At 72.8% G+C, this 44,657-nt stretch carries 33 protein-coding genes (1 of these 33 only partly in view); 20 read left to right on the forward strand and 13 right to left on the reverse strand.

Translation table 11 applies throughout. The annotated features are described in order from the left end of the window. The 3 genes from ACYU96_RS01745 to ACYU96_RS01755 form a co-directional block, all read right to left on the reverse strand. Positions 1 to 798 carry the 5' portion of a glycosyltransferase gene (locus tag ACYU96_RS01745; protein ID WP_460748538.1) on the reverse strand. It extends 282 nt beyond the left edge of the window, so only the first 798 of its 1,080 coding nucleotides appear in the window; the start codon lies at positions 796 to 798; its stop codon lies off the left edge, out of view. Then, the gene (locus ACYU96_RS01750) at positions 795 to 2,261 is read right to left on the reverse strand and encodes a polysaccharide pyruvyl transferase family protein (RefSeq protein WP_460748540.1); all 1,467 of its coding nucleotides are present in this window, start codon (positions 2,259 to 2,261) and stop codon (positions 795 to 797) included. The genes ACYU96_RS01745 and ACYU96_RS01750 overlap by 4 nt, the downstream gene beginning before the upstream one ends. 172 nt (positions 2,262 to 2,433) lie before the next feature. Beyond that, positions 2,434 to 3,537 (reverse strand): glycosyltransferase, encoded by a 1,104-nt coding sequence (locus ACYU96_RS01755; RefSeq protein WP_460748543.1) that lies wholly within the window; start codon positions 3,535 to 3,537, stop codon positions 2,434 to 2,436. 144 nt (positions 3,538 to 3,681) lie between these two features. Here ACYU96_RS01755 and ACYU96_RS01760 point away from each other — a divergent pair, with 144 nt between their 5' ends. From ACYU96_RS01760 to ACYU96_RS01795, 8 genes are all read left to right on the forward strand, one after another. Beyond that, positions 3,682 to 5,019, forward strand: a complete 1,338-nt coding sequence (locus tag ACYU96_RS01760) for a glycosyltransferase family 2 protein (RefSeq protein ID WP_460748546.1) — start codon at positions 3,682 to 3,684, stop codon at positions 5,017 to 5,019. Next, the gene (locus ACYU96_RS01765; RefSeq protein WP_460748548.1) at positions 5,016 to 6,155 is read left to right on the forward strand and encodes a glycosyltransferase family 2 protein; all 1,140 of its coding nucleotides are present in this window, start codon (positions 5,016 to 5,018) and stop codon (positions 6,153 to 6,155) included. The genes ACYU96_RS01760 and ACYU96_RS01765 overlap by 4 nt, the downstream gene beginning before the upstream one ends. A gap of 52 nt (positions 6,156 to 6,207) precedes the next feature. Then, positions 6,208 to 8,976: a glycosyltransferase family 8 protein gene (locus ACYU96_RS01770; protein ID WP_460748550.1), complete on the forward strand. Its 2,769-nt coding sequence runs from the start codon at positions 6,208 to 6,210 to the stop codon at positions 8,974 to 8,976. A gap of 115 nt (positions 8,977 to 9,091) precedes the next feature. After that, entirely contained in the window at positions 9,092 to 10,045 is a 954-nt protein-coding gene (locus tag ACYU96_RS01775; protein WP_460748552.1) for an ABC transporter permease, read from the forward strand. Positions 10,046 to 10,058: 13 nt separating this feature from the next. Beyond that, positions 10,059 to 11,705 (forward strand): ABC transporter ATP-binding protein, encoded by a 1,647-nt coding sequence (locus ACYU96_RS01780; RefSeq protein ID WP_460748553.1) that lies wholly within the window; start codon positions 10,059 to 10,061, stop codon positions 11,703 to 11,705. Between the two features lie 10 nt (positions 11,706 to 11,715). After that, a complete protein-coding gene (locus tag ACYU96_RS01785; RefSeq protein ID WP_460748554.1) occupies positions 11,716 to 12,723 on the forward strand; it encodes a glycosyltransferase family 2 protein in 1,008 nt (335 codons plus the stop codon). Between the two features lie 209 nt (positions 12,724 to 12,932). Beyond that, positions 12,933 to 14,810, forward strand: a complete 1,878-nt coding sequence (locus tag ACYU96_RS01790) for a polysaccharide pyruvyl transferase family protein (protein WP_460748556.1) — start codon at positions 12,933 to 12,935, stop codon at positions 14,808 to 14,810. 31 nt (positions 14,811 to 14,841) lie between these two features. After that, positions 14,842 to 15,687 carry a glycosyltransferase gene (locus ACYU96_RS01795; RefSeq protein ID WP_460748557.1) on the forward strand — a complete coding sequence of 282 codons (846 nt, stop codon included), beginning with the start codon at positions 14,842 to 14,844 and terminating at the stop codon, positions 15,685 to 15,687. Positions 15,688 to 15,859: 172 nt separating this feature from the next. Here ACYU96_RS01795 and cysC read toward each other — a convergent pair whose 3' ends face one another. Further along, positions 15,860 to 17,104 (reverse strand): adenylyl-sulfate kinase, encoded by a 1,245-nt coding sequence (gene cysC / locus ACYU96_RS01800; RefSeq protein WP_460748559.1) that lies wholly within the window; start codon positions 17,102 to 17,104, stop codon positions 15,860 to 15,862. Further along, complete coding sequence (locus ACYU96_RS01805; protein ID WP_460748561.1) at positions 17,101 to 18,087, reverse strand: sulfite exporter TauE/SafE family protein; 987 nt, start codon at positions 18,085 to 18,087, stop codon at positions 17,101 to 17,103. The genes cysC and ACYU96_RS01805 overlap by 4 nt, the downstream gene beginning before the upstream one ends. A 161-nt stretch (positions 18,088 to 18,248) precedes the next feature. Here ACYU96_RS01805 and ACYU96_RS01810 point away from each other — a divergent pair, with 161 nt between their 5' ends. From ACYU96_RS01810 to ACYU96_RS01825, 4 genes are all read left to right on the forward strand, one after another. Continuing rightward, a complete protein-coding gene (locus tag ACYU96_RS01810; protein ID WP_460748563.1) occupies positions 18,249 to 19,130 on the forward strand; it encodes a 3'(2'),5'-bisphosphate nucleotidase CysQ in 882 nt (293 codons plus the stop codon). 3 nt (positions 19,131 to 19,133) lie between these two features. Beyond that, on the forward strand, positions 19,134 to 20,036 hold the full coding sequence (cysD, locus tag ACYU96_RS01815) for a sulfate adenylyltransferase subunit CysD (protein WP_460748564.1): 903 nt from the start codon (positions 19,134 to 19,136) through the stop codon (positions 20,034 to 20,036). After that, complete coding sequence (gene cysN / locus ACYU96_RS01820; protein ID WP_460748566.1) at positions 20,036 to 21,355, forward strand: sulfate adenylyltransferase subunit CysN; 1,320 nt, start codon at positions 20,036 to 20,038, stop codon at positions 21,353 to 21,355. Before cysD ends, cysN begins: the two co-directional genes overlap by 1 nt. Before the next feature lie 131 nt (positions 21,356 to 21,486). Further along, a complete protein-coding gene (locus ACYU96_RS01825; protein WP_460748567.1) occupies positions 21,487 to 22,566 on the forward strand; it encodes an ATP-grasp fold amidoligase family protein in 1,080 nt (359 codons plus the stop codon). 113 nt (positions 22,567 to 22,679) lie between these two features. Here ACYU96_RS01825 and ACYU96_RS01830 read toward each other — a convergent pair whose 3' ends face one another. The 3 genes from ACYU96_RS01830 to ACYU96_RS01840 all read right to left on the reverse strand — a co-directional run bounded on the left by ACYU96_RS01830 (position 22,680) and on the right by ACYU96_RS01840 (position 27,371). Further along, positions 22,680 to 24,176, reverse strand: coding sequence for a S8 family peptidase (locus ACYU96_RS01830; protein ID WP_460748569.1), 1,497 nt, complete (start codon positions 24,174 to 24,176; stop codon positions 22,680 to 22,682). A gap of 241 nt (positions 24,177 to 24,417) precedes the next feature. Next, positions 24,418 to 26,292, reverse strand: coding sequence for a gamma-glutamyltransferase family protein (locus ACYU96_RS01835; protein ID WP_460748706.1), 1,875 nt, complete (start codon positions 26,290 to 26,292; stop codon positions 24,418 to 24,420). A gap of 89 nt (positions 26,293 to 26,381) precedes the next feature. Beyond that, on the reverse strand, positions 26,382 to 27,371 hold the full coding sequence (locus ACYU96_RS01840) for a stage II sporulation protein M (protein ID WP_460748570.1): 990 nt from the start codon (positions 27,369 to 27,371) through the stop codon (positions 26,382 to 26,384). An 82-nt stretch (positions 27,372 to 27,453) separates the two neighbouring features. Between ACYU96_RS01840 and ACYU96_RS01845 the strand changes: the two genes are divergently transcribed. The 6 genes from ACYU96_RS01845 to ACYU96_RS01870 all read left to right on the forward strand — a co-directional run bounded on the left by ACYU96_RS01845 (position 27,454) and on the right by ACYU96_RS01870 (position 34,141). Next, positions 27,454 to 28,290, forward strand: a complete 837-nt coding sequence (locus tag ACYU96_RS01845) for an RDD family protein (RefSeq protein ID WP_460748572.1) — start codon at positions 27,454 to 27,456, stop codon at positions 28,288 to 28,290. Positions 28,291 to 28,501: 211 nt separating this feature from the next. Next, positions 28,502 to 29,686: a glycerophosphoryl diester phosphodiesterase membrane domain-containing protein gene (locus ACYU96_RS01850; RefSeq protein WP_460748574.1), complete on the forward strand. Its 1,185-nt coding sequence runs from the start codon at positions 28,502 to 28,504 to the stop codon at positions 29,684 to 29,686. Continuing rightward, the gene (locus tag ACYU96_RS01855) at positions 29,683 to 30,459 is read left to right on the forward strand and encodes a DUF4129 domain-containing protein (protein WP_460748575.1); all 777 of its coding nucleotides are present in this window, start codon (positions 29,683 to 29,685) and stop codon (positions 30,457 to 30,459) included. Before ACYU96_RS01850 ends, ACYU96_RS01855 begins: the two co-directional genes overlap by 4 nt. Continuing rightward, the gene (locus ACYU96_RS01860; RefSeq protein ID WP_460748577.1) at positions 30,456 to 31,754 is read left to right on the forward strand and encodes a DUF4350 domain-containing protein; all 1,299 of its coding nucleotides are present in this window, start codon (positions 30,456 to 30,458) and stop codon (positions 31,752 to 31,754) included. Before ACYU96_RS01855 ends, ACYU96_RS01860 begins: the two co-directional genes overlap by 4 nt. Beyond that, positions 31,751 to 32,800, forward strand: coding sequence for an AAA family ATPase (locus ACYU96_RS01865; protein WP_460748579.1), 1,050 nt, complete (start codon positions 31,751 to 31,753; stop codon positions 32,798 to 32,800). The genes ACYU96_RS01860 and ACYU96_RS01865 overlap by 4 nt, the downstream gene beginning before the upstream one ends. A 9-nt stretch (positions 32,801 to 32,809) precedes the next feature. Then, positions 32,810 to 34,141: a DUF58 domain-containing protein gene (locus tag ACYU96_RS01870; protein ID WP_460748580.1), complete on the forward strand. Its 1,332-nt coding sequence runs from the start codon at positions 32,810 to 32,812 to the stop codon at positions 34,139 to 34,141. A gap of 32 nt (positions 34,142 to 34,173) precedes the next feature. On the opposite strand, the gene ACYU96_RS01875 is transcribed toward ACYU96_RS01870, so the two are convergent. The 5 genes from ACYU96_RS01875 to ACYU96_RS01895 form a co-directional block, all read right to left on the reverse strand. Continuing rightward, positions 34,174 to 35,919 (reverse strand): LpqB family beta-propeller domain-containing protein, encoded by a 1,746-nt coding sequence (locus ACYU96_RS01875; protein WP_460748582.1) that lies wholly within the window; start codon positions 35,917 to 35,919, stop codon positions 34,174 to 34,176. Further along, on the reverse strand, positions 35,919 to 37,649 hold the full coding sequence (gene mtrB, locus ACYU96_RS01880) for an MtrAB system histidine kinase MtrB (protein WP_460748584.1): 1,731 nt from the start codon (positions 37,647 to 37,649) through the stop codon (positions 35,919 to 35,921). The genes ACYU96_RS01875 and mtrB overlap by 1 nt, the downstream gene beginning before the upstream one ends. After that, positions 37,649 to 38,329 carry an MtrAB system response regulator MtrA gene (gene mtrA, locus ACYU96_RS01885; protein ID WP_460748586.1) on the reverse strand — a complete coding sequence of 227 codons (681 nt, stop codon included), beginning with the start codon at positions 38,327 to 38,329 and terminating at the stop codon, positions 37,649 to 37,651. Before mtrA ends, mtrB begins: the two co-directional genes overlap by 1 nt. Positions 38,330 to 38,409: 80 nt before the next feature. Next, positions 38,410 to 39,060, reverse strand: coding sequence for a ribosome hibernation-promoting factor, HPF/YfiA family (gene hpf, locus ACYU96_RS01890; protein WP_460748588.1), 651 nt, complete (start codon positions 39,058 to 39,060; stop codon positions 38,410 to 38,412). A gap of 207 nt (positions 39,061 to 39,267) precedes the next feature. Further along, positions 39,268 to 40,092, reverse strand: a complete 825-nt coding sequence (locus ACYU96_RS01895) for a ComF family protein (protein WP_460748590.1) — start codon at positions 40,090 to 40,092, stop codon at positions 39,268 to 39,270. 119 nt (positions 40,093 to 40,211) lie between these two features. Here ACYU96_RS01895 and ACYU96_RS01900 point away from each other — a divergent pair, with 119 nt between their 5' ends. Both ACYU96_RS01900 and secA read left to right on the forward strand, forming a co-directional pair. Then, on the forward strand, positions 40,212 to 41,972 hold the full coding sequence (locus ACYU96_RS01900; RefSeq protein WP_460748592.1) for a cation:proton antiporter domain-containing protein: 1,761 nt from the start codon (positions 40,212 to 40,214) through the stop codon (positions 41,970 to 41,972). Between the two features lie 95 nt (positions 41,973 to 42,067). Then, positions 42,068 to 44,657 (forward strand): preprotein translocase subunit SecA (gene secA, locus ACYU96_RS01905; RefSeq protein ID WP_460748594.1); only part of this gene is annotated, 2,590 nt, incomplete at its 3' end.

Genomic DNA, 44,657 nt, shown 5'->3' on the forward strand with positions numbered 1-44,657 from the left:
GTTCAGGACCCGGTGGTACGGGAGGACGACCGCGTCGGAGGCGCGCAGCCAGAGGCCGAGCTCCTCGTCGGGGACGAACGTGTGCTGCCGGACGACGTCCACGTGCCGCGGGAGGGACTTCTCGATCACCGCGAGGCTGCGCTCCGACGTGCCGCCAGCCAGGAGGAGGACGAGTCCGGGCAGCTCGGCGGCAGCCAGGTCCGCGGCCTTGAGCAGCACGTCGAGTCCCTTGTAGGGACGCATCTGTCCGACGAAGCCGACGGTCGGCGCCCCCTGCGGGACACCGAGGGCCGTCCGGGCCTCGGCGCGGGTCCAGGCGTCCGGGTAGACGCCCAGGTAGCTCGAGTGCCGGAGGGTGAAGAGCTTGTGCGCCGGGAGCGTGTACGACGTCGCGACCGCCTCGGCGGTGCGGTCGTGGAGCTGGATGATCCGCGTGGCCCGGTCGGCGAGGGCGTCGCCGATGGCCTGCTCGACCTCGAGGAAGTCCGCGTCGTGCGCGATCTCGTTGTGCACGGTCCACAGGAGCCGGGCCCCGCGGCGGACGACGGTGTCGAGGATCGCCCGGAACTCGTCGAGCCGTTCCCTGGCGCTCGGGCCGTCCTCGGCGCCCGCCGTGACCGGAGAGGTCCAGTGCACGTGGACGACGTCGCCCGGCGCGAGCTCGTCGACACCCTCGCGGAGCTCGTCGAGGGACGTGACCCCGGCGATCTTCCAGCCGTCCGCCTCGGCGGCGAGATACAGCATCGTCAGGTAGGGATTCGCCTTCCAGTGCGGGAAGGACAGGATGGTGCGGGTCATGCGGCGTCGTCCTCCTCGTGCCGGACCGTGCCGTCGGATGCCACGACGACCGGCTCTCCCAGGCGGGGTTCCCGGCCGGTGGCCGGGGCAGACAGCGCGAGCTCGCCGGCCCGGGCATGGCGGACCGGCAGCCGCAGGTCACCGATGTGGACCTCCACGGTCCAGGAGTCCTCGCCGAGCTCCGACAGCGGTACCAGGACGTCGGTCGTCACGTGCCACTGCTTCCGGGCCTGGCCGAACAGCCTGACCGGCCGCGTCACGGTCCGTCCGCTCCCGGTCCCCGTGAGCACGAGGGCGACGTCGGTGTCGCCGACCGTGCCGGGCAGCCGGAGCGTCAGGGACAGCAGCGTGTACCGGCCGGCCGGGCGGGTGGCGTGCAGCGCGGCGAGCGCCGCTGCCTCCTCGAGGTGGGCGGCGGTGGCGACGAGACCGGCGTCCCGCCGCAGGATGGTGTTGATCAGGTGCCGGGTGGCGGAGTCGAGCGGCTCGTCGAGGACGTCCGGGATGACGTGCGTGAGGAGATCGGCGGCGGAGGCCACGAGCGTCTCGCCCTCCGGGCTGTGGGCGGTGACGGCGGTGCGCAGCCGCGGCAGGTCCTGCTCGAGGAAGGCGGTCCGGGCGGTGGACCCGTCCCCGGCGACGACCCGGTCGCGCCAGGCGTCCTGCACGTCGTCCAGCACGTAGGACGTGCTGTCTGCACGGTCGACCCGCGGGATCCCCCAGAGGTCCCAGGGAAAGGCGTCCTCAAGCGCGTCCAGGTCGGCGTCTGCCGGCTCGTGGCCGCCGAGGTGGTGCGCCTCGCTCACGTCCCGGGCGATCCGCGTCGCCGGGCGCCCGGTGCCCGCCAGGTAGTCGCGGTACTTGAAGGCGGGCTCGGTGGGCGACGCGACGAAGCGGGCGGGGATGCCGAGCGCGTCGGCGAGGATCACCGCGTGCAGGGACGACCCCACGACGAACCGGCTGCGCGCGATCGCACGCAGGACGGTGTGCACGGGACGGCGGGGGTCGAGCACCGTGTGCTCCGAGTCGCGGTGGTCGTCCAGGTCGTGGGCGTTCGGGACGACGAGGGTGTCCGTCACGGGGCTGTGGGCCCACGCGCCGAGCTCGGGCAGGAGGCGCGGCAGCAGCAGCGCGGGGTCGCCGAACACGGCGGGCACGTCGATGCCCAGGCCGGTCAGCAGCCGCGCGGTCCACGGGCCACGCACCGCGCGGACGTCGATCGCGGGGAAGGCCGAGGGGTAGCGGTCCAGCAGGACCTTGCCGTCGAACCCCGCGCCCCAGACGACGTCGGAGGCCTGCGCATGGTGCAGGACGGATCCGGAGACGAAGAGACGGCGGCGCGACGACCGGTCCGAAGCGTCGCGGGGCTGATGACGCCACAGCATCCGTTCGACGAGCATCGGAGCGAGCAGGTCACCGAAGTTGTCGACGAGGCGCCGCCCTCCCGCAGCGTCGTGACGCACGGGATTCCATTGGTGGACGTCGACACCGGAGACGTCCCGTACGGAGATTCCGAGGCTGTCGTCCGCTGCGGCGCCTGCAGGCTCGGCCGGCAGGGGATGGCTGTCGAGGATTGCGTTCACCAGGTCCGTCTCTATCTGATCTGTGGCCGTGGATGACGGCACCCATTGTGCACTACGATCCCGCGCCGAGGCGTGCCACGAGGCGGGCGTAGTCCCGGGCCATCCGGGTCGGCGTGCGGTGCCGCGCGAAGGCCAGGGCGGCGGCGTGGACGACAGGGTCCCGGTGCCAGTCGCCGGTGATCAGGTCGCTGATCGAGGCCGTCGGGTCGCCCGGGTCGAAGAACCGTACCCAGGGTTCGTCGCCGTACGCCGTGCGGAGATGAGGCTCGTCAGGCAGGACGGTGGGGACACCGTAGGTCGCGGCCAGGTGCATGGTCCCGGAGTTGAGGATCTTCCGGTACGGCAGGACCGCGACGTCGGTCGCCGAGAACCAGGTGGCGACCTCCTCGTCGGCGATGAACCGCAGGGCGCTCGTCACGGGTACCCCGTCGGCCGCGAGCGCGGCGATCGCCTCGTGCAGGCCCGGTGCGGGCTTACCCGCGAGGAGCAGCTCGACGTCGGCGTCCTCCGCGACGGCGCGGCGTGCGGCCTCGAAGAGCTGGTCCAGCCCCTTGTACGGTCGCATCTGCCCGAAGAACAGCACGCCGGTCGCGCCGGGCCGGCCGCCGAGGTGCGTCCGGGCGGCGGCGCGGTCCGCACGGCGACCGTAGACACCGTGGTAGCTCGAGTGAGGGAGCACCACGATCTTCCCGGCCGGGATGACGTAGTCGTCGGCGACGGCCTCGGCGGTCCCCGGGCTGAGGACGTGGACGGCGTCGGCCAGCTCCGCGAGGCCACGGTGCAGGTCGATCGCCGCCGCGGGGTATCCGGCGTCGTGGGGGAGCACGTTGTGCACCGTCCACAGCACCTTGCGGCCTCCCGCCTGCGCGGTCCGGACCGCGGCCAGGAACCGGGAGACCCGGTCCGCCGCGTCCTGCGGGCTCGTGGCCTGCTCGGTGATGTCGCTGGGCCACTGCAGATGGACCAGCCCCCGTGCGCCGGGGTCGTTCATCTCCGCCACGGCCTTGCCCACCACCGAGGTGCCCTCGAGGAGGTGTCCGCGCGCCCGCACCTCCAGGTGCAGCATCTGCATGTACGGGTTGGACGTCCAGTAGGGGTACGTGAAGATGCGGGGGCGAGTCGGCGCGGGGCGTGGCACGGGCTCGGTGTCGGGCATCGGTACCTCGGGTCTCCTGTGCTTGAATATGACCCGCCACAGTTTACGGAGAGTTCAGTGCGATCAAGTGCCTCCCCGCCGGTACCGCGAGTCGATGACGCGACCGGCGACGAGCCGGCTCGGGCACCGTTGCTCTCGGTCGTCATGGCGGTGGGCGACGACGAGGACCGGGTGGCCGAGGCGGTCTGGTCCGTCCTGCACCAGTCGCTGCGAGACCTCGAGCTGCTCGTGGTGGACGCCGGCGCGACGGACGCCGCGATGGACGTCGTCTCGGGTCACGAGGACCCGCGGCTGCGGATCGTGCGCGGCAGCGCGCCCGGCGCCGGGCCCGCCCGGGACCGCGGGGCGGACGAGGCGCGGGGCACGTACCTCGCCTTCGCCGACGCCGCCGGCATCGTCCCCGAGCACGGCTACGCGGCGCTGGTCGACCAGGCGGAACGCTCCGGATCGTCCCTGGTCGTGGGCAACTACGTCCGGTTCTCCCCGCAGCGGCTGACCACGCGCGACGAGGAGTCGGGTGCCTACGAGCGTCAGCGGGACCGGATCAAGGTCACCGACCTGCCGGAGCTCCTGCGTGACCGGATGCCGTGGCACCGCGTGTTCCGCCGGGCGGCATGGCGCGAGGCCGGGCTCGCCTTCGGCGCCACCGGCCGTTGTGCGACGACCGAGGCGTACTGCGCTTTCGAGACCGACGTGGTGACCGTTCCCGTCCACGTGCGCCGCGAGCCGGTCGGCCCCGAGCCCGGGACGCTCCGCCCGGACGAGCTCGAGGAGTACGCGGAGCACGAGCTGGCCTGCCACGCGCGGCTGGTCCATCAGCTCGGCGCCGACCCGCGGTACTCGGAACCGTGGTTCACGGGCACCCTGGAGTCCGCGGCCTGGGAACGGGTCGTCGCGCTCCTCGGCCCGGCGGCGCTCGCCGACGGACGTCTCGACCGCGCCCGTACGGCGATGGCGCGGCTCGTGCAGGCCGCTCCCGGCGCTGCGTCGCGGCCCCTCAGCGAGGAGAAGCGGCTCGTCCTCGGGCTGGTCGCCCAGGGGGACTGGCGCCGCGCGGCGATCTGCCGGGCCGACGGCGCCACCGTACGTGCCGCGCTCACCGGCAGTGACACCGTGGGCGGCTTCGTGCGGGCGTGCTTCGCGGCGTCCCGCTACGGCGTGGGCGGGGCGGTGGCGCGGGTCGTCCGCGTGGCGTACCTCGCCGGCCTCGCACCGCAGGACGTGGACCCGGTCCCGGACGACGAGCTGATGGCGGCCGTCGCGGCCGTGCAGGAGGCCGTCGCGGCCGGCCTGCCCCGGGGGCGGCTCACGCCGCGCGAGCGGCTCGTGGCGACCGCCCCCGTGCGTCGCGGCCCCGACCGCGTACGTGAGCACCTGCGCAGGCCGGCCCCGCCGGGACCGTCCGTGGCGCGGCGGATCGCGCGCCAGGTCGTCCGGCGGTCCCGCCGGATGCTGGGTCGCGGCAGCGGAGCGGCCGCGTGAACGCGGCGTCGCCGGAGCCGAGCGTGCCGGAGCTCAGCGTGGTCGTCCCGGTGCACGACGTCGCCGGGTGGGTCGAGGAGTGCGTGCGCAGCATCCTGGCCCAGGAAGGTGCGGAGCTGGAGGTCGTCGTCGTCGACGACGGTTCGGCGGACGGGACGCCGGAGGTCGTCGAGGCGATCGGCGACCCGCGCGTGCGGCTCGTCGCGGCCGGCCAGGCCGGTGGCGGCCCCGCCCGGAACCAGGGCGCCGCGCTCGCGCGCGGCGCGTACCTCGCGTTCGCGGACGGGGACGACGTCGTCCCGCCGGGCTCGTACGCGGCCCTGCTCGGTGCGTTGCGCACGAGCGGTTCCGACATGGCGGTCGGCAACTTCGTGCGGTTCTCCGACGAGGGCGCCGACGGCGCGGCCGGTGCGGCGAGCACCGCCGAGCCGCAGACGCGGCACGTCACCGAGGCCCGCACGGGCGTCACCGTCGCCGACGAGCCGGCCATGCTCCGCAACCGCGCCTGCTGGAACCGGGTGTTCCGACGGTCCTTCTGGGACGCGCACGACATCAGCTTCGAGGACTCGCGCCGGTCGAACGACATCGTCGCGATGGCCCGGGCGACCGTCGCGGCCCGCGCCGACCTCGTGCCCGACGTCGTGTACCGCTACCGGCAGCGGTTCGGCAACGGCTCCATGACGACGTTCGGCGCCACCGCCGAGGCCCAGCTCGTCTACCTCGAGCAGGAGCGGCTGTGCGCCCCGCTGCTGACCGGGGCCGGTGAACGGGCGCGTACCGTGTACTCGGGGATGCTGCTGCGTTCCTACCTGTGGAACGCTGTGCGCATCGTCCTCGACGACGCGGAGCTCGCCGGCCGGGAGCCCGAGCTGCGGGCCCGCCTGGCGGAGCCGCTCGCCGAGATCCTGGACCGGCTCAGCCCTGCCACGCTCGCGTCGCTGCCCCGCTCGCGTCGCAAGGTGTTCACCCGTGCGGCCGCCGGGGACTGGCACCCGGCGCGCGAGGCGCTGCGCCGGGTGCTGGTCCCGACGGCGGGCGACCGGGCGCTGGCGGCCGCGGAGCGCACGGGGCGCCGCGCGGGCCGGCTGGCCGGGCGCGCGCTGGTCCGGGCCCGGCGGCTGGTGCTCACCGGGTGAGCCGAGCGCCGGTACCATTTCACCCGCATTCCCTCCACACGGAAAGACGAGCATGAGCTCCCTCTCGCAACGAATGCGCCGGGCGGCGGCGTCCGTCGCACGCCCCGCGTTGTCCCGCCTCTCCGGGACGGGCCCCGCGGAGAAGATCAGGCGGCTGCGCCGGTACGTGCTCGCCTACGACCGGATCGTCGAGATCCTCGGCGGGGAGACGAACCTGCACGCCGGGCGCAAGGTCGGCGCCGTGCCGCCGCTCACGCTGACGCGTGCGGAGGAGATGGAGAACCGGCGCCGGGCGCGGGCCACCGTCGCCAAGGCCGACATGGCGCGCGCCCTGGAGCGCGGCCTGCCGCTGGAGGCCGCCGTGGTCGAGGGTGTGCGCGGGCTCATCGCGGCCCGGGACGACGTCTCGATGCGCAGCATGAACCAGTCCCTCCTGCGGGACGACGCGACGCGCGTCGCCGGAACGCTCGGCGAGGCGGTGGCCGCGGAGTACTACAGCTTCGACAACCTGGCCTGGACCCGGTTCGGCGAGGTCCCGCTGGAGACCGCCGCGAAGTGGGCCGCGCGGGAGTACGCGCGCGTCGCCGCCCGCAAGGACCCGGCGGCGCTGGACGCGCTGGCCGACGTCGTCCTCGCACAGCCCGGGCTGGACGTCCCCGGCGCGCTCGGTGTGCTGGAGGCGACGCTCGCGACGCACCGCGGCAAGACGGCCGCGCGCCTGTTCGAGCGGCTCGTCGCCGAGGCGCCGGAGGGCTCCGCGGCCGCCGAGCGCCTGGACTGGCTGGGCGAATGGGTGCGGCGCGAGACCGCCCCCGTCGAGCCGCTGCCGGTGGCCGGCGACGCCGTGCCGTTCGCCGTCATGGGCTACCGCACGCCCGACCGGAAGATGACCACGCAGAACATCGGCGACTACGTGCAGACCATCGCGGCGTCGTCGCACCTCGTGCGGCGGACCGGCCTGACCTTCACCGGGCAGGCGGACCTGGCCGACAGCTTCGGCCGGCTGGCCGCCCGCGTGCCCGCGGAGCACCGGGTCGACGGCGGCCCGGAGCGCGCCGTGCACCTGGTCGAGATGAACCGGGACGCGTCGGCCACCGACGCGATCCCCGAGAACACGTGGACCCTCGGGTTCGGCTGGTACATGAACTCGGCGTTCGGCCTGGTCCCGGACTTCCCGTTCCACCCGAACCTCAAGCCGATCTTCGTCTCGTTCCACGTCAACCGGCTGGAGATGCTCACGCCCGAGGCCGTCGAGTACCTCAGGGCGCACGGTCCCGTCGGCTGCCGTGACTGGAACACGGTCTACCTGCTGCTCGCCGCAGGCGTCCCCGCGTTCTTCTCCGGCTGCCTGACCACCACCGTGAACGGGCTGTTCGAGCGTCGCGGGACGGGTGCGGGCAAACAGTCCTCCCCCCGGCCGCTCACGCCGGGCCGGCGCCCCGTCTACGTCGACACGCCCGCCCCGCCCGGCGCGGCCACCATCAAGCAGGAGTACGACGCCGTCCGCGACCGGACCCTGGCGGCGAACATCGACGAGGCCGTCCGGCTCCTGGAGTCCTACCAGACGGACTACTCCCACATCGTCACCTCCCGCCTCCACTGCTACCTGCCCACCTGGGCGATCGGGGCCGACGTCGAGTTCCGGCCCAAGCGCGCCGCCGACATCCGGTTCAACGGCCTGCTCGACGCGACCGAGGAGGACCGCAAGGCGATGCAGGAGCGCATCACCCGTCTCCTGGACGTCGCGTTCACCGAGATCCTCGCCGGGAAGCCGGCCGAGGAGGTCTACGCGGCGTGGGCCGAGGCGTGCGCGCCGGAGGTCGCCGCGGCCCGGCGTCGGCTCGAAGCACCCGGCGCGAACGACCCGCTGCCGTTCGAGCTGGACGCCGTCGTCGCCCGCGTGCGGTCCCGCGAGCAGGTACGCCCCGCGCTGGTGGAGCGCACCGGCGAGGCCGTGCACGTGTCCATCGCCATGGACGGCAACCTCAAGGAGCAGGCCAAGGTGGTCGCGACGGCGCTCGCGGACCACGCGGAGCGGCCCACCGTGCTGTACGTGCAGTGCCGCGACCACTCGCAGGCGGACATCGACACGTTCAACGCGCTGTTCCCGGAGCTGGAGATCCACTGGCTGCCGTGCGACGGCATCGAGTACGGGGCGATCTCGGGGATGCTCTCCCACATCACCGTGGCCACGATGGACCGGCTGCTGCTGCCGTACCTGCTGCCGGACCTCGACAAGGTGGTCTACCACGACATCGACGCCGTCCTGCTGACGGACATCGCCGAGCTCTACGACACCGAGCTGGGCGACGCACCGCTCGCCGCGCGCGACGCCGCCGGCCGGTACTTCCTCTCCGGGTTCCGCAACACGTGGATCACCACGAAGAAGATGCCGGGCGGGGCCGAGGTCGCGAACGAGTTCCTGCGCCGGATGTCCGCCCATCAGACGTACGACTACGTCGCGTTCAACGCCGGGATCATGGTGCTCAACCTGGACCGGATGCGCGCCGACGGGTTCGCCGAGAACTACTTGCCGTGGGCGGGCACCTACGGGCTCAACGACCAGCAGCTCCTGAACGTCTACGCGGGCAACACCCGCGTGGTGATGGGCCCGGAGTGGAACGCCTTCCCGGCGCAGGAGGACGTGCGCGACCCGAAGCTCATCCACTGGGCCGGGCACCGCAAGCCGTGGGCCGCGGAGTACTCCACCTGCCAGGAGCACTGGCAGGCGGCCGAGGTGCGGCTCGCGGAGCGGGCCGCGGCCGCCGGGCTCCCGGCCGGCGCCGGGGGAGTCCCGGTCGCCGTCGAGGGCACCGACTGAGCTGCCCGATCGTTGTTCTGCTGACCGAATTCGGCCTCGTGCGTCGTTAGACTGAGGCACCGATCAAGACCCCTGGGCGCCCGGATCTTCCGGCGCGAAGGAGAACGAGGAGTCCGTGACCGTCACCGAGAACAGCCGACCGACGGCATCCGAGCCGCTGTCGTCGGCAGAGGCGAGGGCGCTCGCCGAGCAGTACGGCCTCGAGGAGGCCGGGGTACGCCCGGGCCTCGGGACGTACGTCAAACAGCTCTGGGCACGCCGCGACTTCATCCGGATCTTTGCCACGTCGAAGGCGTACGCGAAACACCAGGGGTCCTACCTGGGACAGATCTGGGCGACGCTGAACCCGACGCTGAACGCGATCATCTACACGCTGATCTTCGGGTTCATCCTGAACGCCAGCCGGGGTCTGGAGAACGTCGTCGCGTTCATCGTGATCGGCGTCTTCGTGTTCCGCCTGATCGACAACGCGATCAGCAGCGGCGCCAAGGCCATCGACGGCAACATGCAGCTCGTGCGGTCCCTGCGGTTCCCGCGTGCCGCGCTGCCGCTCGCCAACGTGATCACCAGCCTCACGCTGTTCGTCCCGACGGTCGGGGTCATGTGCCTCTTCACGCTGGCTTCCGGGTACCTGGGGTACCTGCCGGGCCAGGACCTGAAGGTGATCGTGCCGAACTGGCACTGGCTGGAGATCGTTCCCGCGGTGGCACTCGTGACCATCCTGAACACCGGGATCAGCCTCTTCATGGCGCGGTACGGCTACGGCAAGCCCGACCTGCTGCAGGTGCTGCCGTTCATCACGCGCCTGCTCATGTACGGGTCCGGCGTGCTGTTCCCGATCACGCGGTTCGTGAACGGGGACGACCAGTTCCAGACGGCCGTGCGGGCGATGCTGGAGCACCAGCCCGTCGCGATCTTCCTGGAGCTCTTCCGGATGATCATGATGGACGACAAGACGATCCCGTACGACCCGTGGCTGTGGGCCTGGGCCGGCGGCTGGGCACTGTTCATCCTGCTGGGTGGCTTCGTCTACTTCTGGGCGGCAGAGGAGAGGTACGGGCGTGACTGAGAACGTGTCGAGAATGACCTCTCAGCCCGAGGAGATCGACTTCGAGATCGACCCCGAGGACCTTCCGGACCGGGCGGTGCGCACCGAGCTCGGGGCGCCGTCGGTCATCGTGGACGGCGTCCACGTCACGTACCGGGTGTACGGCGGCAAGCCGGTCTCCGGCACCAACCGGTCGCTGTTCAACCGGCTGGTGGGCCGTGCTCGCCAGCAGGTCGGTGCGATCACCGAGGTGCGTGCCGTGCGCGGGGTGTCCTTCGTGGCGCGGCACGGCGAGGCGATCGGCATCGTCGGCACGAACGGGTCGGGCAAGTCGACGCTGCTGCGTGCCGTCGCAGGGCTGCACCCGCCCACCCGGGGCCGGGTGTACCTGTCCGGCGAGCCGTCTCTGCTCGGTGTGAACGCCGCCCTGCTGAAGGACCTCTCGGGCGAGCGGAACATCACCATCGGCGGGCTCGCGCTGGGCATGTCCGAGGACGAGGCCCGGGCGAAGGTCCCGGAGATCGTCGACTTCGCCGACCTCGGCGACTTCGTCTACCTGCCGATGAGCGCGTACTCGTCCGGCATGGGAGCACGCCTGCGCTTCGCGATCTCCACGATCGTCACGCCGGACATCCTCATGGTGGACGAGGCGCTGGCCACCGGCGACGCGGCCTTCCGCAAGAAGAGCAAGGAGCGCATCGAGAAGATCCGCGAGGAGGCCGGCACGGTCTTCCTCGTGAGCCACTCGATCGCGTCGGTGCGCGCCATGTGCACGCGCGTCATCTGGCTCGACCAGGGTCAGGTCCGCATGGACGGCGACGTCGACACCGTGTGTGACGAGTACCAGAAGTTCATCAAGGACAAGAACGGCAAGGCGAAGGCCGGCGGCAAGATCGGTCCCGGCGGCAGGGGCAAGGGCAACGGGAAGGGCCGGGGCGCCGGCAAGGGCAAGCCGAAGGCGGGCCAGGGCAAGAGCCCCGCACGGGTCGCCGGGCAGCACAAGCAGTACGCACGTCCCGCCGAGCCCGGCCGGCCCGCCACCGGCGCGCTGCGGAAGGTGACCCAGCAGGACCTGCGTCCCGCGACCGGGTCGCTCCGCCAGGTCGCCCGGGACGACGCACGCCCGGCGACCGGGTCGTTGCGCCGGGTCGCTCAGGACGACGTGCGGCCCGCGGCGGGCGCGCCGGGCAGGGTCACCCCGGACGAGGCGCGTCCCGCCACCGGGTCCCTGCGCCGCGTCGTCCAGGACGGCTCCCGCCCGGCCACCGGCGCGCTGCGCCGGGTGACGCAGGACGACACACGCCCCTCGACCGGCACGCTGCGCAGGCTCACCTGGGACGACGCGCGGCCGGACCACTCGGCGGGCGGTGGCGGGGGCGAGACCGACCCGCTGGCGGCCCCGGAGACGCGTCCGGTCGTGGAGCCTGCCGTGCCACGGGTGCCGCGCTGGCCCGCGGAGCCGCGGCCCGTGGAGTCGAGGTTCTCCGGGCGGGGGTCCGACGCGTCGGACGGTACGTCGTGGTCCTCGGACCCGGAGGCCCGCCGGTCCCGGCGGTCCTGGGTCGGGCAGCGCCGGCCCCGGGCCGCGGAGCCGGCGCCCGGGACCGAGGCGGCGCCGGAGACCGAGGCGATCCCGATCGTCAAGGTGCCGGACCCCCGTGACCAGCCCGGTCAGGGCTAGCATGTCCCGCATGCCTGAAGCGCCCGACGCCTCCGGGACCCTGCCCGGCGTCTCCGTCTTCCTCACGGTCCGCAACGAGGAACGAGACCTGGCCGAGGCGGTCGAACGGATCCTCGACCAGGACTACGCCGGGCCGTTCGAGGTGGTGCTCGCCGTCGGGCCGAGCAGCGACCGCACGGCCGAGATCGCCGAGAAGCTCAGCGCCCAGGAGCCGCGGCTGACCGTCGTCGAGAACCCCGCGGGCTGGACGCCCGCGGGCCTCAACGCGGCGATCCGGGCCGCGCGGCACGACCTGCTCGTGCGCGTGGACGGGCACAGCCACATCGCGTCCGACTACGTGTCCCGCGTCGCTGGCGTCCTGCGCTCCAGCGGTGCGGCGAACGTCGGTGGGATCATGGTCCCGGAGGGGCGCACCTCGTTCGAGAAGGCGGTCGCGACGGCGATGAGCTCGCCGCTCGGCATCGGCTCGGCGCCGTTCCACACGGGCGGCGAGGCGGGTCCTGCCGACTCGGTCTACCTCGGAGCGTTCCGCCGGGACGCCCTCGAGGACGTCGGCCTGTACGACGAGGAGTTCCTGCGCGCCCAGGACTGGGAGCTGAACTACCGGCTGCGTCACGCCGGGCACACCGTCTGGTTCGACCCCACGCTCCGCGTGGGCTACCGGCCCCGGGGCTCGTGGAAGCAGCTCGCGACGCAGTTCTTCCGGTCGGGCCGGTGGCGCAACCACGTGATGCGGCAGTACCCGGACACGGCGAGCGTGCGCTACCTGGCGCCGCCCGCCGCGGTCTGCGGCATCGCGGCCGGGGTCGCCGCAGGCGTCGTCGGCGCGTTCACCACTCCCTGGCTCCTGTGGGGCCTGGCGGTCCCGGGCGGCTACGTGCTCGGTGTGGCGGCGGGCTCGCTCGGCGCGGGCCGCGCGCTGCCCGCCCGGGCGCGGGTCCTCCTCCCGGGAGTCCTGGCGGCGATGCACATGTCCTGGGGCACCGGCTTCCTCCGCGGCCCGGAGCAGCATCCCTGACCGAGTACCCCGCCGAGGCGCCGCCGCACACCGCGCGCGTGCTGCTTCGGCACGGAGCACCGCCGCGGCGGCACCTGCCCCGTGCGAGGCGCCGTCTCGGCGGGGTCGCGGGGTTCCACCCGAGTTCTCCGTTACCCTCATGGGCGACGGCTGACGCCGAGGCGCCCATCGAATTTCCGCACACCCGCGGCGAGTCCACGGAAAGTTGTATGACGACGACTGAAATCAGCACGCCGGACCAGGAGATCGCGGTCGAGGCCGAGACGGAGACTGGTCCTGTGTCAACGGAGCCCCGCAACGACGTGATCGTCTGCTCGTTCTACACGGCGGACGACTACTACCGAGGGCACGGCGAGCGGCTCCGCGCCGCGCTGGACCGCCTGGGCGTCGCGCACGAGCTGCGCGAGATCGAGATCCCCGAAGGCCTCGACTGGGCGGACGTGACGCGCAGGAAGGTGCCGTTCCTGGCCGAGGTGTGCGCGAAGCACCCGGACAAGAAGGTCTACTGGATCGACGTGGACTGCTCGCTGTCCGCGTTCCCGTCACTGATCGCGGACTTCTCCGCCGACATCATCGGCTTCCAGCGCGGGTTCTCCTCGCCGCTGTCGATCGGGTACGCGAACCGCACGCGGTTCTGGGAACCGGCCTTCTGGGGCGTCAACACGTCCCCGGCCGCGCGCCGTTTCGTGACCGACGCCGCCGCGGCCGAGGCCGCGGGCGCGGACATCAAGGCGACCGACGACTACTTCTTCGAGGAGTCCTGGCGCAAGAACGCCGAGTCGCTGTCGTTCCAGATCATCCCGTCCGTCGCGGTGTTCTCGAAGGCGAAGCCCGAGATCACGGACGTGACGCCGTTCTTCTCGTTCGGTTCCAGCGGGAACGTGGAGGAGTTCAAGGGCAAGGTCGTGCAGCACGGCCGCGCGGGCCTGCCCGGCGGCTCGGCGTCGGCCGGGGTGCCGATGCGCCGCCGCGTGCTCGACGTCCTGAAGAAGGTCGAGCGCAAGCTCCCGGGCGACGCGCGCAACTCGCTGCGCCTCGTCGCGGACCGGACGGGCGTCACGCACGTGCTCACGCACGGTCTCAAGGAGGGCTTCAGCGGCTCCGGCCGCCGTATCCGTATCGCGAACCGCCTGGTCCGCGAGGGCCAGGCCGGCCGCCCGGACACGGTCGCGCAGCTTTGGTCGCGCCTGGAGCAGATGGGCCCGGTCGACGACGCCGAGCGGGACGCCAAGCGTGCCGCCGACACGTTCGTGCACTTCCGGACGACGGGCGAGGGTGCGCCGATCCCGCTGGCCTGGTGGCCGCGCCCCTACCCGGGCAACTTCGGCGACTGGCTGTCGCCGCTCGTGCTCGCGCACGTCAGCGGTCGTCCGCTGCGCTTCCTCGAGCCGGCGGCGCCGGTGAGCCGTCCGCACCTCCTGTCGGTCGGGTCGATCGGCCGGTTCGTGAAGCCGAGGTCGATCGTGGTCGGCACGGGCATCTCGAGCGACGACATCTCGCTGGAGCCGAAGGCCACCTACGTCTCCCTGCGTGGGCCGATCACCGCCGAGCGGGTCAAGGAGTCGGGCGGTCCTGAGGTGACGTCGTTCGGCGACCCGGGCCTGCTGCTGTCGCGCATCTACCCGGTCACGCGAGGCGGGACCAACGGCCGCGTCGCCCTGGTGCGGCACTTCACGCACGCGAACCTTCCCGTGGTGGTGCCGGAGGACTGGGACGAGCTGTCGGTCCTCATGTCCGCTCCCGAGGACGTCAAGGTGTTCGTCGAGCGGCTCAACGAGTACGACGCCGTCGTCACCAGCGCGATGCACGTGATGATCGCTTGCCACTCCTACGGCATCCCGTGCGCCCTGGTGGTGTTCGAGGGCATGGAGGGCACCGTGCACGGCAACGGTGTGAAGTACCGCGACTACTCGCTGGGCGCCGGCCTGAGCCGTACGTTCGAGCCGGTCAGCGTTCCGCTCGACCTGAACGCCGTGAACCTGTCGGAGCTGGCCGTGACCGAGCGGGTGAGCGCGGAGAAGCTGGACGAGGTGTCCGAGGCGGTCCGGACCGCCGTCGACACCTGGGCCGCGCGGGTCGCGCGCTGAGCGCGCGGCGGCCCACGTCATGATGGCTGAGATGCCGGAGGATCCCGTGCCCGGAAGGCCTGCACCGGCGGCGTCGTCGTCGTCCCGCGCGCCCGTACCGGACGACGACGGCGTCTCGGGCGCGCTGCTCACGATCGCGTACTCGTCGCTGGCGGACCGCGCCGGCGACGTCGTCTGGCCCGAGCGGTCCGCGGACCTCGATCTGCTGCTGTGCGTCCAGGGCGACCTGCCCGAGGACTTCGAGCCGCCCGACGGCGTGCGGCTCGTGCGCGTGCCGGGGCGGGGGGTCGCGAAGAGCCGGAACGCCTCCATCGACCACGCACGCGGCCGCTACCTGCTGTTCTGCGACGACGACGTGCGGGTCGACCTCGACGGCGTGCGGCGCGGCGTCGACCACCTCCGGGAGACCGGCAAGGCGATAGCCCTCGGCCGCGGTCTGGGCGCCGACGGCGTGCTGCGCAAGCGCTACGCCGCGGACGTCACCCCGCTGACCTTGTTCAACTCCGCGAGGGCCGCCACCTACGAGATGCTCGTCGACGTCGCCCAGCTGCGCGCGCACCACCTGCGCTTCGACGAGCGCTTCGGCGCCGGCGCGGCGCTGTACCTGGGGGACGAGTACATCCTCGTCGCAGACCTGCTGCGCGCGGGTCTGGCGGGCGACGCGGTCCCGCTCGTCTACGGCATCCACCCGGTCGAGAGCTCGGGCTCCCGCTGGGGCGGAGCGGACGCCCACGCCCGTGCGGTCGTGTTCAACCGTGTCTTCGGCTGGCAGGCGCCCCCGATCCGCCTGGCCTTCGCGGTGAGGTCCCGCGACAAGCTGGGCGGCTGGGCGGCGGTCGCGCGGTTCGCCCTGAACGGCACTCGCCCCACCCCCTGACCCCACCCCTGCACCCCACCTCGCCGACCTCACCGTCGCGCTCGGCCGCTGTCGACCACGCCGTCTTGCGTGGTGGGAAGGCTTCCACCACGCAAGACAGTGTGGTCGCCGGGCGTGGGGCGGCCGCTGCGGGGTGGTGGAGCGGGGGCGTGCGGTGGGGTCGGGGGGCGGGTCAGCGGGTCAGGGCCGCGCGGACCTGGGCGACCGCGTCGGGGACGGGGACCGTGGTCGTGTCGATCGTGAGGTCCGCGTCGTCCGGCGTCTCGTAGGGGGAGCTGATGCCCGTGAAGTCGGGGATCTCGCCCGCGCGGGCCTTGGCGTACAGACCCTTGCGGTCGCGTGCCTCGCAGACCTCCAGCGGCGTGCTGACGTGCACCAGCAGGAAGTGTGCGCCCGCCGCCTCGGCCAGCTCGCGGACCTTCGCCCGGCTCGCGGCGAACGGCGCGATGGGCGCCGCGACGGCGATCCCGCCGTACTTCGCCACGAGCGAGGCCACGTACCCGATCCGTTCCACGTTGGTCTCGCGTGACTCGCGGTCGAAGCCGAGGCCCTTGGACAGGTGGTGACGCACGGCGTCGCCGTCGAGGAGCGTGGTGCCCAGCCCGTCGTCGTCCAGCTCGGCGGCCAGCGCCCGCGCGACCGTCGACTTGCCCGACCCTGACAGCCCCGTGAAGAACACGACCGTGCCGCGCCGGTGCCCGGCCGCGGCGGCCCGTTCCACCTCGCGTGCGGACGCGTCGGGGTAGAGGGCGGCGACCGCGCGGGCGTGGGCGCCCGGCAGCGCCGCCAGGGCGGCACACGCCGCGTCGGAACGCTCGTCGCCGGGCAGGAGCACCCGCTCGGTCCCGTACGCCGTCGCGATGTCCGACGGCGCGGGCGCCCCGGCCCCGTGCGGATACGGGACGACGACGACGCGCGGCGCACCGGAGCCCGTGTCGGCGGAGCCGTCCGGACCGACCGCGCCGGCCGAGGTGCCGGCCGGTCCGGTCGCCTCGGCGAGGGCGAGCGCGGCACGGGTGAGCCCGGCGGCGCCGACGGTGCCCGGCGCGGTGCGGCGCGACGCGGGCACCAGGAGGAGCAGGGCCCCGGCGGTGGCGGCGCGCGCGACGGTCGCGGTGTCCTCGACCGTCGGCGTCTCGGCCACCCAGACCGCCGTCGTCCCCGGCGAGACGTCCGCGCGCACGTCGCGGGCGGGGACCCGCAGGCGCTCGTCCCACTGCGGCCCGAGCGCCCTCGCGAACGGCTTGACGGGTGCGAGGGCGCCGTCGGCGCCGACCTCGGCGAGCGGGGTGTTCTCGGTGTCCGTCAGCGTGACGGGACCCTCGGGGAACGGCCACGCGGGGATCGCCCCGCCGAGGGCGAGCTCGAGGAGGTCGAGCTCATCGTCGGTCAGGACGCGGGCGGGGGCGCTGGTCATGTGCGGTGGCTCGATTCGTCGATGCGGGCGGGCTCGTCCGGGGCGGGCGGTGCCGGGTCGGGCGGTGCCTCCTCGGCCTCGTTCCGCTCGAGGGCGGCCCTGCCGAAGCGGCGACGCACCCAGATCCATACCAGGTTGCCGCCCACCAGCGCAGCGACGGCCGCGGTGAGGACGACCCAGAGCGGCGCGCCGAGCAGCTTGAGCGCGGACGCGAGCAGCAGGATCGCCAGGGCGCGGCGGATGATCCCGCCCGGCGCGCGGCTGGAGACCTGGGCGCCGAACCAGGCGCCGGGGATCGCGCCGATGAGCAGCGAGACGGTCAGCCCCAGGGAGAAGTCCCCGTACATCAGGTGGCCCAGGGACGCGGCGGCGACCAGGGGGACGGCCTGGACCAGGTCTGTGCCGACGATCTGGGACGCCTTCAGCGCGGGGTACATCAGCAGCAGGATCACGATGATGATCGACCCGGCGCCGACCGACGTCAGGCCGACCATGAGGCCGGCGACGGCGCCGAGCAGCACGGTGGGCACGGGGCGGATCACCAGGTCGGGCGCGCTGGGGCGGGTCGGCCCCTCGCCGAAGGCGGACCGGCCCCGGACCATCTGCAGCACCGCGCGCACGACCAGGCCGAAGGACGCGAGCAGCAGCGCCACACCCAGGATGGTCTGCAGCACGTCGTCGAGCCGTTCGCCGAACGGGAGGACCTTGATGAGCAGCGCGCCGGAGAACGCGGCGGGCACCGAGCCCAGGCACAGCCAGCCCACGAGCGGCAGGTTCACGGTGCGCCGCCGCAGGTGCACGAACGCGCCGGCCGGCTTCATGAACAGGCTGGCGACGACGTCGGACGAGACCGCCGTGAGCGGATCGACGCGGAAGACGAAGATCAGCATCGGCGTCATCAGGGCGCCACCGCCCATGCCGGTCAGGCCGACGACGAAGCCGACCAGAAGACCACCCAGTATCAGGGGGAGGTCGACATCCATTCGTTTCCTACCTTTCCGGCCGGAGATCTCAGAACATCAGTCTGCCATGTCAGGACCGATGGTCGAATGGTAGCCTCGGCGCGACCTCGGGGTTTCACCCGTCGCTTCTGCGCTCGGGCTCCGGGGGGCTCACCGCACCACCGGATGCCGGCTGGAGACTGATGAACTCGCCCTCACCTCGCCTTCCTGCGGGATCGCTCGATGACACCGCCCTGGCGAAAGCCCTGGCCGAAGGGGCCGCGGAGGTGTTGCTCGGGCTCCGCGCGGAGGTCGACGCCGCAGGCGGCGCCTTCGAGCCGAAGGCGTTCAAGGACGCCGGCGACGCCGCGGCGCAGGCATGGCTGGCCCGCGCTCTCGGGGACGCGCGTCCCGGCGACGCGGTCCTCTCCGAGGAAGCGAAGGACGATCTGTCGCGCACGAGTGCAGATCGTGTGTGGATCATCGATCCCCTCGACGGCACCCGCGAGTTCGCGGAGCGCCACACCGGGGCCGACGGGCCGGACGGCCGGTGGCGCGACGACTTCGCCGTGCACGTGGCGCTCTGGGAGCGCGGCGCCGGTCTGACGGTCGGTGCCGTGGGGCTCCCGGGCCGCGCGACGACCCTGACCACGGCGGACACGACGCCGGGTGGCCCGCAGGACCCGGATGCGGTGCTGGACGGGGAGCGTCCGCTCCGCATCGCGGCCAGCCGGAGCCGTCCGCCGGAGTTCGTGGCCACCCTTGCCGAGCGCGCCGACGTCGAGCTCGTGCCGATGGGTTCCGCCGGGGTGAAGGTGATCTCTGTCGCAGGGGGTACCGTGGACGCTTACGTTCACGGCGGCGGGCAGTACGAGTGGGACTCGGCGGCACCGGTCGCGGTAGCCGAGGCACGCGGGCTCGTGTGCACCCGTCTCGACGGGTCGCCGCTCGAGTACAACCGGGAGAGCCCGTGGCTGCCCGATCTTTTCGTGTGTCACCCGGCACTCGCCGCGCGGCTTCGTGAGCTGCTCGACTCCGTCGGGGTCGAGTCGAGAGTCGCATCGATGAGCAAGGAAGGTGCCTGAGGAGTGAAGAGTCACGTCCTGAGCCAGTTGCGCAGTCTGGAGGCCGAGGCCATCCACGTCATGCGCGAGGTAGTCGCAGAGATGCAGCGCCCGGTGCTGATGTTCTCCGGCGGCAAGGACTCCATCGTCATGCTGCACATCGCCGCCAAGGCCTTCGCGCCGGCGCGCATCCCGTTCCCGATCCTGCACGTGGACACCGGGCTGAACTTCCAGACCGTCCTCGACTGCCGTGACCGGTGGTCCGAGCGGCTCGGGGTGCAGCTGGTCGTGGCGTCCGTGCCCGAGGCCATCGACCGCGGTCTGGTCCAGGAGGAGCCCAACGGCTCGCGCAACCGGATCCAGACCCCGGTGCTCCTCGAGGCGCTGGAGAAGCACGGCTTCGACGCCGCCTTCGGTGGCGGCCGCCGTGACGAGGAGAAGGCCCGCGCCAAGGAGCGCGTGTTCTCCTTCCGCGACGACTTCGGGCAGTGGGACCCGAAGAACCAGCGTCCGGAGATCTGGAACCTGTACAACGGCCGCGTCCACATGGGCGAGTCGATCCGGGTGTTCCCCCTGTCCAACTGGACGGAGCTCGACATCTGGTCGTACATCGAGGCCGAGGACATGGACCTGCCCGACCTGTATCTCGCCAAGGAGCGCGAGGTCGTGGAGCGCAGCGGGATGCTGTACGAGGTCAACGAGTTCACGCCGCTGAAGGATGGCGAGACGCCCCGCACCATGTCGGTGCGCTACCGCACGGTGGGTGACGCGAACCTCACCGCCGCCGTCGAGTCGAGCGCGAGCACGCTGCGCGAGATCGTCGAGGAGGTCGCCGCCGTCCGTCTCACGGAGCGTGGCGCCACCCGTGGTGACGACAAGGTGAGCGAGGCCGCCATGGAGGACCGCAAGAAGGAAGGCTACTTCTGATGACGACGGCGACGGAGAGCGCGGCCGCGGAACCGGCTGTGTACGAGGCCGGCTCGACCGATCTCCTGCGGTTCGCGACCGCCGGTTCGGTGGACGACGGCAAGTCGACCCTGATCGGGCGGCTGCTGTTCGACTCCAAGACGATCTTCGAGGACCAGCTCGAGTCGGTGGAGCAGGTCAGCAAGGACCGCGGCAACGACTACACGGACCTGGCGCTCCTCACGGACGGGCTGCGGTCCGAGCGCGAGCAGGGCATCACCATCGACGTGGCCTACCGCTACTTCGCGACGCCCAGGCGCAAGTTCATCATCGCGGACACGCCGGGCCACATCCAGTACACGCGGAACATGGTCACGGGCGCCTCGACCGCCGACGTGGCGCTGATCCTCGTGGACGCCCGCAAGGGCGTGCTGGAGCAGTCGCGCCGCCACACCTTCCTGGCCACCCTGCTGGGCGTGCCGCACGTGGTGGTGTGCGTGAACAAGATGGACCTCGTGGACTACTCCGAGGAGGTCTTCGAGAACATCCGGAGCGAGTTCACGGAGTTCGCCGCCCGCCTGCGGGTGCCGGACATGACCTTCATCCCGGTGTCCGCCCTCAAGGGCGACAACGTGGTGGACCGGTCCGAGCACATGCCCTGGTACGAGGGCACCACGCTGCTGAACCACCTCGAGCGGCTGCACGTGGCCTCGGACCGCAACCTCGTGGACGTGCGCTTCCCGGTGCAGTACGTGATCCGGCCGCAGCAGAACGACGCACGCGACTACCGTGGCTACGCGGGCACCGTGGCGTCCGGCGTGATGAAGCCGGGCGACCGGGTCCTCGCGCTGCCCGCGGGCCTGGAGTCCACCATCGAGTCGATCGACACGGCCGACGGCCCGGTCGACGAGGCGTACCCGCCGATGTCGGTGACGGTCCGGCTCGCCGACGAGATCGACATCTCGCGCGGCGACATGCTCTGCCGGCCGAACAACGCGCCGACGGTGACGCAGGACGTGGACGCGCAGATCTGCTGGATGGACGAGACGTCGTCGCTGACGCCGGGCAAGAAGTACGCCATCAAGCACACCACGAGGTGGGCACGTGCCATGGTCAAGGGCATCAACTACCGGGTGGACGTGAACACGCTCCACCGGGACGAGGAGCCCGAGGAGATCACGCTCAACGAGATCGCGCGGATCAAGCTCCGCGTGACGCAGCCGTTGTTCGTGGACAAGTACCAGACGAACCGCCAGACGGGCTCGTTCATCCTGGTGGACGAGGCGACCAACAAGACGGTCGCCGCCGGCATGGTCGGTGGTCTGCCGCACGCCTTCTGACCCGCGTGCTCGAAGCGCCCGGCCGCCCGGCGGCCGGGCGCTTCCTGCGTCCCGGGCAGGCGGGTGCACCGGAGGAATCAGGAAGGCATGACATGGGCGTTGTGAGGAGCCTGATCCGACGGATCCCGCCGGTGTCGAGACTGGTGGCCGAGCGGGATGCCTACCGCCGGCGCGCCGTGGCTGCCGAAGGCCGTGCGGAGGCCGCCGAGGGCGACGCCGTGGCCGCCGCGAGCCGCGCGGAGAAGGCTGAGCATGCGGTCAGGCAGGAGAAGCGGCGGGTGAAGAAGGCGCGGGACCGGATCAAGGGGCTGGAAGCCGGGAGGCTCGCGTCGTTCCGCGAGTACCTCGAGGCCGAGCGCCGCGTCAGCGAGCAGGGGGCCGAGTCGCAGCGCACCGAGTGGGAACGCGCCGAGGAGTCCCTCGACCCGCGCTTCGCCCTCATCCAGAAGCTGCGGGGCAAGGCGCTCGTCCAAGGCCTGGACGTGGCCCTGCCCGCGATCTACCGGACGTGGGCGGCGATCGGCGAGATCGAGCTCTCTGGCCTGCCGGAGGCATTCGTCCTGAAGTCGGCGGGGGGAGCGACCTCGCACGGCGTGCTCCCGCTGCGCCGCGAGGGCGCGGCGTACCGCCTCATCAGCACCGACCAGGTGCTCGGTCGGGAGGACGTCGTCGAGCACTTCCGCCGCAAGGCTGCCAAGGGGCGGACGCTGGCGCCGTACTTCGCGGAGGAGTTCCTGACCGGTCTGTCCGGCAGCGAGATCCTTGAGGATGTCAAGGTCTACGCCTTCTACGGCGAGATCGGGCAGGTGCTGCTGCGTTCGGTGGGGTCGCACGGTGACGCCACGTCGGTGCGCTACCGCTACGTGGACGAGAACGGGGCGGACCTGGGGGCGATCTCCCGGTGGCGGCTCGTCGATCCGGCCGTGCCGATACCCGGGTCCCTGCCCGAGATGGTCGAGATCGCGCGGCGGCTGTCCAGGGCGGCCGGCGTGCCGTTCGTCCGCGTCGACCTGTACGAGACGGACCGCGGCGTCGTGTTCGGAGAGTTCACGCCGCGGCCCGGCGGCCAGCAGGACTACGTGCCGGACCACGACCGCAAGCTCGGTGAGATGTGGGAACGGGCGAGGCTCCGCCTGGACGCCGACGTCGCGCGGCGGATCGGGCCCGTGCCCGACGCGTCGGCCGCGCTGAGGCAGAGCGCCGAGGGCTGAGCGCGACGCTCCGCGCCCGGCTGACGGCGGTCCGGCCTGCGGGCCGGGCCCGCAAGGCACGGCGGTCGCGGCTGCTCGCGCAACCACGACCGCCGTCGTGCCTCGTCAGCGCGTCAGCGCTTGGTGACCGCCTCCAGGGCGTCCGTGATGCCGTCTCCGTAGAACGAGTTCTCGTCGAGGTCGCCGACGCACTCGGGGCCGGAGCCGACCGGGCCGCACTCGTGGTCGTCGGCCTGGATGCGGATCTGGCGCTCCATCCGCTTCGGCGACCAGTGCGGGTGCTCCGACTTCATGAGCGCCAGGACGCCCGCGACGTGCGGGGACGCCATCGACGTGCCGTTGTACAGCGCGTAGCCGCCCCCGGTCACCGTGGACAGGATCCGCGAGCCGGGCGCCGCGACGTCGATCTCACCGAGACCGCGGTTCGAGAACGACGACAGGTTCGACTCCGCGTCGATCGACGAGACCGTCACGACGCCGTCCAGCTCGGTCGGGATGTCCTCGCAGCCGGAGTTGATGACGCGGTCGATCGCCTCCGAGTCGTTCGGGCTCGTGCTGTCGCTCGTGTTGTTCGACAGGTCCGTGGCCGCGTTGCCCGCGGCGGCGGCGTGCACCGCGCCCCGCTTGGTCGAGAAGCTCACCGCGCGGCGCACGGCCTCCTTGGCGGCCGCCTGGTCGGGCTGGTCCGAGCACCAGTACATGAACGGGTCGATGTAGTAGCTGTTGTTCGTGACGTCCATGCCCTTCAGACCGGCCCAGACGAACCCGCAGATCGCGTACTCGGGGAAGATGTACCCGTCGTCGTTCACGACCTTCACCGAGGCCATCGTCACGCCCGGCGCGACACCCACGATGCCCGTGCCGTTGCGAGCCGCTGCCACCGTGCCGGCGACGTGCGTGCCGTGCGACGACGTCGTCGGCAGCCAGCCGTCGGCCGACGTGTCGGGACGGCCCGCGTCGGTGCAGTTCACCGACAGGTCCTGCGACACCTGGCCCTCCAGGTCGGGGTGGTCCGCCTCGATGCCGCTGTCCAGGACGCCGACGACGACGTCGGGTGAGCCGTCCGTGATCTCGTGCGCGGCGTCGGCCTGGATCAGGGCCATGTCCCACTGCTCGTTCTCGCGCGGGTCCTCGTCGACGCTCCGGAGGAACTCCTCGTCGGTGGCGGCGTCCACCTCGGCGGCGCTCAGGGGCGAGGCCGAGCGCTGCGCCGCGGTCCCGGAGCCGGGCGTGCCCTCGGACGCCGGGGCGGTACGCGTCGCACCCACCGACTCGACCGCCCGGCTCCCGCGGACCGAGACGACGTCGTCCCGGAAGGAGCCGTTGGTCGAGTGGGCGACGACGACGCCGATCTCCGGCCATGCCTGCACGACCACGCCGTCAGCGGCCTTGACGGCCTTGACGACCTTCCTCGTCGTGCCCGGGTTCGCCCTGGTGGCGTTGACCACGTACGAGAACGTCTCGCCGTCCGGTGTGACGATCGGGACGGGCGTCGACTCCGGCTCGTCCGCGGCTCCAGCGCTCGCGGAGAGGCCGAACGACGCGGCGGCGAGCGCCGCCACTGACGCGGCCGCCAGGCCGCGCGCGGGACGGGGGTATCGCATACGCATGGTTGCTCCCTGAAGGTTGGTGCGACCCCGTGGTTCGGGGTCCAGAGGGCAATTTACGGGTTGAGCAGATCATCACGAAAGAGACATGCCTGAAAGTCACCTGCCAGAAACACGAACTGCCGAAGGAAACTCGCCGGGAGGGCGTGCCGACCGTGCAATGTCCGGCTATTCGGACAGAGTTCGCCGAGGCAACAGCCACGGCCCGGGCCGTGCGCGGCCGCCGACGTACCCGCGGCTCGTGCTAGCGGCCTGCCGCGTACCCCTGAGCGCCGCGCGGGTTGGCGGCCGCGCCCACGATGCCCGAGGACGGGTCGCGCGTCACCGCCGACAGACGGCCCAGGGCCCAGTCGCCCGCTCGCGTGATCTCGTGGCCGCGTGCCGCGAGGGCGGCGAGGACCTCCTCGCCGAGGCGGTCCTCGACCACCAGGCCGCCGGGCGTCCAGGTCCGCGGCCAGAACGAGCCCGGGAAGGACGTGGTGTGCCACGCCGGGGCGTCGATCGCCTGCTGCGGTGTGTACCCGCCGGCGAGCACGCGCAGCAGGAACAGGAGCTGCCACTGGTCCTGCTGGTCACCGCCGGGGGAGCCGCAGGCCATCACCGGTTCGTCGCCGCGCAGCACGAGCGTCGGGGTGAGCGTGGTGCGCGGCCGCCGCCCGGGCACGAGGGCCGACGGCGATCCCGGGTCGAGCCATGTCATCTGCAGCCGCGTGCCGAGACAGAACCCGAGCTCCGGGATGGTGGGCGAGGACTGCAGCCACCCGCCCGACGGCGTCGCGCTGATCATGTTCCCCCACCGGTCCACCACGTCCAGGTGGCAGGTGTCCCCGCGGGTGACGCCGTCCGGGCCGGGTGCCAGGTCCTCGCCTGACAGGGGGCCTCGGTGCGCGGTCGGGGCGGCCCGCGGTGTGGTGACCGTCGGCTCGCCGACCCCGGCCGCGGCCCCGCCGGCGGGCGCGCCCGGGAGCGAGCCCGCGGGCGCGGTCGTGGCGTACTCGGTGCGCAGCGGTGGGACGGGCGGTGTGGCGCGCCCCGGGACGGCGCCCGGCCGGACCTCGTGGCTCGCGCGCTCGCCGACGAGGGCCCGCCGTTCGGCTGCGTACTCCGCGGAGAGCAGGTGGTCGAGCGGAACGCCGTCCGCGTCCTCGTGCTCGCCCGCGGCTCGCATGCCGGGTGCCGGGTCTCCGTACCAGACGTCGCGGTCGGCGAGGGCGAGCTTCTGCGCCTCGGCGACGGTGTGGGCGCCCTCGGCGGTGGACGGGTCGAGCCGGTCGTCGTCGTACCCGTCGAGGATCGTGAGCGACTGCAGCAGCGCCGGCCCCTGCCCCCAGGCGCCGGTCTTGGCGATCGTGTGACCGCGGAACCGCGCGGTCGCGGGCTCCTCGAAGGTGGCCTCGAACGCGGCGACGTCGTCGGCCGTCATGACGCCGGCGTGGTCGGCCCCGTCGGAGTGGAGGTGCGGCGTACGGACGAAGTCGTCGACCGCGCGGCCGACGGTCTCGCGCCACCGGCCGCGGGCCGCGTCCACGCCCGCCTCGCGGGACGGGGCCGCGCCGGCAGCCGCGACCAGGGAGTCGAGCAGGGTGGCGTAGGCCGGGTCGGTGACGAGGTCGCCCGCAGCGGGCGGCTCGCCGCCGGGCATCCAGCGCGCGGCCGACGTCGGCCAGTGCTCGCGGAACAGGCTCTGGACCGCCTCGATCGTGGCGGCGACCCGCTCCAGGACGGGATGGCCGTCCCGGGCATAGCCGATCGCGGGGGCCAGCACGTCCCCCACGGTCCACGTGCCGTGGTCGCGCAGGAGCAGCAGCCAGGCGTCGACCGCGCCCGGGACGGCGGCCGCGAGCGCGCCGGAGCCGGGGACGAGCTCCAGTCCCTCGGCGCGGTAGTGGTCGATGGTGGCCGCTGCCGGGGCGGGCCCCTGCCCGGCCAGCACCCGGGGCCGTCCGGGATCGTCCGCGGACGCGAGGACGGCGGTCATGTCGCCGCCGGGGCCGTTCAGGTGGGGTTCGACGACGTGCAGCACGAAGGCGCCGGCGCAGGCGGCGTCGAAGGCGTTGCCGCCGCGCTCCAGGACGGACTGCGCGGTGGCGGTCGCGATCCAGTGCGTGGAGGCGGCCATGCCGAACGTGCCGGCGAGATCGGGGCGGCTGGTGAACGAGGGCGGGGGGACGAAGGACACGCGGAGACCGTAGCCCGAGGGTCCGACACTCAGCCCGCCGTGACCGCGTACGCGCCCGCCTCGTCGGCGGAGAGGTCGCCCGTCTCGCCGTCGCGCACGGCACGCCCGCCGAGGACGTACACGTAGGTCCAGAACGCGGCGAGCGCGACGGCGCCGATGAGGATCTTCAGCCACCAGAACATCGCCGAGCCGGTGACGAAGCCCTCGATCAGGCCGGACACGCCGAGCGCCACCATGAGGACGACGGCGACCGTGACGAGTGCGCGCCCCTCCCGCGCCAGGGACGTCGACCGCTTGAGCGGGCCGGGGTCGACCCACGACCAGAACAGCCGCAGGCCCGCCGCCCCGGCGACGAAGATCGCCGTGAGCTCGAGCAGGCCGTGCGGGGCGATGAGCATGAGGAACGTGTCGAGCGCGCCGTGCTCGGCCATCATCCCGCCGATGGCGCCGACGGAGACCGAGTTCTGCCACAGCACGTACAGGGGGAAGAACCCGGTGATACCGCCGCCGATGCACTGCCAGGTGATCCAGAAGTTGTTGGTCCAGACCAGGCCCGCGAACCCGGCGCCGGGGTCGTAGTACTCCGCGAAGGCCTCGTTGACGTAGTTCTCCTGCCACGACGGCGTGCCCAGGGCGCTGAGCGCCTCGGGGTCGGTGGCGACGTTCACCCCGGTGATGACGGCGACGACGACGGCGGCCGCCGTGACGGCGTGCGACCACCAGCGGAGCCGGTACAGCGCGGCCGGCGCCGTGACGACGGCGAACCGCACCACGCTGTGCCAGGCCGGCTCGTGCGACCCCGCGATCTTCGTCCGCGCACGCACCAGCAGGTCCGACAGGCGTGTCACCAGCCCCGGGTCGGGCGCGGCGGACCGGACCGTGGACAGGTGCGTCGCGACGGCCTGGTAGAGCCGCACCAGCTCGTCGGCCTCGGCGCCGTCCAGGCGGCGGCGCCCGGCGAGCTCCGCGAGACGGTCCCACTCCTTCGAGTGCACGGCGGTGAAGGCGTCGATGTCCACGCCCGATAGTCTGCCCCACCACGGCGCGATCGCGTAGATTCTCGTCCGACGCCCACCCGCCCACCCCAGCAAGGAGACCCGCGTGCACGACGGCATCGTCATCGGCGAGGGAGTGCTGCTCGACGCACGCCCGGCCGGGTTCATCTCCCGCACGCTGGGGGCGCTGCTCGACCTGTTCGCGGTCGTCGTCGTGGTGGGGCTCCTGCTCTGGGCAGCGAACGCCTGGTTCCTGGAACAGCTCCTGCGCGGCGAGTCCGGCATGGACGTGCTGGCCATCGCGCAGGTGCTGCTCACGGTCACGGTCATGGTCGGGGTCCCCACGACCGTCGAGACGCTGACCCGGGGCCGGTCGCTCGGCAAGCTCGCCGCCGGCGTCCGCGTGGTCCGGGACGACGGCGGCCCGATCCGCTTCCGGCACGCCTTCGTCCGGGCGCTGGTCGGGATCGTCGAGCTGTGGCTCACCCTGGGTTTCCTCGCGGTCATCACCTCGCTCGTCAACCGGCGCGGCAAGCGGCTGGGCGACCTCGTCGCCGGGACGTACGTGGTGCGGGTGCGGGGCGGGCACCCGCCGTCGGCACCGATCCTCATGCCCGCGGCGCTGGCTACCTGGGCGGAGGCCACCGACATGCGCCGCCTGCCGGACGGGCTGGCGCTCGCGGCCCGGCAGTTCCTCGGCCGGGCGCACCGGCTGTCGTCGCAGTCCCGGGTCCACCTGGCGGACGACCTGGCAGGGCGGGTCGAGCCGTACGTCGCGCCGGGGCCGCCCGCCGGGACGCATCCCGAGGCGTTCCTGCACGCCGTGCTGGCCGAGCGGCGGGACCGGGAGCGGGACGCGGCAGGTCTGCGGCAGTCGCGGGCCGCCGAGCACGCGAGCCTGCTGCACCGTCTGCCGTACGCGGTCCCGGACCTGCGTGACTGACCGGCGCGCGCAGCGGCGTCGGGGTCGCGGTCCAGGACGCGTCCGCGGGCTGTCGCCGGGGGGCCGCATCGGGGTGAATCTCCGCCGGATGCGGACGCCGATGCTGGGTTCTGCGGGTCCTGTCAGCGTGTCGCGCTAGGGTGGCGACCGCGCACCGAACACCATGCCGTGGTGTGCTGGAAGCACCCACGAAACCCCGGGAGAAACGCCTGTGACGACGCCAGCCAGCCCCGACGGCGGTTCGGGCACGCCCGCCCCCCAGAACGGGTGGGGCGAGCCGCCGCGCTACGGCCAGTACGCGCCGGAGAGCGATGCGGGCGGACCGGCGTCGGCCCAGTCGGTGCCGCAGTACGGGCAGGGCCAGTACGGACAGGCGCAGTACGGGCAGCGGGGCGCGGGCCCCGGGGGCGGGCCGCCGTTCGGCTCGTCGCTCCCGCCGGTCGCCGACAAGCCCGGCATCGTCCCGCTGCGCCCCCTCTCGCTCGGCGAGATCTACGACGGCGCGTTCCAGGCGGTGCGCCACAACCCCGGCGTGGTGCTGGGGTTCACCACGATCGTGCTGGCGGTGGCGGCCGCGATCGGCGCCGTGCTCAGCCTCCCGCTCACCACGATCTTCGCCGACCTGTGGGGCGACTTCGCCGACCTCGCCGCGTCCGACCCGACGGCGAATCCCGAGGATCTCGCGGTCATCGAGCAGATGAACGGTCTCATTCCCGGGTTCTACGGGGTCGGCCTCGGCAGCGTGATCACCCTGTCGCTGGCCACGCCCCTGGCGGTGGGCGGCGTCGCCCTCGCGGTCTCGGAGTCGGTCCTCGACCGCAAGGTCACGATGGGGCAGGCGTGGCGCCGGGTGGCGCCCCGCTGGTGGTTCCTCCTCGCCGTCGGCCTCCTGCTGGGCCTCGTCACCCTCCTGTTCACGGCCCTCGTCGTCGCCGCGGTGGTCGGCATGTTCGCCGTCGACACGGGCTTCGGGGTGGTCGGCATCTTCCTCGCGGCCATCGGTTTCGTCGTGTTCTCCGTCTGGCTGACGATCAGGACCCTGCTCATCGCGCCGTCCCTGGTGCTCGAACGGCAGGGGTTCTGGACGACCATGGGGCGCGGCTGGCGTCTGACGCGCGGCGTCTTCTGGCGCATGCTCGGGATCTACCTGCTGACCTACCTGATCCTCTGGTTCCTGGGGCAGATCGTGGGCGCCCCGCTGCAGGTCGGGGTGGGCTTCGCCTCGGTCACCGCCGACCCGGTCCTCGCGCAGGTCGGGCTCGCGATCACGACGCTCGCGGTCGCCCTGCTCGAGACGGTCTTCATGGGTGCCGTCGTCGCGCTGCTCTACATCGACACGCGGATGCGCCGCGAGGGGCTGGACGTGCAGCTCGCGGCCGCCGCGGCGGACCGATGACGCTGCTGGCGCCGACCGAACCGCCCGTCGAGCCCGGCCGTGAGGACGCGCACGACTGGCTCTGGACCGAGCTGCAGCGGGCGGAGTACGCCGAGCGCGAGAGCCTGCTGGCGCGCCTCGTCAACGCCGTCCTGGAGTGGCTCGACGGCCTCGCCGTGCCGGATGCCGGGCTCCCGGGGACACAGCTCGCGATCATCATCCTCGCCGCCGTGCTGGTCGTCCTCGCGATCGCGTGGTTCGTGGCGGGGCCGGTCCGCCGGGAGCGGAGCACCAAGGGCTCGGTGACCGTCGTGAAGAAGGACGACGTGCGCACCGCCGCGCAGATGCGCGCGGCCGCCGACGCCGCCGCTCGCTCCGACGACTGGCCGGCAGCCGTCGCGGAGCGCTACCGGGCCGTCGTCCGGTCGTGCGAGGAGCGCGCCATCATCGACCCGCGCCCCGGACGCACGGCCCAGGAGGCCGCGAACGACGCCGGTGCGCGGCTGCCGGGCCTCGCCGCCCGGCTGCAGGTCGGTGCCGGGCTGTTCGACCAGATCGAGTACGGCAAGGTGGGCGCTTCGGCGACGGACGACACGGCCATGCGCGAGCTCGACGACGCCGTCGCCGCCGCGCGGGTGGCGCGCAGGGTGCCGTCGTCGGCGGGGGCGGACGGGGACGCTCCGGCAGGCGACGGTGCTCCGGCTGGTGACGATGCGCCGGCGACGGTGGGCGCGTCCGCCGGGCCGTCCACCACGGGCGACCCCGACGCGCCACGTGCGGAGGAAGCCCGGTGACCACCACGCACGCACCGCCCGCCGCAGGCATGCCCGCGCCCGCCCCGCGCGACGGGAACGGTCCCGGGGTCCCCGACGCGCCCTTCGTCGTCGGCCGTCGGCCGCAGCGGAGGTTCCCGTGGAAGCAGGTGGGCTGGGTCGCGCTCGTCGCGGCCGCGGTCGGCCTGCTCGTCTTCGTCCTGGCCTTCACCCGACCCACCGGTTCGGACGTCCCCTACTCGCCCGCCAACGCCAGCGAGAACGGGGGCCGGGCCGTCGCGGAGGTGCTCGGCGAGCACGGTGTGGACGTGACCGAGGTCAGCCGGGTCAGCGAGGCGTACGAGACGGCGGCGGCCGGGGAGACGCTGGTCATCACGCCGAACGCCACGTACTTCGAGCGCGGGCAGATCGACGCGCTCCAACGGATCGAGTCGGACGTCGTGCTGCTCGGGCCGGACCAGGAGCTGCTCGACGCCTTCACGGACGGACACGTCCAGACCTGGGCGGCAGGGCCCGCCGACAGGGAGGGCGCCCAGTGCGCCGCGCCGGCTGCCCGGGCCGCCGAGAACGTGCGGCTCGATGCCGGGCTGAACGTCGAGGGCGGCAGGGTCGACGCCTGCTGGCCGTCCGCCGACGGGTTCGCGTTCGCCTACGCGCGCACCCAGGTCGACGGCCGGTGGGTGCACGTGATCCACGACCCGGACGTCGTCCGCAACGACACGGTGCTCGCGGGCGGCAACGCCGCGCTCGCCCTGTGGACCCTGGGCGCGCACGAGAAGCTGACCTGGTTCGTGCCGGACCCCTTCGACACCTCGATGCCCGAAGGACCGTCGGACGGCTCAGGAGGCTCGGACGGCGGGAGCGACGACGACGGGTCGCGGCCTCCGGCGGCCGATGCGGGAAGCCTGCTGCCCGAGGGCACCACCCCGGTGGTCTGGGTGCTCCTGCTCACCGCCGTGGTGCTCGCCGTCTGGCGCGGCCGGCGTCTCGGGCCGCTCGTCACCGAGCCGATGCCGGTGCTGGTCCGGTCGGCCGAGACGATGCGGGGGCGCGCGCGCCTGTACCGTGCGGTGCGGTCGCGCGGTCACGCGGCGGCCGGCCTGCGGGCCTCCGCGGCGCACCGCATGGCGCAGCGCCTGGGGCTGGCACGCTCGGCCGACGCCACGACCGTGACCGACGCCGTGGCCGCCGCCACCCATCGTCCCGCCGAGCAGGTGGCGCACCTGCTGTACGGGCCCCCGCCCGCCGACGACGGCGAGCTCACCGAGCTCGTCCGGAGTCTCGACAACCTGGAGAGCGAGGTCCACCGATCGTGACCGAACCCGTGTACACCCGGCCGGAGCCCGGCTCGGAGCCGACACCGCAGCAGCCCGCGCCGGAGACACCCGCCGAACAGCCACCCGCCGCGCCGTCGCAGGCCCTCCGGTCCGCTCTGGCGGGTGTGCGCACCGAGGTGGGCAAGGCCGTCGTCGGCCAGGACTCGGCGGTGACGAGCCTGCTCATCGCGCTGCTCTGCCAGGGCCACGTGCTCCTGGAGGGTGTGCCGGGCGTCGCGAAGACGCTGCTGGTGCGCTCGCTCGCCGCCGCGCTGGCCCTCGACACCAAGCGTGTGCAGTTCACCCCGGACCTCATGCCCGGCGACGTGACGGGCTCGCTCGTCTACGACGCCAACACCGCGCAGTTCTCGTTCCGCGAGGGCCCGGTGTTCACGAACCTGATGCTCGCGGACGAGATCAACCGCACGCCGCCCAAGACCCAGGCCTCGCTGCTCGAGGCGATGGAGGAACGGCAGGTTTCGGTGGACGGCACGCCGCGCATGCTGCCGGACCCGTTCGTCGTCATCGCCACGCAGAATCCCGTCGAGTACGAGGGCACGTACCCGCTGCCGGAGGCGCAGCTCGACCGGTTCCTCCTCAAGCTCGTGCTGCCGCTGCCCGAGCGTGAGCAGGAGGTGGAGGTCCTGGCCCGGCACGCCGCCGGGTTCGACCCCCGCGACCTGCGGGGCGCCGGCCTGCGCCCGGTCGCCGACGCTGACGTGCTTACCCGGGCCCGCGCCGAGGTGAGCAAGGTCCAGGTGTCGCGCGAGGTCCTCGGGTACGCCGTCGACGTGTGCCGCGCCACGCGGTTCTCGCCGTCGTTGTCGCTCGGCGTCTCCCCGCGCGGCGCGACCGCTCTGCTGCGCACGTCGCGCGCCTGGGCGTGGCTGTCCGGCCGGTCCTTCGTGACACCTGACGACGTCAAGGCTCTCGCCCACCCGACGCTGCGGCACCGCATCCAGCTGCGTGCCGAGGCGGAGCTGGAGGGCGTGACGGCCGAGGGCGTGCTCGACACGGTGCTGGCCTCCGTGCCGGTCCCGCGCTGAGGCGGGCCGATGGTCCTGACCTGGCGGGCCGCCGCCCTGATGGCGGCGGGCGTGGTCCCGGCGCTGCTCTGGCCGAGCGCCGGGACCGTGATCGCCTGGGCGCTGCTCGTGATCGTCGTGTGGTGCGTGGACATCGCGTTCGCGGCCTCGGCGCACCGCGTCGAGGTCCGGCGCCGCGTCCCGGCGTCGGTCCGGCTCGGTGAGCCGACGACGTCCGAGCTGGTGGTCCGGAACCTCTCCGGGCGCCGGCTCCGCGGTGTGGTGCGCGACGCGTGGCCCCCGTCGGCCGCCGCCGGGCACGGCTCGGCCGGGGGAGGCCCGGGACGGCACGCCGTCGACCTGCCGCGCGAGGAGGCGGTCCGGCTCACCACCACGCTGCGGCCGATGCGGCGCGGCGACCGGCTCGCGGGCGGCGTCACCGTGCGCACGTACGGGCCGCTCGGCATCGCCGGCCGGCAGCACACGCTGCCGGTGCCGGGGCGCCTGCGGGTGCTGCCGGAGTTCGCCAGCCGCAAGCACCTGCCCTCCCGCCTGGCACGCCTGCGCGAGCTCGACGGGCGCGCCGCCGTGCAGGTGCGGGGCGAGGGGACCGAGTTCGACTCGCTCCGCGAGTACGTGGTGGGCGACGACGTCCGCTCGATCGACTGGCGCGCCACCGCGCGGCGGGGCGACGTCGTGGTCCGCACCTGGCGGCCCGAGCGGGACCGCCGCGTGATGATCGTGCTGGACACCGGCCGCACGTCGGCGGCCCGGGTCGGCGCGGTCGGCAGCCAGACCGGCGCGCCACGCGTGGACGCGAGCATCGAGGCGGCACTGCTGCTGGCGGCGCTCGCGGGCCGGGCCGGGGACCGTGTCGAGCTGGTCGGCTACGACCGCGCCGTCCGGGCGCGGGTGCAGGGTGCGGCCGGGCCGCGTCTCATGCCCGCCATGGCCGACGCCCTGAGCGTGGTCGGGCCGGCCCTGCTGGAGACGGACTGGCCCGGCGTGGTCGGGCAGGTGCGCGAGCGGATGTCCCAGCGGGCGCTCGTCGTGCTGCTCACGACTCTCGATCCCGCCGCCGTCGAGAACGGCCTGCTGACCGTCGTCGACCAGCTCACGCGCAGCCACCAGGTGGTCGTGGCGTCCGTGGCCGACGAGGAGGTCGCCGCGATGAGCACGGGCCGCGGGTCGTCGTCCGAGGTGTACGACGCCGCGGCGGCGGCGCGCGGCAACCTGGAGCGTACGGCGGTCACCACCATGCTGCGCCGCTACGGCGCGGAGGTGGTCGAGGCCCTCCCGGACGACCTGGCCCCGCGTCTGGCGGACACCTACCTGGCGCTGAAGGCGGCAGGAAGGCTCTGACGCCCGGCCGGGACCTCCGGCCGGCTCGCAGGTCAGCCCGGGTAGGCGACCGAGTCGATGTTCTCCGCGACCGGGTCGCCCCAGCCCGTCGTGTGCTCCTGGTAGAGGTCGCCCCGGCGGGTGAGGGCCAGCGCGCCGGCGTCCGTGACGCCCGAGGTCAGGGACCTGACCGAGGCCAGCTCCTGGACCACCACGGTGCTGCCGCTCTCGTCCGGCAGCCCGCCCACGCCGGTCTCGTACATCGTGGTGACGCCGTCGTCGTCCCGCGCGAGCAGGAAGAGCGCCGTCTGGTCGGACCACTGGGCGGAGACGACGTCGGGCACGCCGGCCGCGACCTCCACGCCCGTGGCGAGCCGCAGGGCGGGCTCGTCCTCGTCGCCCCGCACGATCGCGGCGACGTGCACCGACGTGCTCCCGGCCGTCCGGCTCACCACCGCGACCCGCACCCCGTCCGGCGCGACGCGCACGCCGATCACCTGCCGGCCGTTCAGCCAGTCGGCGGTCACCGTGTACTGCTCGCCCGACTCGTGCACCACGAGCAGCCGCCCGTCGTCGTCCTCGGGATCGAAGTCGCGGCCCAGGTCGTCGCTGGTCCAGACATATCCGTAGCGGTCCACGGACGGTTCGGCGAGCCGCTCGCGCACCAGGAGCTCCTGCTGGCCGCCGACGGTGTCGACGTCGGCCACCCGGACGAGCCGTCCCCGCCCGTCGCGCACGACGACGGGCGCGGCGCCCGGGCCGACCGCGATCGCCGTCGGGGCGAGCTCCTCGAGGTGGACCGAGCGCTCGAAGTCCGTCAGCCGCTCGTCGGACACCGTGTACAGCTCCCCGCCGGACAGGGCGATGGGCATGCCCCGGGTGGTGGCCTTCACCGGCTGGTCGACGGTCGGCTCGGTCAGCCGGCTGTCCCCGGCGTACAGGGCGATCTCGGGCTGCAGGCCGCCGTCGGCCAGGGTGGCCTTGAGCTGGGCGAAGAGCAGCGCCAGCCGTGCGTCGTCCAGGTCGAGGACCTCTTCGCCGAGCTGCACGACGATCGCGCCCTCGTCGTCGTCGGTCACGGTCGGGACCGCCAGCTGCGTGCCCTCCTCGACCGCCGTGCCGACTGCCCCCTGCAGCCAGTCGGGCGGTCCGGCCAGCGCCTCGGCGACCGCGCTCGTGCGCCAGGAGCTGCGCGGGAACCAGCGCTGCTCGGGCACCCACGTCTGCTTGTCGAGGGACGGGAAGAACAGCTGGGTCGCCTTGAACTGGTTCGCGAACTGCCGCGACGGGACGAGGACGCCGTCCTCGAGCTCGTCGATGCGCCACTGCTCGTCCTCGCCGCGGGTCAGCGAGAAGCTCGTGGTGAACGGTGCCGCGTTCGACGCCTCCGTGAACGTCCCGTGCGCGTCGACGTGGGCGGCGGCCTCCACCGAGACGGTCACGCGCGCGGTGTCGGCGTCGTCGTTCCGGACGGTGATCTCGGGCGAGCCGAGGTAGACCACGACGTTCCCCGTCGGCGTCCAGTCGTCCCGCACGTCGTCGGCCAGGTACAGCTCGGCCGTCTCGTACTGGGTCGCCGCCGTGGAGCCGGAGCCGCCCGCGAGCAGGAACGACCGCACGAGCGACTCGGGATCGGCGTCCGTCTGGGGCGCCGGCGGGATGTAGCCGACCGCGTCCTCGTCGTTCTGCTCGGCCTGGCGGAACATGACGGGCCCCGAGGACGGGACCGACGCGCAGCCGGCCACGACGACCATGAGGGCGAGGGCCGCCGTCACCCAGGCGGCGAGGCGTGCGCGCATCAGCGGACCTCCAGGTCGGGGATGTTCGTGGGCAGCGGCCCCGTGGGCGGGTGCACCACGGGGATCTGGTCGGTGACCACCGCGGGCTCGTGCGAGTCGGGCACCAGCGGGACCGGCGACGAGTCGAGATGGATCCCGGCGCGGCGCGGCAGGGTCAGCCGGAAGCTCGCGCCACGGCCGGGCCTGCCCCACACCTCGAGGCGGCCGGCGTGCAGCCGGGCGTCCTCCTGGGCGATGGCGAGGCCCAGCCCGGTGCCGCCGGTGGTGCGGGTGCGAGCCGGGTCGGCGCGCCAGAATCGGTCGAAGACGTGCTCGACCTCGGGCTTGGTCATCCCGATCCCGTAGTCGCGGACGACGACGGCGACGGCGCCGGCGTCCTGCCCCACGGTGACCTCCACCGGGCGGCCCTCCGCGTGCTCGATGGCGTTCAGCACGAGGTTGCGCACGATGCGCTCGATGCGCCGGGGGTCGATGTCGGCGACGGTGTCACCGTCGGGCAGCTCCACGGACAGCGGCACGTTCTTGTTCTCCGCGAGAGGCTGCGCCATCTGCGCCACCGACAGGACGACGTCGCCGAGGTCGCCCCGTTCGGCGTCGAGCACCGCGGCCCCGGCGTCGAACCGGCTGATCTCCAGCAGGTCGGCCAGGAGGGTCTCGAAGCGTTCGATCTGGCCGGTCAGGAGCTCGGCCGAACGGCTCGCGCCCGCGCTGAGCTGGTCCCGTGCCTCGTGGATGACGTCGCCCGCCATGCGGATGGTGGTGAGCGGGGTGCGCAGCTCGTGCGACACGTCCGACACGAACCGCCGCTGCGCCGCCGACAGCTCCTCCATCTGCTGGATCTGTTGCTGGAGGCTGTCGGCCATCGCGTTGAACGACCGGGACAGCGTCGCCATCTCGTCGATGCCCGTGACGTCCGGGAGCCGTTCGTCCAGCCGGCCGTCCGCCAGACGCTCGGCCACGCTCGCGGCCCGCGTCACGGGCGCCACCGTCTGGCGGCTGACGAGCGCGGTGATCAGCCCGATCAGCAGCAGCACGAACGCGGCGCCGATGCCGAGCACGCGGTGCACGAAGGTGAGCGTCTCCTGCTCCGGCTGCAGCGAGTACACGTAGTAGATCTCGTACGTGCCGACCCGGGGCACCTGCACCGAGTTGCCGACGACGACGCCGGGCACGGTGCGGTCCGTCGGTACCGGGTCCTGCACCTCGGTGAACTGCACGACCTGCTGGCCAGTCGTGGCCCCCTGCTCGCGCAGCTCGGTGTTCTCGCGGCGCAGGTCCTCGGTGAGCAGGGTGTCCTGCTGCGCACCCATGCTGTCCGGGATGATCACGTCGCTGACCTGTGGCTGTGTGTTGAGAGGGTGCACGATGAAGACGGCCTCGACGTTGGAGGCGCTGGTCAGGATCCGCTCCGCCACGGAGCTCATCAGCTGCTGGGCCTGCTGCTCGTCCACGATCGTCGCGCTCCGGAACTGCTCCTCCGCGTCCGCGGTCAGGGCGGCGCTCTCGTCGTCGATCGACTCCAGGCGGCGCTCCACCATGCCGTCACGGACCGACGTCGACAGGTACAGCCCCAGGGCGGCGACCGCCACGACACCGATGACCAGCGCCGACGCCATGATCCGCAGCCGCAGCGACGCGCGGAACGCGTGGACGACCCGCCGCGCCAGGCGAGCCACGGCGACGCGGGCGCGCCGGGTCGTGCGGCGCAGCCTGGACGAGGGCCCGGGCATTACTGCGGGATACCCGCCTTGTAGCCGACGCCGCGCACCGTCAGGACGATCTCGGGGTTCTCCGGGTCGCGCTCGATCTTGGAGCGCAGCCGCTGGACGTGGACGTTCACCAGCCGGGTGTCCGCGCTGTGCCGGTAGCCCCACACGCGCTCGAGGAGGACCTCGCGCGTGAACACCTGCCACGGCTTGCGCGCCAGCTCCACGAGCAGGTCGAACTCCAGCGGTGTCAGGGCGATCTTCTCCCCGTCCCTGGTCACGGTGTGCCCGGTGACGTCGATGTCGATGTCGCCCACCTGGAGCCGCTCCGGGCCCGGGTCCTCGGTCCGGCGCAGCCGCGCCTTGACGCGAGCCACCAGCTCCTTGGGCTTGAACGGCTTCGAGATGTAGTCGTCCGCGCCGGACTCCAGGCCCAGCACGACGTCGACCGTGTCGGACTTCGCGGTGAGCATGATGATCGGCACGCCGGACTCGGCACGCACCTCCCGGCAGACCTGTACACCGTCCTTGCCGGGCAGCATCACGTCGAGCAGGATCAGGTCGGGCTGGTGGGTGCGGACCATGGACAGGGCATGGTCCCCGTCGGTGCAGAAAACCGGTTCGAGTCCCTCACCCCGTAGCACGATGCCGATCATCTCTGCCAGGGCAGTGTCGTCGTCGACGACCAGGACGCGCGATTTCATGACGTCCAGTGTGCCAGGTCCAGGCCCGTGCGACCGGTGATTCCCGGCCGTGGCGCCGGGAATCACCCTGTCGTGGTCGGTCAGCCTCCGCAGGCGTCGTCGAGCTGGACGACGCCGAACGACCATCCCTTGCGCTGGTAGAGGACGGACGGGCGCGAGGTCTCCTTGTCGATGAAGAGGTAGAAGTCGTGGCCCACCATCTCCATCTCGTAGATGGCGTCGTCGAGGGTCATCGGCTCGGCGTGGTGCAGCTTCTGGCGGATGACGACGGGCGAGTCGCCCATCGTCGTCTCCACGGAGTCGCCCGGCTCGGCCAGGGCGGCGGGCGCCGCGACCTGTGTCTCCGGCGTGTCCTCCGGTGTGAGGAGGTCGTCGTCGAGCGGGCTGGGGGTGGTCGTCTCCGGGTTCGGCCTGTGGTTGTTGTTGCGGTGCTGCTTGCGCCGGTCGCGCGCGCGGCGGAGGCGCTCGTTGAGCTTGTCGACCGCCAGGTCGAGCGCGCCGAAGCGGTCGTCCGCGGCGGCCTCCGCCCTGATCACGGGCCCCTTCGCCCGGACCGTGAGCTCCACGCGCTCGCGCTGCTCGGCCATCCGCGGGTTGTTCTCGTGCGTGACCTCCACGTCCACTCGCATGGCCGTGGGGGAGAGGAGCTCGACCTTGGAGAGCTTGTCCTCCACCTGCTGCCGGAACCTGTCCGCAACCACTGTGTGCCTGCCGACGACGACGATCTCCATGTTGCTGTCTCCGCTTCGGTCGAGGGCGCCTTGCGCGCCCGGTTTCCGCCTGACTGAGGCACCTCTCTCGGGTGCCGGTGGCTGAATCACCCCCGTCGCGGTTCGAACGGCTGCTGTGCCCCTCAGGAATGTCAGGCTAACCCCGGAGCGGGAGTTAGCGACAGTCCCAATGGCAGGTAAACAACGTGACATGTTGAGGGCGGCTCGTCAGGGCGCCGGGCAGCATCCCGCCCCTTCGTCCGGCGGCGGGGTCGCTGCCAGCACGATCGCCCCGAGCACGTCCGCCCCGGCCCGCTCCAGGGCGTGTTCGCTCGCAGCGAGAGTGGCGCCGGACGTGAGCACGTCGTCGACCACCATGCAGACGGACCCGGCCATCGGCCGGGCCGACCGCACGGCCCCGGCGAGGTTCCTGCCCCGTGCCCGCGACCCGAGCCCCACCTGGTCCCGCGAGGCGCGTCTGCGCAGGACCGGCACGAGCCGGGCCGGTACGCCGCCGTCGCGCAGCCCGTGCGCGACGGCGGCCGCGAGCGTACGGGCGGGATCGCGCCCGCGCGCCCGCCGGGCCGGGCCGGCCGTCGGGACCGGGACCACGCAGATGCCCCGTGAGGGCGGCGAGCGGTCGGAGGCGCGGCGGCCGGCCGGCCGGCCCGGTCCGCCGGAGCCCGTGGCGCCGTGCGGCGCCGCCGGGCCGGGGGCGGCACCGGCCGCCGGCGGACCCAGCGCCTCGCCGGCGCGCCGCAGCGCACCGGCGAGGAGGTCGTCCAGGTCGGCCCGCCCGCGGTCCTTCCAGTGCACGACGACGTCCCGTACGGGACCCGTGTACGCCGTCAGCGCCCAGACGGGCAGCGGCGGCACGCCGTCGAGCCGGTCGAGCCGCCCCGCTCCGTGCTCCACCCGCACCGGAGGGCCCGCGAACCGCTCCGCGCAGCGTGCGCACCAGCGCACGTCCGGCACGCCGCACGGGCAGGCCACCGGCAGGAGCAGCCGGGTGAGGTCGACCAGCGGGCGGGCGGCGGCAGATGGTGCGGGCATGACGCCAGCCTTCCGGGGCGAGGGCCCTCCCGCCCGTTGTCCACAGGCGTCCGCCCGCATCTTCCACAGGTGTGTCTCGCGAGGCGTCCTGTGAAACCTGCGCCGCATACGATCACCCCATGGTGACCGCTGCAACGTTCCTGGTCGTCGCGACGGCCTTGGGTCTGGGGGCCCATCTCTTCCGCCTTCCCCCGCTGGTGGGCTTCCTCGTGGCCGGTTTCGCGCTGCACGCCGCCGGGTTCGCCGAGCCCGACTACCTGGAGACCGTCGCGGACCTCGGCGTGATGCTGCTGCTCTTCGGCATCGGGCTGAAGCTGGACCTGCGGTCCCTGATCCGCAAGGAGGTCTGGCTCACCACCGTCGCCCACTTGGTCGTCAGCGTCGCGATCGCCGTCGGCTTCCTCGGGGCGCTCGGCGCCGTCGGCCTCCCGCTCGTGGCGGGCAACGACCTGCGCACCCTCGCGCTCATCGGGCTCGCACTCTCCTTCTCCTCGACGGTCTTCGTCGTCAAGGTGCTCGACGGCCGCTCCGACCAGCGCGCCCTGTACGGCCGGATCGCCATCGGCGTGCTCATCGTGCAGGACCTGATCGCCGTGATCTTCCTGTCCGTCACGGCGGGGGAGCCGCCGAGCCCCTGGGCGCTCGCCCTCGTGCTGCTGATACCGGGCGCCTGGCTGCTGCGCAAGGCCTGGTCCCACATGGGCCACGGCGAGCTGCAGGCGATCTTCGGCATCGCGGTCGCCATCGGGCCGGGCTACGTGCTGTTCGACCTCGTCGGGCTCAAGGGCGACCTCGGTGCCCTGGTCATGGGCATCCTGCTCGCCGGGCACGCCAACGCCAACGAGCTCAGCCGCAACCTGTTCACTCTCAAGGAGCTGCTGCTCGTCGGCTTCTTCGTGTCCATCGGCTTCGCGGGCGTACCCACCGGCGCGACGATCGCCGTCGGACTCCTCGTTCTCCTCATGCTCCCGCTGCAGGGCGTCGCCACCGCACTCCTGCTGCGCCTCATGCACCTTCGCAAGCGCACCGCGATCCTGAGCGGCCTCGTGCTGAGCAACTACTCCGAGTTCGGGCTCATCGTCATCGCCGTCGGCGCGGAGGCCGGGCTGCTCCGCGACGACTGGGTGGTCGTCCTCGCCGTGGCGGTCGCCGTCAGCTTCGTCATCGCCTCCGCGGTCAACACCCGCGGCAACGAGATCGCCATCGCGCTCGCCCGCCGGTTCCCCTCCAAGCCGAACGACTGGCTGCACCACGAGGAACGCCTCATCGACGTCTCCGGCGCCGAGGCGCTCGTGCTCGGCATGGGGCGGGTCGGCCGCGGCGCCTTCCGCCAGCTCGAGAAGGACTACGGCATGAACGTCGTCGGTGTCGAGCACGACCCCGGGCGCGTCGCCGCCCTCCGGGCGGAGGGCTACACCGTCGTCCAGGCCGACGCCACCGACATCGAGTTCTGGGGGCGTGTGCGCAGCGCCGGCCACGTCAGCCTGGCGATCCTCGCCATGCCCTTCCACCAGGCCAACCTCATCGCGCTCGGGCAGCTGCGCGCCGGAGAGTTCAACGGCACCGTCGCCGCCGTCGCCCGGTACGACGACGACGTCGCCGAGCTCGGACGGCACGGCGCCGACGCCGTCTTCCACCTGTACGGCACGGCCGGGCTGGCGCTCGCGGACCAGGCGGCCGAGGCCGCGCTGGGCCACGAGGCCGCCGAGGCGCTGCGCGACGCGCAGGACGCCGCACGCCTGGCCGAGGTGCGGGAAGCGGCCGGCAGGGAGCACGGCGGGACGGCGGATCGTGCGACCACGTCCGTCCGTGAGGAGGCGGAGCCGGGCGCCCTCGATTCCCCCGAGAGCGAACCCCGCAACTACCAGCGTGGTGACTGACGTTCTTGTGATCGAACATCCAGCGTTACCGCCTACCATGGGCTTCGGTGCCCACAGGTGGGCAGTATCACACCGACCGATCCGGGAGAACCCGCGTGCCCTCGATCCTCGAGAAGGTCCTGCGCTTCGGCGAGGGCCGGACCCTCAAGAAGCTGCACTCCATCGCCGAGCAGGTGAACCGGCTCGAGCCCAGCTTCCAGGAGCTGAGCGACACCGAGCTGCGCGAGGAGACCGAGCGCTTCAAGGAGCGGCTCGCCGCCGGGACCCCGCACGCGGACCTCAGGGCCGAGGCCTTCGCCGCGGTGCGCGAGGCGGCCCGCCGCACGCTCGGCCAGCGCCACTTCGACGTGCAGATCATGGGCGGCGCCGCACTCGACCTGGGCAACATCGCCGAGATGCGCACCGGTGAGGGCAAGACGCTGGTCGCGACCACGGCCGCCTACTTCAACGCGCTGGAGGGCAAGGGCGTCCACGTCGTCACCACGAACGACTACCTCGCCAAGTACCAGGGCGAGCTGATGGGCCGCGTCTTCCGCTTCCTCGGGATGTCCACCGGCATCATCGTGTCGGGCCAGCCGCCGGCCGAGCGCCGCGAGCAGTACGCGGCGGACATCACCTACGGCACCAACAACGAGTTCGGCTTCGACTTCCTGCGCGACAACATGGCGTGGTCGCCGGAGGACCTCGTGCAGCGGGGCCACCACTTCGCCATCGTCGACGAGGTCGATTCGATCCTCATCGACGAGGCGCGCACGCCGCTGATCATCTCCGGGCCCGGCTCGGGCGACGCGAACCGCTGGTACGTCGAGTTCGCCAAGGTGGTGCGCCGCCTCGTGCCCACGCAGGACTACGAGGTGGACGAGAAGAAGCGCACCGTCGGCGTGCTCGAGCCCGGGATCGCGAAGATCGAGGACTACCTCGGCATCGACAACCTCTACGAGTCGCTGAACACCCCGCTGATCGGCTTCCTGAACAACGCCATCAAGGCCAAGGAGCTGTTCAAGGCCGACAAGGACTACGTCGTGATGAACGGCGAGGTCATGATCGTCGACGAGCACACCGGCCGTATCCTGGCCGGCCGCCGCTACAACGAGGGCATGCACCAGGCGATCGAGGCCAAGGAAGGCGTCGAGATCAAGGCCGAGAACCAGACGCTCGCCACGATCACGCTGCAGAACTACTTCCGCCGCTACGACAAGCTCTCCGGGATGACCGGTACGGCCGAGACCGAGGCCGCCGAGTTCCAGGGCACGTACGACATCGGCGTCGTCCCGATCCCCACGAACAAGTCGCCGCGGCGGCTCGACGAGGCGGACCTCGTGTACAAGAACGAGGAGGGGAAGTTCAACGCCGTCGTGGACGACATCGTGGAACGTCACGCCGTCGGCCAGCCGGTCCTCGTCGGTACGACGAGCGTCGAGAAGTCCGAGCTCCTCTCCCGCCTGCTGAAGAAGGCCGGCGTCCCGCACAGCGTGCTGAACGCGAAGGAGCACGAGCGCGAGGCGTCGATCATCGCGATGGCGGGCCGCAAGGGCGCCGTGACCGTCGCCACCAACATGGCCGGCCGCGGTACCGACATCATGCTCGGCGGCAACGCGGAGCACATCGCGGTCGCGGCGCTCGCCGACAAGGGCCTGGACCCGGCCGAGACGCCCGAGGAGTACGAGGCCGCGTGGCCGCAGGCGCTGGAGCAGGCGCAGCACGCCGTCGCGGCCGAGCACGACGAGGTGACCGAGATCGGCGGCCTGTACGTGCTGGGCACCGAGCGCCACGAGTCCCGGCGCATCGACAACCAGCTCCGCGGCCGGTCCGGCCGTCAGGGTGACCCGGGCGAGTCGCGGTTCTACCTGTCCATGCAGGACGACCTCATGCGGCTGTTCAACTCCGGCCTCGCCGAGGCGATGATGCACCGCGCCGGCTTCCCGGACGACATGCCGCTGGAGTCGAAGATGGTCACGCGCGGCATCCAGTCCGCGCAGGCCCAGGTGGAGTCCCGGAACTTCGAGATCCGCAAGAACGTGCTCAAGTACGACGACGTGCTGTCCCGCCAGCGCGACATCATCTACGCCGAGCGGCGCAAGGTGCTCGACGGCGAGGACCTGCACGAGCAGGTGCAGCACTTCGTCACGGACATCCTCACCGAGTACGTGACGGCGGCCACGGCCGAGGGCGCCCCGGAGGACTGGGACCTCGACGCGCTGTGGACAGCGCTGCGCAACGTCTACCCGGTGTCGATCACCGTCGACGACGTCGTCACCGAGGCGGGTGGGGCCGGCTCGGTCTCCCGCGAGATGCTGCTGGAGGAGATCCTCTCCGACGCGCGCGTCGCGTACTCCGCGCGCGAGGAGGAGCTGGGGTCCGCCGCGATGCGCGAGCTGGAGCGGCGTGTGGTGCTGTCAGTGACCGACCGCAACTGGCGCGAGCACCTCTACGAGATGGACTACCTCAAGGAGGGCATCGGCCTGCGCGCGATGGCGCAGCGCGACCCTCTGGTGGAGTACCAGCGCGAGGGCTTCCAGCTCTTCGAGGCGATGAAGGACGCGATCCGGGAGCAGTCCGTCGGTTTCCTGTTCAACCTCGAGGTGACGGTGCAGCAGCCCGACGGCACGCAGCAGCCGGGTGGCGCGGTCGCCGCCGCGGCGGCGCCGCTCGCGGCCGCGCCGCCGCCCGGCGCCTCGCCGGCGA

The sequence above is a fragment of the Myceligenerans cantabricum genome (assembly GCF_054777735.1).

Excerpts from the sequence above, each read along its gene's own strand:
- ACYU96_RS01755 (WP_460748543.1), bottom strand. The coding sequence starts at position 3,537 with ATGCCCGACACCGAGCCCGTGCCACGCCCCGCGCCGACTCGCCCCCGC.
- ACYU96_RS01760 (WP_460748546.1), top strand. The coding sequence starts at position 3,682 with ATGGCGGTGGGCGACGACGAGGACCGGGTGGCCGAGGCGGTCTGGTCC.
- ACYU96_RS01770 (WP_460748550.1), top strand. The coding sequence starts at position 6,208 with ATGAGCTCCCTCTCGCAACGAATGCGCCGGGCGGCGGCGTCCGTCGCA.
- ACYU96_RS01780 (WP_460748553.1), top strand. The coding sequence starts at position 10,059 with ATGACCTCTCAGCCCGAGGAGATCGACTTCGAGATCGACCCCGAGGAC.
- ACYU96_RS01785 (WP_460748554.1), top strand. The coding sequence starts at position 11,716 with ATGCCTGAAGCGCCCGACGCCTCCGGGACCCTGCCCGGCGTCTCCGTC.
- ACYU96_RS01790 (WP_460748556.1), top strand. The coding sequence starts at position 12,933 with ATGACGACGACTGAAATCAGCACGCCGGACCAGGAGATCGCGGTCGAG.
- ACYU96_RS01795 (WP_460748557.1), top strand. The coding sequence starts at position 14,842 with ATGCCGGAGGATCCCGTGCCCGGAAGGCCTGCACCGGCGGCGTCGTCG.
- cysC (WP_460748559.1), bottom strand. The coding sequence starts at position 17,104 with ATGACCAGCGCCCCCGCCCGCGTCCTGACCGACGATGAGCTCGACCTC.
- ACYU96_RS01805 (WP_460748561.1), bottom strand. The coding sequence starts at position 18,087 with ATGGATGTCGACCTCCCCCTGATACTGGGTGGTCTTCTGGTCGGCTTC.
- ACYU96_RS01810 (WP_460748563.1), top strand. The coding sequence starts at position 18,249 with ATGAACTCGCCCTCACCTCGCCTTCCTGCGGGATCGCTCGATGACACC.
- cysN (WP_460748566.1), top strand. The coding sequence starts at position 20,036 with ATGACGACGGCGACGGAGAGCGCGGCCGCGGAACCGGCTGTGTACGAG.
- ACYU96_RS01830 (WP_460748569.1), bottom strand. The coding sequence starts at position 24,176 with ATGCGTATGCGATACCCCCGTCCCGCGCGCGGCCTGGCGGCCGCGTCA.
- ACYU96_RS01835 (WP_460748706.1), bottom strand. The coding sequence starts at position 26,292 with ATGGCCGCCTCCACGCACTGGATCGCGACCGCCACCGCGCAGTCCGTC.
- ACYU96_RS01855 (WP_460748575.1), top strand. The coding sequence starts at position 29,683 with ATGACGCTGCTGGCGCCGACCGAACCGCCCGTCGAGCCCGGCCGTGAG.
- ACYU96_RS01870 (WP_460748580.1), top strand. The coding sequence starts at position 32,810 with ATGGTCCTGACCTGGCGGGCCGCCGCCCTGATGGCGGCGGGCGTGGTC.
- ACYU96_RS01875 (WP_460748582.1), bottom strand. The coding sequence starts at position 35,919 with ATGCGCGCACGCCTCGCCGCCTGGGTGACGGCGGCCCTCGCCCTCATG.
- mtrB (WP_460748584.1), bottom strand. The coding sequence starts at position 37,649 with ATGCCCGGGCCCTCGTCCAGGCTGCGCCGCACGACCCGGCGCGCCCGC.
- mtrA (WP_460748586.1), bottom strand. The coding sequence starts at position 38,329 with ATGAAATCGCGCGTCCTGGTCGTCGACGACGACACTGCCCTGGCAGAG.
- hpf (WP_460748588.1), bottom strand. The coding sequence starts at position 39,060 with ATGGAGATCGTCGTCGTCGGCAGGCACACAGTGGTTGCGGACAGGTTC.
- ACYU96_RS01895 (WP_460748590.1), bottom strand. The coding sequence starts at position 40,092 with ATGCCCGCACCATCTGCCGCCGCCCGCCCGCTGGTCGACCTCACCCGG.
- ACYU96_RS01900 (WP_460748592.1), top strand. The coding sequence starts at position 40,212 with ATGGTGACCGCTGCAACGTTCCTGGTCGTCGCGACGGCCTTGGGTCTG.